Raw genomic sequence first — 57273 nt, forward strand, 5'->3', positions numbered from 1 at the left:
CCGTCCAGGCGCGGCTGTGCTGAGGCGGTCGGCTCCGGCAGTGGATTCGCCGGCATGCTCCGCGGTGGAGAAGGCGCTCGCCGCTGGGTAACGTGACCCCCGTAAAAACGTTTCATTACGGTCAACGGGGAAGGTCATCCTTGGACTACGAACGTCAGCCCTACAGAAGATGCGGCCGCAGCGGACTGCTCCTGCCTGCCGTGTCGCTCGGCCTGTGGCACAACTTCGGTGAGGGCAAGCCGGTCGAGAGCCAGCGTGCGATCCTGCACAAGGCGCTGGACCTGGGCATCACCCATTTCGACATCGCCGACCGCTACGGGCCGCCGTTCGGCGCGGCAGAGGCCGCGTTCGGGCGGATCTTCCCGAAGGCGCTTCGGGACGAGGTCGTCGTCACCACCAAGGGCTTCAACCCCATGTGGGACGGCCCCTATGGCTACGGCGGGTCCCGCAAGCATCTGCTGGCCACGCTCGATCGTTCGCTGGCCCGGCTCGGCCTCGACTACGTCGACATCTTCTACCTGCATCGGGAGGATGAGGAGACGCCGCTGGAGGAGACGGCGGCCACGCTGGACCACATGGTCCGCACCGGCCGGACCCTGTACGTCGGGGTCTCCAACTTCTCACCCGAGCGCACCGCGGAAATCGCCCGGCTGCTGCGCGATCTGGGCACCCCGCTGCTGGTGCACCAGCCGTCCTACTCGCTGCTCAACCGGCGCATCGAGGAGTCCCTGCTCGATGTGCTGGAGCAGGAAGGCGCCGGCTGCGTGGTGTACTCGCCGCTGGCCCAGGGCCTGCTGACCGATCGTTATCTGGACGGCATCCCGGCCGACTCCCGGGCCGCCGAAGGGCGTTTCCTCACGGCCGACCGGGTGACGCCGGAGGTGCTGACGTTCGTGCGGGCGTTGTCCGAGGTCGCCGCCGCCCGCGGCCAGAGCGTCGCGCAGCTCGCGCTGGCCTGGGCGCTGCGCGACCCCCGCATCACCTCCGTGCTGGTCGGCGCCTCCAGCCCCGAGCAGCTGGAGGCCAACGTGGCCTGCGTGGACCGGCTCGACTTCACCGACGGTGAACTGGCCGCCATCGAACAGGCCGCCAAGGAGGCGGGAGTCAGCACCTGATCGTCGCCACGTCGTCACGGGCCGCCGGGTCATCGGGCCATTCCAGGATCCACCGGCGGCCCGTACGCCGTGTTGGCGCGCCGGGCGTCCTAGCGCGGAAGGGACTCCGTCAATGTCCGGGCCGCCTGGGTGACCAGCTTGCCGTACTCCCGCCTGAGGTCGTCCGGCATGCGGCTGGCCGGGGTGGAGACGCTGAGGCTGGCGATCGGGCCGTCCGGGCCCAGGACGGCGGAGGCGACGGCGGCGATGTCGGAGCGCCACTCGCCCCGGTTGTCCGCGAAGCCGCGGGCCCGCACCTCCGCCAGTTCGGCCCGCAGCAGCTCCGGGTCGGTGATCGTGGTGTCGGTGTACCCGGGCAGGTTGTCGATCGGCCGGTCCAGGTGCGCGAGCACGGCCTTGCCGTTGGCCGAGGCGTGCAGCGGCAGCCTGATGCCGAGCGGCAGCACGATGCGCAGCGGCTTGTCGGTCTCCAGCCGCTCGATCAGGACGACGGCGTCCCCCTCGGGGACCATGAGGTGGATGGTCTCGCCGGTGCGCTGGCGCAGCTCCTCCATGACCGGCAGCGCCACGTCCCGCAGCCCCAGCTCGGCTCGCCGCCCCACCTGCAGCGCCTTGCTGGTCACCTGCCAGCGCGTGACGGCGCCCCCGGCCGGCCTGATCCACCCGGCCTCGTGCAGCGTACGCAGCGAGCGCTGCACGGTGCTCTTGGGCAGGCCCAGCCCGCGAGCCAGCTCGCCGACGCCGGCCGGCTGGCGTACGGCGACCTCTTCGAGCACCCGGAGCGCGTTGATCACGTTCTGCATCCATTGACTCCTCTGCGGGCTGAAATCTAATGTTAATGAACCGCAACACGGCACGGTGTGCCGGGACACGGCACAGAGGAGCATGACGACGTGGGCCGCCACTTCCTGCAGATCCCAGGACCGACCAACGTCCCCGACCGGGTGCTGCGTGCCATCGCCCGGCCCACCATCGACCACCGCGGCCCCGCCTTCGCCCGGCTGGCGCACGAGCTGCTCGACCGGCTCAAGCCCGTCTTCGGCACCCGCCACGACGTCGTCGTCTACCCGTCGTCGGGGACGGGGGCGTGGGAGGCGGCGCTGGTCAACACGCTGTCGCCGGGCGAGCGAGTGCTGGCGTTCGAGACCGGGCACTTCTCGACGTTGTGGTGCGAGATGGCCGCCCGGCTGGGGCTCGTCGTCGACCTGGTGCCGGGCGACTGGCGGCACGGCGCCGACCCCACCGCGATCATCGATCTCCTCACCGCCGAGCACGCCGCGGTCATGGTGGTGCACAACGAGACCTCGACCGGGGTACGCAGCCGCATCCCGGAGATCCGCGACGCCATGGACGCGACCGGGCATCCGGCGTTGCTGCTGGTGGACACGATCTCGTCGCTGGCGTCGATGGAGTACCGGCACGACGAGTGGGGCGTGGACGTGACCGTCGGCTGCTCGCAGAAGGGCCTCATGCTGCCGCCCGGCATCGGGTTCAACGCCGTCGGACCGAAGGCCCTGGCGCGCCGGGGACGGTTGCCGCGCTCGTACTGGGACTGGGATGCGATCATCGCGGCCAACCGGCAGGGCTTCTTCCCCTACACGCCGCCCACCAACCTGCTGTACGGGTTGCGCGAGGCGCTCATCATGCTGGAGGAGGAGGGCCTGCCGCGGGTGTTCGCCCGGCACGACCGGCACGCCGAGGCGACGCGGAGGGCCGTGCGGGCGTGGGGGCTGGAGGTGCTCTGCGCCGACGAGCGCGAGCATTCCAGCAGCCTGACGGCCGTGCTCATGCCCGACGGGCACGATGCCGACGCGGTCAGGAACCTCATCCTGGAGCGGTACGACATGTCGCTCGGGACCGGGCTCGGCCGGCTGGCCGGTCGCGTGTTCCGGATCGGCCACCTCGGGCACTTCAACGACCTGATGCTGGCGGGGACGCTCGGCGGGGTGGAGATGGGGCTCCTCGGCGCCGGGGTACCGATCAAGGAGGGCGGGATGCGGGCGGCGCTGGCGTACCTGGAGGAGACCGGATGAGCCTGGCGGGGAAGCTGTCGCCGCTGATCGGCGGCGACGTCAGGGACGATCCGTACACCAGGCACCTGTACTCCTCTGACGCCAGCATGTACGCCATCGTGCCGCTCGCCGTCGCCTTCCCCAGGGACGCCGGCGACGTGCAGGCGCTGGTGGCGGCGTGCGGCGAGCTGGAGGTGCCGGTGCTGCCGCGCGGGGCGGGCACCAGCCTGGCCGGGCAGACGGTGGGCGCGGCGATGATCGTCGACTTCTCCCGGCACATGAACCGGATCCTGGAGATCGACGGCAGGGTCGCGCGGGTGCAGCCGGGGGTCGTGCAGGACCAGCTCAACCGGGCGGCCCGCAAGCACGGGCTGATGTTCGGGCCCGACACCTCGACCAGCAACCGGGCCACGATCGGCGGGATGATCGGCAACAACTCGGCCGGCAGCCACTCGGTCCGGTACGGCTCCACGATCGACCACGTCGAGTCGCTGAGCGTGGTGCTCGCGGACGCCACCATGCCCGATCTGGCCACCGACGCCCGGCTGAAGGCGGCCGTGGCGAAGGTCCTGGGCGGGGTGGATCTGACCGGGTTCCCGCGTTTCTGGCGGCACTCGGGCGGCTACCGCCTGGACCGCGCCGCAAGCGAGGCCGCCGGTGTGGACCTCACCAAGCTGATCGTCGGGTCGGAGGGCACGCTGGCCATGGTGACCGAGGCCACGGTGGCCCTGGTGGACCGGCCGCAGGCCAAGGCCATCGCCGTCGGCCATTTCACCTCCACACCCGCCGCGATCGCCGCCACCGCCGACGCCCTGGCCTTCGACGCCGCCTCGGTCGAGCTCATCGACAAGGCCATCCTCGACCTGTCCCGGCAGCGGGTGGACTACGCGGGGCTCGGCGGCATCCTCGAGGGTGACCCCGAGGCGCTGCTGTTCGTCGAGTTCTTCGGCGACACCCCGGCCGAGGTGGCCGACCGCGTGGACAAGCTGGCCGCCACCTGGAAGGCGGACGGCCACGGCTACCACACGCTCAAAGCCACGGCGGAGCGCGACCAGGCGGCGGTGCTGAAGGTCCGCAAGGCGGGGCTCGGCCTGCTGATGGCCTCCAGCGTGGGCAGCCGCAGGCCGCTGGCGTTCGTCGAGGACACGGCCGTCCCGCCGGAGCGGCTGCTGCCGTACGTCGAGGAGTTCGCCCGCATCCTCGACGGCCACGGGCTGCAGGCCGGGTTCTACGGCCACTGCTCGGTCGGCTGCCTGCACATCCGCCCGTTCGTGGACCTGCGCGCGCCCGGCGAGATCGGCAGGATGCGCGCCGTCGCCGAGGAGATCGCCGAGCTGGCCGCCCGGCACGGCGGCGTCAACTCCAGCGAGCATGGCGACGGGCTGGCCCGCTCGGAGTTCAACCGGCGGTTGTTCGGCGAGGAGATCTACGAGACCATGCGGCAGGTCAAGCGCATCTTCGACCCGCGCGGGCTGCTGAACCCCGGCAAGATCGTGGACGCGCCGCCGATGACCGACCACCTGCGCGACCCGGCCGCGCCGGAGCCGCGCCCGCTACCAACCACGCTGGCCTTCGCCGGGAGCATGCACGCCGCCGCCGACCGGTGCATGAACGTCGGCGTGTGCCGCAAGGACGACTCGGGCGTCATGTGCCCCTCGTACATGGCCACCCGCGAGGAGGAGCACTCCACCAGGGGCCGCGCCAATGCCCTCGTCAAGGCCCTGTCGTCGGCCGATCCCCGGCAGGCGATGGGGGACGACCGGCTGCACGGGATCCTCGACCTGTGCCTGGAGTGCAAGGCCTGCCAGTCGGAGTGCCCGCTGGGCGTGGACATGGCGGCGTTGAAGAGCGAGTTCCTGCACCAGTACCAGCAGCAGCACGGCGTACCTCTGCGAGCCCGGCTGTTCGGCGCGATCAGGACGCTCAACCGCCTGGGCTCGGCCACCGCCCCACTGTCGAACTGGCTGGCCGGCCCCCTGCGCGGCCCTCTGGGCCTGAGCCGGCGGCGGCCGCTCCCCCGCTTCCGCCGCGACAGCCTGCTCCGCTGGCACGGGCGCCGGCCGGCCCCACCGTCTGCCTCCGCTTCTGCCTCAGGGGGGACCAAGGAGGTGATCCTGCTCGCGGACTCCTTCACCACCTACACCGAGCCCGACATCGGGCGGGCCGCCGTCGAGCTGCTGGAGCTCGCCGGCTACCGGGTACGGCTGGCCGCCGAGGGCTGCTGCGGCCGTTCCAGCATCTCCAAGGGCCTACTCGACCGGGCCAGGTCGATGGCCGAGGCGATGGTCGGGCGGCTGTCCGGCTCGGACGCGCCCATCGTGGGGCTGGAGCCGTCCTGCCTGCTGACGCTGAAGGACGAGTACCGCGCGTTGCTGCCCGGCGATCCCCGGGTGTCGGCGGTGGCGGCCCGCGCCAGGCTCGTCCCCGAGCTGCTCGTCGAGGCGATCGACGACGGCTCGCTGGCGCTCGGCGACGCGCTGCGCGGGCGGAAGATCCTCCTGCACGGCCACTGCCACGAGAAGGCCGTCGTCGGCACCGACGCCACGCGAGCGCTGCTGTCCAGGATCCCCGGAGCGGAGGTGGAAGAGATCGACGCCGGCTGCTGTGGCATGGCCGGCTCGTTCGGCTTCGAGAGCGAGCACTACGACCTGTCCATGAGGATCGGCGGCCTCCGGCTCTTCCCGGCGATCGCCTCGTCCTCGCCCGACACGCTGCTCGCGGCCACGGGGGTCTCGTGCCGCCAGCAGATCGCCCACGGCGCGGGCCGCACTGCGCGCCACCCGGTCGAGCTCCTCCATCAGGTGATCGACCAGCCATAACGTACGGGGGAGAACGGAGTACGCAGTTGTCCGCAGAACTCCTGTCCATTCTCGCCCTGATCGTCATGTTCGTCGTGGCCACCCTCTTCCCGGTGAACCTGGGCGCGCTGGCCCTCGTCGGTGCGTTCCTCGTCGGGACGCTGGCCGCGGGAATGAGCACTGACGACATCCTGGGGGCGTTCCCCGGCAGCCTGTTCGTGATCCTCGTCGGGGTGACGCTGCTGTTCGCGATCGCCACCAACAACGGAACGGTCGATTGGCTCGTACGCGCCGCCGTGCACCTGGTGCGCGGGCGGATCGCGGCCATCCCGCTGGTGGTGTTCGCCATCTCGGCGCTGCTCACGGCCGTGGGCGCACCGGCGCCCGCGGTGGCGGCGATCCTGGCGCCCATCGCGTTCGGGTTCGCGGCCGACTACAAGATCCATCCGCTGCTCATCGGGCTCATGGTGGCGCACGGGACGCAGGCCGGGGCTTTCTCGCCGATCAGCGTGCTGGGCGGGATCGTCAACGGCGTGACCAGCGACGCGAACCTGCCCAGTAACAATGTGGTGCTGTTCCTGTCGAGCTTCGCTTTCAACGCCGCCGCCGCGCTGGTCGTCTTCTTCATCTTCGGCGGCCCTCACCTGGTACGGCGAGGCGCCGTGGCAGTGCCGGGCACACCCGCCTCCGACACCGCGCCCGCTTCCGGCACCGCGCCTGCCTCCGACACCGCGGCCGAGTCCGGCGACGCACCCGGTGCCGGCGGCGCCGCCCCGGCTTCCGCAGCGGCTCCGGCCACCGGGGCGGCGCACGCCACCGGGCGCGCCCGCGTTCCCGGAGGCGGCACCGCTTCCGAGACCGCCGAGCCCGGCGCGGCGGCCACCTCGGTCACCACCGCAGCCGAACCTGACACCGCGCCCGACCTGGGCACCCGCACCGCAGCCGAACCCGGCACCCGCAGGGCGGCCGAGCCCGGCGTGGGCGGCGGCCTGCGGCTCACGCCGCACCAGGCGCTGACGCTGGCCGGCATCGTCGGGCTCTGCCTGGCCGTGCTGGTGTTCAAGCTCGACGTCGGCCTCACCGCCGTCACCGTCGCCGTCATCCTCTCCCTGGCCTCCCCCAAGGCGAACAAGGGCGCCGTGGAGAAGGTGGCCTGGCCGACCGTGCTGCTGATCTGCGGCGTCGTCACGTACGTCGGGGTGCTGCAGGAGATCGGCACCGTCGACTACGTCGGCACGTCCGTGGCCGCGATCGGCATCCCCCTGCTGGTGGCGCTGCTGATCTGCTACGTCGGCGGCGTCGTGTCGGCCTTCGCCTCGACCGTGGGCATCCTGGGGGCACTGGTGCCCCTGGCCGTGCCACTGCTCGGAACGGGCGCGCTGGGACCGGTCGCGATGATCGCGGCGCTGTCGGTGTCGTCGGCCATCGTGGACGTCAGCCCGTTCTCCACGACGGGCGCGCTGCTGGTGGCCAACGTCAGAGGCATGCAGCGGGACCTGTTCTACCGCCGGCTGCTCGCCTACGGCGCGGTCATCGTCGTGGTGGGCCCGCTCGCGGCCTGGGCAGTCCTGGTCGCCCCCGGCTGGCTCGGCTGACGTCATCTCCTCTGGTCACATCACGTAAAATCGTTTCACAACATGGGGGACCCCATGCGATACGATCAAGCTGGTCCCGGTGCACGTCGCTCGTGCTCCGCGCACCAGACGAGGAACGATGTCGAGCATCAAAGAGGTCGCCCGGATGGCCGGGGTCTCCGTCGGCACCGTGAGCAATGTGCTCAACCGGCCCGACATGGTGGCACCTGAGACGCGACAGCGTGTGCAGGCCGCAATCGCGCAGCTCGGCTACGTACGCAACGCCTCCGCCCGCCAGTTGCGGGCGGGGCGCAGCCGGACGATCGCCGTGGTGGCGCTCGACCTGGCCAACCCGTTCTTCATCGACGTGCTCAGCGGCGTGGAGTCCGCCGCGCAGCGCGACGGCCTCACCGTGATGGTCTTCAACAGCAGCAAGGACGCCGAGCGCGAGGCGAGGCTGCTGGAGATGCTGGAGGAGCAGCGTCCCCTGGGCGTGCTCATCACCCCCGTCAACGACCGCGGCCAGCAGAAACGGCTGGACCGGCTGCTCTCCCGCGGCATCCCGGTGGTGTTGTTCGACAACTCCTCGCGGATCGGCCACGGGTGCGCGGTGGCGGTCGACGACGTGCTCGGCGGCCGGCTGGCCGGGCTGCACCTGCGCGAGCGGGGGCACCGCCACATCGCCTTCGCCGGAGGGCCGTTCACCGTCCGGCAGGTGGAGGACCGCCGCGACGGGCTGGCGAGCGTGCTCACCCCCGCCGAGAAGCTGACCGTGATCCCCTTGCCCGACCTCAACGTCGCCACCGGACGCACGGCGGCCCAGGAGATCGCCGCCCTGCCCAGGGCCGCCCGGCCCACCGCGGTCTTCTGCGGCAACGACCTGGTCGCGCTGGGCGTGCTTCAGGAGCTGACGCTGCGTGGCCTGCGGGTTCCCGACGACGTGGCGATCCTCGGCTACGACGACATCGGTTTCGCGGCCGCGGCCGCGGTGCCGCTGTCGTCGATCCGGCAGCCGCGCGAGCAGCTGGGCAACACCGCCGCGCTGATGGTGCTGGAAGAGGCCGACCGGCCGTCCGGACACCAGCACCGTCACGTCATCTTCCAGCCTGAGCTGGTGGAACGCTCCTCCACCGCCCAGCTGCGGCCCTCGCGCCAAGCGGCGAACGCCACCCACTGACCGCACGCCGATCAGGCCGGGCTGTCATCCGCGCGGTCGAGGCGCTGGTACAGGCCGTAGACGAAGCGGGCGCGGTAGCGGCTGCCCTCGTGGGTGAAGCCGACCGTCCAGTGGTGCGGGGCCGAGCCCTCGATCTGGGAGGCTCCGGGGAACGCGGCGCCGATGTCGGCGACGACGCAGCTCCAGGGGGCCAGGTCCGCCAACGACACCGCCTTGACTCCGCCCGGGCGCACGAGCCACTGGTTCCACACCTCTCCCCCGGGGCCGAGCAACACCTCGAACCGCAGATCGGGCCAGGAGGGCAACCTCCAGCGGGCCACGTCACACGTCAGGCTGCCTACCTGGTGGACGCCCTCGTACGCGGGCGGGCCGAGCGCCATCCGGAACATGGCCCGTCCTTTCGGCGCCCTGCCGGAGTGGGCCATCGCCGTCCACTGGGTGTGCGCGGCACGCAACTCGGCCCGGGTGGCGCCCATGTCCTTGAGCGCGTCCTCGACCTTCGCGGCCTCCAGGTCGCGCATCCGATGCATCAGGGCCAGCTCGAACTGGCGAACCCCGAATCTCACGGCCCCATCACCTCGGCGGCCATGATGTCACGGGTCCCGGCGCTCGCGCAGCCGCCGGGCGACGCCGTACCAGACGGGGACCTCGCGTTCGTCGTCGAAGCCGCGGGCCACCACGATGCCGGTGGAGGAGCGCAGCAGGATCGACAGCACGATGGTCACGCGACGATCCACGATGTCGCCGGCGGATTGACGCTTTCCTGACGGACCTTGATACGTTGGTGACAGGTGTGCCGGGAAGTCTGGTCGGCGATTCTTTGTCCCGTTTGACCGGAAGGACGCTTTCGTGCACACCAGAGACCTGCTCGCCACCATCCCGATGATCGCGCTGTGAGCGTGCTGTCCTGGGTGACCGTGGCGGTGTTCCTGGCCGCGTACACGCTCATCGCCACCGAGAAGATCCATCGGGTCGCGGCCGCGCTGGGCGGTGCGGCGATCATGCTGCTGATCCACGCCACCGGCGCGGAGGCCGCGTTCTTCTCCGAACACGCCGGTATCGACTGGAACGTCATCTTCCTGCTGCTGGGCATGATGGTCATCGTCGGGGTGCTGAAAGAGACCGGTGTCTTCGAGTACCTGGCCATCTGGGCCGCCAAGCGGGCCCGCGGCCGGCCGTTCCGGCTGATGGTGCTGCTGGTGCTCATCACCGCCGGCGCGTCGGCGCTGCTGGACAACGTGACGACCGTGCTGCTGATCGCGCCGGTGACGTTCCTGGTGTGCGAGCGGCTCGCGTTGCCCGCCGCCCCGTTCCTGATCGCCGAGGCGATGGCCTCCAACATCGGCGGCGCGGCCACGCTGGTCGGCGACCCGCCGAACATCATCATCGCCAGCCGCGCCGGGCTGACCTTCAACGACTTCCTCATCCACATGGCGCCGCTGGTGATCGTCCTGATGGCGGTGTTCATCGGGTTGTGCTGGTGGATGTTCGGCCGCAGGTTCCGCTACGACCCGGACCGTGCTCAGGAGATCATGACGCTGGACGAGCGGGAGGCGATCTCCGACCCGCGGCTACTGTGGCAGTCGCTGGCCGTGCTGGCGCTGGTCATGGCGGCGTTCGTGCTGCACCCGGTGCTGCACTACGAGCCGTCGGTGGTGGCGCTGCTGGGCGCGGGGATGCTGGTGGCGGTGACGAAGGTACGCACCGAGCAGGCTCTGGCCGAGGTGGAGTGGCCCACGCTGGTCTTCTTCGCCGGGCTGTTCGTCATGGTCGGTGCCCTGGTCGAGACCGGCGTCATCGGCGCGCTGTCCGAGGCCGCGGTCGCGGCGACCGCCGGGCGGCTGGAGCTGGCCACGATGGGGCTGCTCGGCGTCTCGGCCGTGCTGTCGGCCATCGTGGACAACATCCCATACGTCGCCACGATGAGCCCCATCGTGGCGGGGCTCGCCGAGGCGAACGGCGGCCACGACGTGTTGTGGTGGGCGCTGGCCTTCGGCGCCGACCTGGGCGGCAACGCCACCGCAGTCGGCGCCGCGGCCAACGTCGTGGTGCTCGGCATCGCCGCCCGCAACGGCACCCCGATCAGCTTCTGGCAGTTCACCAAGTACGGCCTGATCGTCACCGCCGTCACCGTCACCCTGGCGGCGCCGTACCTGTGGTTCCGCTACCTCATGTGACCGATGAGCGATTCGACAGGCGGGTTCAGGCGGGCGAAGCCCTCCTGGCTCCGGTACGGGTAGTAGGGGTAGGCGGCCGTTGTCGTGCCGGCGGCGTCGAGCCTGGCGACCTGGTCGCGGGTGAGGCTCCATCCGGTGGCGCCCAGGTTCTCGCGCAGTTGCTCCTCGTCGCGCGCGCCGATGATGACGGAGGCGACGGTCGGCCGCTGGAGCAGCCAGTTCAGCGCGATCTGCGGAACGGTCCTGCCGGTCTCACCGGCGATCTCGTCGAGGACGTCGACCACCGCGTACAGGAGCTCGTCGTCGACCGGCGGGCCGTAGGCGGCGGTCCGGTGCAGCCTGCTGCCCTCGGGAAGCGGGCGGCCGCGCCGGATCCTGCCGGTGAGGCGGCCCCAGCCGAGCGGGCTCCACACGAGGGCGCCGACGCCCTGGTCGAGGCCGAGCGGCATCAGCTCCCACTCGTAGTCGCGGCCCACCAGGGAGTAATAGACCTGGTGGGCCACGTACCGCGGGTAGCCGTACCGCTCGGCGGTCGCGAGCGACTTCATCAGCTGCCAGCCGGAGAAGTTGGACACGCCGACGTAGCGGAGCTTTCCGGCCCGGACGAGGTCGCCGAGCGTGGACAGCACCTCCTCGATCGGCGTGGCGGCGTCGAAGGCGTGCAGCTGGAACACGTCGATGTGGTCGGCGCCCAGGCGGCGCAGCGCGCCGTCCACCGCCTCGATCAGCCGGGGCCGTGAAGTGCCCGCGTCGTCCGGGCCGTCACCTGTGGGAAGCCCGGCTTTGGTGGAGATGAGCACGCGGTCCCGCCGGCCCTTGATCGCCTGACCGAGCACCTCCTCGGAGGCGCCGTCGGAGTAGACGTCGGCGGTGTCGAACATGGTGACGCCCGCGTCGAGTGCGATGTCCACGAGCCGCCTGGCCTGCGCCACGTCGGTGTTGCCCCAGGCGCCGAACAGCTCGCCCTTGCCGCCGAACGTCCCAGCGCCGAAGCTCAGCGCCGGCACTTTGAGCCCGGACGCACCCAGCTGCCGATATTCCATGATTCCATCCATCTTCTTAACAGCTCAATCTTCCCGTTAAGAGGATAGCCCACTAACGGCACTCCTGCACCATTAAGCAATTGGCCAGACGGCCCGGCGGAAGGTGCAGTATTCGTGCAGCTGGTTCCACAGGAGGCGAGCGTTGTGTGGGTCAGGAGCCGGGGTGGGCCAGGAAGCGGCCGAAGCGGCCCTGGTGGTAGAGAAGCGGGCGGCCCGGGCCGTACACGTCGGCCTCGGCCACCAGGCCCACGACCAGCACGTGATCGCCGACCTCCGCCGTCTCGTACGGCAGGCAGATCAGGTGCGCGGAGACGTCCTGCAGCAGCGGCGCGCCCAGGGGCCCCGCCCGCCACCGGGTCGGCTCGGCGAACCGGTCGATGCCCTTGCGGGCGAACCGCGCCGCCACCTCGGCCTGGTCGCTGGCCAGGATGTTGACCGCGAAGTGGTCGGCGGCCCGCAGCCAGGGCCACGTGGTCGAGGAGCGATCCACGTAGAAGGAGACGAGGGGCGGTTCGAGGCTGACGGAGGAGAACGACGTGGCGGTCAGGCCGGCGGGGGCGCCGTCGCACTGCGCGGTGATCACGACGACTCCGCTGGCGTGGACGGCGAGCGCCTGCCTGAACTGGTCGGCCCTCACGGCGCTGTCGGGCAGTGTCTCGGTCATGCGGACACCTCCTGCCGGTCCGCGCGGTCGTCGAGGCGGGCGGAGGTCGCTGATGGCACGTTCACGAGAGAGTTCCTCACGGGAGAAGGCATGCTCACGCGGCGCCCCGGCGGTGGTCCGGGGGGCGCGGAGACAGGGGTCGTCGGGGGGCGTCGGATGCGGGCGGCGAAGGGCACGCCGCGCGTGCGGCTACAGGTCCGCGATCAACGACACTGCGCGCTGGCGACGCGGCCGAAATCCACGTGGGGGCGCCTGGTCAGGAGGAATCCCTGTCTCATACCCACGACGCTAAGCCGCCCTCCTCGATAAGTCAATATTACCTACTTGTTTTAAGGGAAATGTCGGCATCTAACGACCGCGTCCAGCGCGAACGTACGGCCTACTCGGCGCGCTTCGCCGAGCCCGAGACGCCATGCTTCGCGAGGGCGGGCTGCTCCCCCTCGACGACACCATGCTCCGTGAGGGCGGGCTGCTCCCCCTCGGAGACGCGATGCTCTGCGAGGGCGGGCTGCTCGCCCTTCGGCTGGACCCGCTCGGAGTCGGCCGTGGCGGGCCCAGTGGCGGCCTCAGTGGCGGGCTCCGTGGTAGCGGCCGGTGTGCCGGGCTGCGCCGCCCGGTCGAAGAAGCGCAGCAGCTCGACCGGCAGCGGCATGATCAGGGTGGAGTTCTTCTCGGCCGCCACCTCCACCACCGTCTGCAGCAACCGCAACTGCAGCGCGCCAGGCGTCTGCGACATGATGCCCGAGGCGTCGGCGAGCTTGTGCGCGGCCAGCAGTTCGCCGTCCGCGACGATCACCCGGGAGCGGCGCTCCCGTTCGGCCTCGGCCTGCCGGGCGATGGAGCGCTTCATGGTCTCGGGCAGCTGAACGTCCTTGATCTCCACCCGGTCGATGTGAATGCCCCAGCCGAGCGCGGGGCTGTCGATCATCAGCGCAAGGCCTTTGTTGAGCTCCTCGCGGTTGGTCAGCAGATCGTCCAGCTCGCTCTTACCGATGATGGATCGCAGCGAGGTCTGCGCCACCTGCTCGACGGCGAACAGATAGTTCTGCACCTCGACGGCGGCCCGCATGGGGTCCTGGACCCTGAAATAGGCGACCGCGTCGACCCGTACGGAGACGTTGTCCCTGGTGATGCCCTCCTGCGTCGGGACGGGCATCGTGACGATCTGGACGTTGACCTTCCGCATGTTGTCCACGACGGGGATGAGGAATCTGAGGCCCGGCTGCCGGATGTGCGGCTGCGCCCTGCCGAAGCGGAAGACGATGCCGCGCTCGACCTGGTTGACCACCCTCACCCCGGTGACCGCGAGCAGGAAGAGCAAGAAGGCGATGACTCCGAGCACGATGTTGATGTCCATGGCCGTGTCCCTTCCCTATCGAGCCTAGCCCCGAATTCAGCTGGTACGAGTGGCCAGGACCGTGGCGATGGCGTGCTCTGTCGTGACGTACGTGGGCAGCCGGGCGTCCACCCCGGTGATGTGCAGCAGGCGGGCGGGCGCGCCCCGGGCGGCGGCCAGGTGCGCGTCGACGCCGTCGTCGGCGCAGGTACGGGCACAGGCCAGCAGGACGTGCAGGCCGGAGCTGTCCAGGAACGACAATTCGGCCAAATCGAAGATCACATGGTCGCCGGGGCGGCGGATGTGGTCGACGTAGTCCGCGAGCTGGGCGCTGTTGGTCCGGTCGACCTCGCCGGCGATGGCGATCACGCTCATGCCGGGAAGATGCTGATGAGTCGTCGTTAACGGGGCCATTCAGCGGGCCGGTTGCCTTTCCCGGCCTGAGCGCCTCAGGCTCCGGACGCTCGTGGTGGGGTGGCGGTGCAGGTGCAGGCTCAGCAGCGAGCCGAGGCCGGTCTGCTCGAGGCCGACCCTGTCGCACAGGTGCTGGATCACCCACAGGCCGAACCCGTGCGCGCCGGTCGGGTCGATCCGGGCGGTGGCCAGGTGGTCGGCCGACAGCCGGCCGGCGAGGTCGAGGATCTCCACAGTGATCCCTTCCTGGGTGCCACGCGCGGTGACCAGCCCGGCCGCTCCCCCATGGTCGAGCACATTGGTGACCGCCTCGTTGACGGCCAGCACCAGGTGGTCGAGCCGCTCGCCGGTCAGCCCCGCGTGCCGGCCGCCGACACGTACCAGGTCGCGGATGAAGGCTAGATCGGCGCTGACAGGACAGCGCAGCTCGAACTGCACGCTCATGGTCGTCTCGCCCACCGGATCGTCGGGGATGGAAGGTGCGGGCCCCGTTCCTCTTTCCCAGGGACAGATCGCCAAACGGGTGTCCTGGAGAGGTCCAACTGGTTCGCACGACCACGTGCCCATACTGCCCTCATGCACTTCGAGACCATGATCGACCAGTCCGGGCCTGTGGCGCCCCTGATCGGCCTGCTCACCAGGGGGCGCGCCGCCGGGTACGTACGCACGGAGGCGGAGAGCGTCAAACGGCGCTGCGAATCGTGATCTTCGAGCCTCGAATTTCGTGACGCAACTAACAGGACACTGTCTCTTTAACAAGAGCCCAGCGTCCTGTTAATGTCGTCATCGTGGGTGACAGCGGGAACGTGGCCGACCCGGCGTTCGAACGCGCCAGACGACCGGAGCACAAGCAGCAGCGGCGCGCGGCGATCCTCGCGGTGGCGCGCAAGCTCGCCATCGAGTCAGGGGTGCGTGAAGTCAGCCTGCGCAGGGTCGCCGCAGAAGTAGGGCTGGCCAAGTCCAACGTGGTGCGCTACTTCAGCACCAGGGAGGAGATCTTTCTCGAGCTGACCGTGGAGAGCTGGCGGGACTGGGCGGACGACGTCCTCGGACGCCTCCGGGCAGGCGACGACGTGATCGACGCGCTGACCGAACCACTCGCGGCACGCCCGCTCTTCTGCGACCTCCTCAGCCAGCTGGGAACGGCCCTGGAACACAACCTCTCCGTCCCAGCGGCCCTGACCTTCAAAGTCACGGTCCTGGACATCACCAGCGAGCTCGGCGCCGCCATCGCGCAGGCCCGACCCGACCTGACTCCGGACGAAGCCGAGGAACTGGTGGCGCGCGCGACCGGCTGCGCGGGCACCTACTACCCCGCCTCCAACCCGCCCCCCACCTTGGTCGAGCTCTACCGGCAACGCCCCGACCTCGCCGCCACGTGCCCCAAGCTGCTGCCCACCCTGAAACGCACCCTGGCAGCACTTGCCGCCGGTCTGCCGACCTTGCGTACCTGACGCACATCTACAACTGATGGGAGCAATCATGTCTGTTATTTCCGAATCCGTAGAGCCTGTCCCCGACGACCACCTCGAGACGGAACCGGTGAGCCCCTTGATCCCCTTGGGCTCGGACGCCGCGCCCGTGTGCACGGACGGAGTGTGCGCCCTGTGAGCTCGCTGCGCATCGACATCTGGTCCGACGTCGTCTGCCCGTGGTGCTACATCGGCAAGCGACGCCTGGAGTCGGCACTCGCCCGCTTCGAGCACGCCGACGAGGTGGAACTGCACTGGCACAGCTTCCAGCTCGACCCCTCCCACCCCAAGGGGCACCGCGAACCGTCCTCCGACAGCCTGGCCAAGAAGATCGGCGCTCCGCACGCCCAGATACGGCAGATGCAGCAGCAGGTCACCGACCTCGCCGCAGCGGAAGGCCTGACGTACGCCCTCGACAAGTCCATCTCGGTCAACACGATCGACGCCCACCGGGTCGCGCATCTCGCGGCGGACCACGGTCTCGGCGGGCAGATGCACGAGCGGCTGCTCAGCGCCCACCTGGCCGAGGGAGAGATCGTCGACGACCCCGACACCCTGGTCCGCCTGGCGGCCGAGCTCGGCATCCCTGAGGACGAGACCCGGAAGGTCCTGGGGAGCGACGCCTACGCGGACGCCGTGCAGGCGGACATCCGCGAGGCCCGCGGCCTCGGCATCACCGGTGTGCCGTTCTTCGTGCTCAACCGCGCCTACGGCGTGTCCGGCGCGCAGCCGGCCGACGCCTTCCTCTCCGCCCTGCGCACCGCCCACGGGGAGGCCGTCACGACGCGCTGAATCGCCCGGGTTCGACAGTGGGCCGCGACCGGCATGGTCGCGGCCCACTGTCGTGCTCTAGATCACACACGGAGACGTCTTGCAATGGAGGCGGATTAATTTTAGGTTAGGCTTACCTAAGTAAATGTCTCGTTCTGGGGGCATGCCCCTTCTCGCTGTTCCCTCACAGGAAGAAGCCATGTCCATCCAGCTGCCGCTGTCCGCTGCGCCGCGCTCCGCCTACCCGGTGGAGGTGCTCCCCCGCACCGTCCGGGACCGTCTCCTCGAACTGGCACAGTCCGGCGCGCCGGTCTCCGCCTACGTCTACGACGGCGCGGTGGCCGCCGAGCGGGCCCGCGAATTACGCGCGGCGCTGCCTGCATGGGCCGCCGTTTACTACGCGGTCAAGGCCAACTCCTTTCCCGGCGTCGTCGCGGCGCTGGCCCCGTACGTGGACGGGTTCGAGGTCGCGTCCAGATCCGAGCTGGACCTCGCCCTGGGCCTCACCGGTACGGCACGCGTCGTGGCCGCCGGACCCGCCAAGTCCGTCCCTGTCCTCACCGCCCTGGTCAGAGCCGGGGTGGAGGCGATCAACGCCGAGAGCCTGCTCGAGCTCCACCGGATCAGCCGGATCGCGGTCGCCGAAGGCACCACGGCCAGGGTGGCGCTGCGCGTGAACCCCGCCGAGATCCCCGTCACGGGCTCGCTGCACATGGGCGGCGTCCCGTCCCAGTTCGGCGTGGCCGAACCCGACGTGCCCGAGGTACTGCGGGCCGCCGCCCGGCTGCCCGGTCTGGAGCTGGTCGGCTTCCACGTCCACGCCGCCTCCGGCAACCTGGACGCCGAATCCCACGCCGCCTACCTGCGCTGGTGCCTGGACTGGAGCGTGCGCACCGCCGCGGCCAACCGCATCGAGCTGCGCCAGGTCGACATCGGCGGCGGCATCGGTGTCGCGTTCGAGGACGAGAAGCCCTTCGACGTCGCCCGCTTCGGCGAGCTGGCCGGGCAGGCCGAGCCGCCGCCCGGCGTGCGAGTGCTGCTGGAGCCCGGCCGTTTCCTGGTCGCCGACTGCGGCTGGTATGCCGCCGAAGTGACCGACGTCAAGACCTCCTTTGGCAAACGGTTCGTCGTCCTGCGCGGCGGCATCAACCACTTCCAGCTCCCCACGTCCTGGGACATCGTGCACAACATCGCGGTGCTCCCGATCGAGGGCTGGCCAGAGGGCTGCCCCCGGCCAGCCGCCGAAGACGCCGAGGTGACGGTCGTCGGCGAGCTCTGCACGCCGGAGGACACCCTCCTGCGCGACGTCCGGGTCGACCGCGTGCGCGCCGGAGACCTGGTCGTCTTCCCCAACGCGGGTTCCTACGGCTGGGAATTCGCCATGCACGACTTCCTCGGTCACCCCGTGGCCGAACGACACCTGCTCTGAGCTCAACCGGCCCACGGGGCCGTGCCACCCGCCTCCTCTGCGATCCGGAGCCTTGATGACGCTGCATCCGACCGACCTCGACCCCGCCCCCGTCCTGGGTGACCGCATGGACGCCGTGCTGCGGCGGCAGCGCGACCGGGAGTCCTCGGCGCGGACCTATGCCCGTTCGTTCCCGGTCGTCCCGGTACGCGCGCACGGCATGACGATCGAGGGCGCCGACGGCCGCCGCTACCTCGACTGCCTGTCCGGCGCGGGCACCCTCGCGCTCGGCCACAACCACCCAGTGGTGGTCGAGGCCATCAGGCGCACCTTGGACAGCGGGGCCCCGCTGCACGTGCTCGACCTGGCCACGCCGGAAAAGGACGAGTTCACCGAGGCGCTGTTCGCCACTCTTCCTCCCGCCTTCGCCGATCACGCGCGCGTGCACTTCTGCGGGCCCGCGGGAACGGACGCGGTGGAGGCGGCGCTGAAGCTCATGCAGACCGCCACGGGCCGGCGCGGGCTGCTCGCCTTCACCGGCGCCTACCACGGCATGACCGCGGGCGCCCTGGCGGCCACCGGCAGCGTCGCGGTCAAGGAGCCGGTGGCCGGGATCGCCGCTGACGTGACCCGGCTGCCGTACCCGTACTCCTACCGCTGCCCGTTCGGTGTCGGCGGGGAGTGGGGCGCGGAGCTGTCGGCGGCGTACACCGAACGGCTGCTCGACGACCCTTCCGGCGGCGTGGTGCCGCCGGCCGCGATGATCCTGGAGGCGGTGCAGGGCGAGGGTGGCGCGGTGGCCGCCCCCGACTCCTGGCTGCGTCAGATGCGCCGGATCACCGCCGAGCGCGGCATCCCGCTGATCGTGGACGAGGTGCAGACCGGCGTGGGGCGCACCGGCGCGTTCTGGGCGGTGGAGCACAGCGGGGTGATTCCCGACGCGATGGTGCTGTCCAAGGCCATCGGCGGGAGCCTGCCGCTGGCCGTGGTGGTGTACCACGAGGACTACGACGGCTGGCGGCCCGGCGCGCACACCGGAACGTTCCGCGGCAACACCCTGGCCATGGCGGCCGGGACCGCGACCCTGCGGTACGTGGCCCGCGAGAGGCTGGCCGAGCGGGCCGCCGCGGTCGGCGCCCTGATGGCGGCCCGGCTGGACGGGCTGCGCGGCGAGCTGCCCGCGATCGGCGACGTCCGCGGGCGCGGCCTGATGATCGGTGTCGAGCTCGTCGACCCCGAGGGCGAACCCGACTCCTGCGGTGCCCGCCCGCCGGCGCCGCGGAAGGCGGCCGAGGTCCGTGCCGCGTGCCTGGACCGCGGCCTCATCGTGGAGCTGGGCGGCCGCCACGACTCCACCGTCCGCCTGCTGCCGCCGCTGATCATCACGGACGAGCAGGCGGAGACCGTTCTGGACCGGCTGGCCGACGCGATCGCCGAGGTGACGGCTGCCCGCCTCACGGGGCCGCGGGCATGACCGCCGCCCTCGCGCCCGCGCTGTCCGGCGGCGTCTCCGGCGCCGCCGCCCTGGAGCCGATGGTGCGTACGGTGCTGGAGGCCCTGGCCGAGGGCGCGGCACGGCGTGGCGGACCGATCCCCGCAGGCACACCCCAGGAGCTCTTCGCACGAGTCGCCCGCGCCCTCACCGAGCCGGACGGTGACGACGACGCCTTGCGCCGGTTGACCGCGCTGGTGGCCGCGGGCAGTGCCGACCCGGCCGATCCGGCCTGCGCCGCGCACCTGCACTGCCCGCCGCTCGCCGTGGCGGTGGCCGCCGACCTGGCGATCTCCGCGCTCAACCCGTCGCAGGACTCCTGGGACCAGGCCCCCGCGACCACCGCTCTGGAGACCCTGGTGCTGGGCGACCTGGCCGAGCTGGTGGGATACCCGTCCACGGCCGCGGGCGTTCTCACCTCCGGCGGCACCGAGTCCAACCTCATGGGCCTGATGCTGGCCAGGGACCGGGTGCTGGGGCGCGCGACCGGGCGCAGGATCGAACGGAGCGGTCTGCCCGCGGGCCCGCCGCAGGCGAGGATCTTCTCCTCCGCCGCCGCCCACTTCTCGGTACGGCGCGCCGCCGCCCTGCTGGGCCTGGGCGAGGACGCGGTCGTGACCATCCCCGTCGATCACGAGCTGCGCATGAGACCCGAGGCACTGGAGAAAGCGCTCCGGGAGTGCGTCCGGCGGGGCGAGCTGCCCATGGCCGTGGTCGCCACGGCCGGCACCACCGACACCGGGGCGATCGACCCGCTGAACGCCTGCGCGACCCTGGCCGCCGAGCACGGCGCCTGGACGCACGTGGACGCCGCCTACGGGGGCGGCGCGCTGCTCTCCGACCGCCTGGCCCCGCTGCTGACGGGCCTGGAACGGGCCGACTCGGTGTCGCTGGACTGGCACAAGCTGGGCTGGCAACCCGCCGCGGCGGGGGTCTTCCTGGTGCGGCAGGCCGAGACGTACGCGTCGCTGGCCCGGCGCGCCGCCTACCTCAACCCGGCCGACGACGAGGACGCCGGCTACTCCAGCCTGCTGGGGCTCTCCCTGCGCACCACCCGCCGCCCCGACGCCTTCAAGATCGCCGTCACGCTCGCCGCCCTGGGCCGGGACGGCCTGGGCCGCCTCGTGGACACCTGCCACGACCTGGCCCGCGCCGGGGCCGCGGCGGTGTGTGCCCATCCCCGGCTGGAGCTGCACGCCGACCCCGTGCTGACGGCGTTCCTCTTCCGGTATCTCCCCGCCGATCCCGCCCTGGCGGACCGGGTGAACGCCGGGCTGCGGCGCCGCCTGCTCCGTGAGGGACGCGCCGTCGTCGGCCGTACCGAGCTGCCCGGAGAGGGGCCGGGCCGCGTCCGGCTCAAGCTCACCCTGCTCAACCCGCACGCGACGGCCACCGAGGTGGAGCGGCTCGTCCACCTGGTCGCCGCCGCGGGCGAGGCCGAGGAGGCGGCGCTATGACCGGGCTCAAGGCGGACCTGTCCGGCGCGTCCGCGCCCCTCAGCCCGGATCCCCTCGACCATCCCGACCCCTTCAGGGCCGGCGAGGCCGCGGCGATGGAGACGCTGCTGCGTGCCTACGTGCGCGAGACGGCGATCCCGGTCCCGGCGGCCGGTGAGGAGCTGACGCTCGGCTTCCCCGCCAGCGGCCTGCGGCTGAGCGTCCCGGTGCGCCACCGATCGGCGACGGGTTGGCACCGCTTCGGCGAGCCGCACGTCATCGCCGGGCCGCTACCCGCCGGCGCCGAACTCCTCCCCACCGAACCTGTCCCCGCCGATGCCGCGCTCGTGGCCGCGGCCGCCATCCGTAAGGCGGTCGTGCGGCGGCGGTTGCCGCAGCACCTCGGGTCCGACGCCGTCGCCCGGGTGCTGGACTCGGCCCGCCGTACCGGGACGTTTCTCGCGCGGCGGCGGGCCGAGCGCGACGGGCCGGGGGTGACGCCGTTCCTCGAGGCCGAGCAGGCACTGTTGCTGGGGCATCCGTTCCATCCCACGCCCAAAAGCAGGCAGGAGGCGTCCGACGGGGAGCTGGACGCGTACTCGCCGGAGCTGCGCGGCGCGTTCCGGCTGCACTGGTTCGCCGCCGATCCCGCCATCGTCGTCGGTGACAGCACGGACGGGCGGAGCCCGGCCGAGCTGCTACGAGACCTCGCCGGCGACCTGAAGCTCCCCTCGGGCATGGTCCCCGTCCCCGCCCATCCGTGGCAGGCGCGCGAGGTGCTGCGCCGTCCCGAGGTGGCGTCGCTGGTCGACGCGGGACTGCTGCGCCCGCTCGGGGCGGCGGGGCCCGCGTGGCATCCGACCTCTTCGGTGCGCACCGTGCACCGGCCGGACACCGACGTGATGCTCAAGCTCTCCCTCGGCATGCGGATCACCAACTCGCGCAGGAACAATCTGCGCGGCGAGCTGCGGCTCGGCGTCCGGGCCGCCCGCCTGCTCGCCGCCGGCCCTGGCGACTGGCTGCGCGCGGAACACCCGGAGTTCGGGATCCTGCGCGACTTCGCCTGGATCTCCGCGGGCGCCGACGGGCCGGAGACCGGGCTGGAGACCGCCATCCGCGACAACCCCTTCCACGGGGGACCGGGCGAAGGGCAGTGCGTGGCGGGGCTGCTGGCCGAGCGCACGGGTCCGGGTGACGGCACGCCGCCCCGGCACCGCGCGCTGCTGTCCGCCGCCACGGCACGCCTCGCCAGGGCGCACGGCGTCTCCCTCGCGGAGGCATCGGCCCGCTGGCTGGCCCGCTATCTCGACGTGCTGGTCGTGCCGCTGATCAGGCTGCACGCGCGGTACGGCATCGCGCTGGAGCCGCACCACCAGAACACCCTCGTGGCGCTGGACGGCGACGGCCTGCCCCGCGCGGGCTGGTACCGGGACAGCCAGGGCTACTACGTGGCCGCCTCCATGGCGGGCGAGTTGGAACGGCTGCTGCCCGGCCTGGCCGACGGCGTGGAGATGGTCTTCGACGACGAGTTCGTGGACGAGCGGGTCGCGTACTACCTGGGGATCAACAACCTGTTCGGCCTGGTGGGCGCGTTCGGGGCGCTGGGGCTCGCCGGCGAAGGCGGCCTTCTGCGCGTGCTGCGTGCCGCGCTGGAGCGGCTGCGCGCCGCGGAGCCCGGTGCGAAGGGCCTGCTCGACCTGCTGCTGGACGCGCCGTCGCTGCGCTGCAAGGGCAACTTCCTGACGTGCGTGGACGGCCGCGACGAGCTCGTCGGCGACGTGCACAGCCAGTCCGTCTACATCGACCTTCCCAACCCTCTCACGGAGGTACAGCGGTGACCACGTACGACCTGGTGGGAGTGGGCATCGGCCCGTTCAACCTGTCCCTGGCCGCGCTCTGCGACGGCGTGCCGGGGGTGCGCTCGCTCTTCCTGGACGGCAAGCGCGCCTTCTCCTGGCACCCGGGCCTGCTGATGGAGGGGACCGTGCTGCAGGTGCCGTTCCTCGCCGACCTGGTGACCATGGCGGATCCGACCAGTCCCTGGTCGTACCTGAACTACCTGCGGCGCCACGACCGGATGTTCCCGTTCTTCTTCTCCGAGCGGTTCCACATTCCGCGCCGCGAGTACGACCACTACTGCCGCTGGGTCGCCGAGCGGCTGCCCTCCTGCCGGTTCGACGCCGAGGTGACCGGGCTGGAGTGGGACGAGGCGGCCGCGGCCTTCGCGGTGACGTACCGGTCCTCGGCCGGAGCCGTCTCCCGGGTGCTGGCGAGGAAGGTCGTGCTGGGCGTCGGCACGGAGCCGGTCGTCCCCGGAGCGCTGCGCCCGCTCACGACGGAGGCGCACGCCGGTCGCGTCCTGCACAGCGCCGGCTATCTCGCCCACCGGGATCGGCTCGCCGCGGCACCCGACGTCACGGTGATCGGCGCCGGCCAGTCAGGGGCGGAGGTGGTGCTCGACCTGCTGCGCTCCGGCGGGCCGTTCGTCCGCTGGCTGGCCCGTACTCCGGCGTTCGCGCCCATGGAGTACTCGAAGATCGGCCTCGAGCACTTCACCCCCGACTACATCCGGTACTTCCGCGGGCTTCAGGAAGCCGAGCGGGAACGGCTCGTCCGCGAGCAGTGGCAGCTGTACAAGGGGGTCAGCACGGAGACGTTGGCCGACATCCACGACGAACTGTACGAGCGGACCATCGGCGGCGCCGAGCCACCGGCCGCGCTCCACCCGGGAGTGGAGGTCGTGGCGGTCGACGCCGACGCCGACGGCTACACGCTGACCTGCCGGCACGGCCCGCAGGAAGCGGGCTTCGAGCTCCGCACCTCAGCCGTGGTGTCGGCCACCGGCTACGCGGCGGCCCGTCCCGCGTTCCTGGAGCCGCTGTCCGACCTGATCGACTGGGACGGCAAGGGCCGTTACCAGGTCGGCGGCGACTACCGAATCGCGCTCGACCCGCGGGTGTCCGGCGAGCTCTACGTCCAGAACGCGGAGCTCCACACCCATGGTGTCGGGACGCCCGACCTCACGCTCGGCGCGTGGCGGGCGGCGACCATACTCAACGCGGTCGCCGGGCGCACAGTGCTGCCTGTCCCCGACCGGGTGGCCTGGACGACCTTCGGCGCGCCGCTCGCTCCCGAGCCCACCGGCCTGGCCGCGCCGCGTTCGGCGGGCTCGCTGCGGTGAGCCGCGCCAAGGTCGTGCTCATCTCGGTGATCGGGCTGCACCTGGTCGCAGAGACGTCGCTCACCCCTTTCCTGCCGCACCTGTTCGAGCGGCTGTACGGCATCGACGAGCCCGGCGCCACCGGCCTCTACCTGTGGATCTGCCGCATCGTCGGGCTGGCCGCGCTCCCGCTGTGGGGGCTGGCGGCCCGGCGGTGGCCGCTGCACCGGCTGGTCCTGGCCGGGTTGTGCGGCTCCGCCGTGCTCGATCTGCTGCTCGGGCTCGCGCCCAGTTATGCCGCGTACACCGTGCTGTCGGCGGCCGTGGTGACCACCAACAGCGCGCTGCTGCTGGCCTACCCGGCGTTCATCGCCGAGCACGACGCCGACCCGGCGGGCGGGGAGCGGGCCAGGCTGGCCGCCATCTGCTCGATCGTGGTGGTCTTCCACCTGTCGACCGTGGTGGCGACGATGGTCGGGGCCGGGGTGCTCGCGCTGCCCGAGCCGCGGATCGGCATCTCCGCCTTCGCCGTGTTGGACGTGCTCCTCGCCGTGCTCACCTACCGCGTGCTCGGCAGACGAGTTCCCACCGGCACGGGTACGGCGACCGGCGAGGCAGTCGCGGTGGGCGGCGGCGCCGGTGCGACGGGCGGCCTGGATGGCGCCGCCGGCGCGGCGGACGGCCCGGACGGCGCCGCCGGTGCCGCCGGTTCGGCCGCCTGGAGGCGGTTCGGCGGGCTGGCGATGCTGGCGCAGGCGGCGCTGATCGGCGTGGCGTTCGACTTCTCGGTCAACGTGGCGCGGCCCTTCTTCACCGAGTTCGCCGACGACCTGGGCAGCGGCTCCACAGGGTCCGCGGTGCTGTTCTTCCTGCCGAGCGTGGCCGCGCTCGCCGTGCTGCCCGTCGTGCGCCGCTGCCACGACCTGCTCGGCGACCGGCTGCTGCCGCTGGCCCTGGCCGTGGCCGCCGCCGGGCTGGCCTGGCAGGCGCTGTCGTCCTCGCTGCCGGCGCTGGCCGGGGGGCGGCTGTTGTTCGGGGTCGGCCTCGGCGTCGGGCAGGTCGCCGTGGAGCTGTGGGTGTTCCGGGCTACGGGAACGGCGGGGCCGGCGTTCACCGCCGTGGAGACCGCCCGGTCCGCGGGCCTGCTCGCCGCGCCGGTGGCCGCCGCGGCCGCCGTCTCGCACGACCTCGCGCTCCCTATCGCCGTCGCCGCGGCCGTGCACCTGCTCGCCACCGGCCTGTCCCTGCGCCGTGCCCGCGTCCCCCGTCAGCGACCCGCCCTCACCTACTCCCAGGAGATCCCCCGATGAACCGCCTCACCCGCGACACCTGGCAGCAGGCCGGCCGCCGTCTGCTCACCAAGGCCGTCGAGGAGTTCGCCTACGAGGAGCTGCTCCGCCCGGAGCCCGACCCCGCGGCCGGCGCCGACGCCTACCGGCTGGAGCTGGGCGACGGCGTCCGCTGGACGTTCCGCGCGGCCCGCGGCACGTTCGGGACCTGGCGGCTGGTGGACGGCACCCTGCGGCGGCACCCTGGTGACGGACCGCCAGAGCCGGAGCGGCTGCTGCTCGACGCCAGGACGGCCCTCGGCTGGGACGGCCCCACCACCGCCGAGGTGCTGCGCGAGCTCACCGCTACGCGGCGGGCGGAGGCGGAGCTCCTCTCCCATGCCCGGACCGCCGCCGAGCTCGCGGATCTGGACCATCTGGAGCTGGAGGCCTACCAGGACGGCCATCCCTGCATGCTGCTCAACAAGGGCAGACTGGGCTTCGCCGCTTCCGACGCCGCGGCCTATGCCCCCGAGTCGGCCGGCGCCGTACGGCTGCTGTGGGTGGCCGTGCACACCTCGCTGGCCGAATACTCCGGCGTGCCCGGGCTGGACGCGGAGACACTGCTGGCTGAGGAGCTGGACGAGGAGACCCGCAAGCGGTTCGCGGACCTGGTGCAGGACGTGGTGCCGGACTCGGGCACGTCGGACGTGGTGCCGGACTCGGGCACATCGGACGTGGTGCCGGACTCGGGCACATCGGAGGTGGTGCCGGACTCGGGCACATCGGACGTGGTGCCGGACTCGGGCACATCGGACGTGGTGCCGGACTCGGGCACATCGGACGCTGCCGCGTACGTCTGGCTGCCCGTTCACCCCTTCCACTGGGACGAGGCCGTCGAGACCCTCTTCGCCCCCTACCTGGCCGACGGCCGGATCGTCCTGCTCGGCGAGGGCCCCGACCGCTACCGGCCGCTGCAGTCCATCCGCACCCTGGCCAACCTGGACAGTCCCGAACGCAGGAACGTCAAGGTGCCGCTCGCCATCCGCAACACGCTGGTGTGGCGAGGGCTGTCCACCGAGCCGACCCGGGCCGCGCCCGACGTGACGGCCTGGCTGCACGCGCTCCGCGACGCGGACCCGTACCTGCGGGACGAGGTGCGCTTCCACCCGCTCGGCGAGGTGGCCGCCGTCGCCGTGCGCCACCCGCTGTACGACACGGTCCGCGACGCCCCCTACCGCTACCACGAGCTGCTCGGCGCGGTATGGCGCGAGCCCGTGGCGGCGCTGCTGCGCGACGGCGAGCGGGCCAGGACCATGGCGGCCCTGTTGAAGGTGGGCTCGGACGGGCGGGCGCTGGCCGCCGAGCTCGTCACGCGCTCAGGGCTCGATGCCCGGGCCTGGCTGGCCAGGTTCTTCGCCGCCCTGCTGCCGGGCCTGCTGCACTACCTCTACCGGTACGGCGTGGCGTACTGCCCCCACGGCGAGAACACCGTGATCATCTACGATGCCGCCGATCTCCCGGTCGGCGTCGCGGTCAAGGACTTCGCCGAGGACGTCAACCTGTTGCCTGGGCGCCGCCCCGAGTACGCGGGTCTGTCCCCGCGCGCCGACGCGGTGCTGCTGCGCTGGCCCGCGGGCGAGCTGGCGCACTCGCTGCTCAGCGCGGTCTTCGCCGGCCATTTCCGGTTCTTCGCCCCGCTGGCCGAGGAGCACCTCGGCGTGCCGGAGGCGGAGTTCTGGGGACTGGTCCGCGCCGAGATCGAGCGGTACCACGCCCGCTTCCCGGAGCTCGCGGACAGGTTCGAGGAGTTCGGCCTGTTCGCGCCCGAGTTCGACCGCGTGGCGCTCAACCGGGAGCAGCTGCTCGGCGGCGGCTTCCACGACCGCGCCGAGCGCGACGAGGGCTTCGACGTCGTCCACGGCACCGTACCCAACCCGCTTTCAAAGGTGAGCTGAGATGACTTACGAATGGCTGCGTGCCGAGGCTGAGGCTGGGCGGATCGAGGAGGTGATCGTCAGCGTTCCCGACCTGCAGGGGAGGTTGCAGGGAAGCCGCCTGGCCGTGCCGTACTTCCTGGACGAGGCGGCCCGGCAGGGCTTCGGCGCCTGTGTGTACCTGCTCGCCACCGACGTCGACATGGACACCGGACCCGGCTACGCCATCGACGCGTGGAACACCGGTTTCGGTGACTTCGTCCTGCGCCCCGATCCCGCCACGCTCCGGCCCCTCCCGTGGGATCCCGGAACCGCGCTCGTCCTCGCCGACGCCACGTGGCCAGGCGGTGAACCGGTCGAGGTGGCCCCGCGGCGGGTGCTGCGTACGCAGCTCGACCGGCTGGCCGAGCGCGGGCTGGCCGCGTACGCCGGCACCGAGCTGGAGTTCCTGGTCTTCCGCGACAGCTATGAGGACGCCTGGGAACGCCGCTACCACGGCCTGCGCACGGGCACCCGCTACAACGTCGACTACTCCCTCCAAGGGCTCGCCGGCATCGAGCCGGTCGTGCGCCGCGTCCGCCGCGAGATGGTCCGCGCCGGGCTCACCATGGAGACCGCCAGGGCCGAGTGCCACGCGGGCCAGTACGAGATCGTCTTCCGGTACGACGAGGCCATGGCGACGTGCGACAAGCACGTGTTCTTCAAGAACGGCGCCAAGCAGATCGCCGCCCAGGAAGGCGTCGCGCTCACCTTCATGCCCAAGTTCGACGAGGGTGAGGGCAACTCCTGCCACATCCACCTGTCGCTGCGCGCGAGCTCCGCGAGCTCCGGCACGGACCGCTCGATCGCGTTCGCCGGTGACGACGGTGGCATGTCGGAGCTGATGCGCCACTTCGTGGCCGGGCAACTCGCCTGCCTGCCCGACTTCGCGCTGCTCATGGCCCCGAACGTCAACTCGTACAAGCGGCTGCAGCCGGGCGCGTTCGCCCCCACCGGCATCACCTGGGGCAGGGACAACCGCACCTGCCCGATCCGCGTGGTCGGCACGGGCGCGTCGCTGCGCCTCGAGCACCGCGTGCCCGGCGGGGACGCCAACCCCTACCTCGCCGTGGCCGCCGTGCTGGCCGCGGGACTGTACGGCATCGAGAACCGGCTGCCGCTACCGGCCCCGCACGCCGCCAACGCGCTGGCCGACCCCGCGGTGCCGCGCCTGCCCACGACCCTGGCTGAGGCCCTGAACCGGTGGGAGACCAGCGAGATCGCGGCCAAGGCCTTCGGCGACGCCGTGCTGGGCCACTACGCCCAGGCGGCGCGGGCGGAGCTGGCGGCCTTCGAGACGGCGGTCACAGACTGGGAGCGCGTACGCGGTTTCGAACGGCTGTAGGCATTCCAGCGAACCCGACCGCTAAGTTTGTCGCGTGCTCACCGCTCTGACAGATTCCTCGCAGACGTCCGCGCACACGCGCATGGCCTGGCTCGACGCTCTGCGGGGAGTCGCGGCGGTCGCGGTGCTCGCCGAGCACATGCTGCAGGCCGTCATGCCCACGCTGCGGCCTTACTGGTGCAACCTGGGTATCTATGGCGTGCTGGTGTTCTTCTTGGTGAGCGGCTACATCATTCCGACCTCTCTGGAGCGGCGAGGCGACCTCCGAGCGTTCTGGATCTCCCGGGCCTTACGCCTGTATCCCCTGTACGTCGCGGTCATCGGCCTGACCCTGGCACTGTCCGCGTGGATACCGGTGCGCGAGGCCGTGCCCCGGGACCTGTCGGCGGTCGCCGCGCACGCCACCATGCTGACCGACGTGGTGGGCGTCGCCACGGTGGTCGATCCCATGTGGACGCTGTCGTACGAGATGGTCTTCTACCTGGTGGCCACCGCGTTGCAGGCAGTGGGCCTGCAGCGACGTGCCGGCGTGGCGGCCCTGTTGTTCGCACTGGGCGCGGTCTCCACCGGACTGCTGCTTTCCGGTCCGCCGCTGACCGGCGGATGGCTCGTCTGGGCGTCGAGTGCGATCCTTGCCGCCGGTCTGGCCTGTGTGTTCACCAGGCGTGCCACGGTGTTCGCGGCGTGCGGCCTGGGTCTCGGGGCGATCGCGCTGCTGTTCCTCAGCAGCCGGGCGCCCTGGCTGGGCGCGGCCATCCTGGCGGTCATGTTCATCGGGACCGCGCTCCATCAGTGGGAACGAGGAACGGGGAAGCTCTGGCCGGTCGTGCTCGCCGGCACTCTCGTGGCTGTGAGCCCGGTGTGGGCGCTGCAGGCCGGATGGTGGTGGGTTCAGCCCGACGTGTGGATCACCACGCTCGCGCTGGCGGCCGCGACCTTCGCCGTGGGCATGGCGCTGAGAACCAGAAGCGTGCCACGGGCGCTGGTGTGGCTGGGAGTGATCAGCTACTCGCTCTACCTGGTGCACGTTCCATTGCTGAAGGTGCTCACCGCGTTGGCGGGGGACCTGCGTGCCGTACCCCTGCCCGTTCAGGCCCTCGTCGTGGCGCTCGTCACGGCGGGCGTGCTGGGGACCAGCCAGGTCACGTACCGGCTGATCGAGGCGCCTGCGCAACGGCTCGGCCGCACGCTGGCCAGGCGCTTAGGCCCCGCGCAGCGGAAAACCCGGCTCGCGAGGAGCCGGGTTTTCTCTGTCGGCCGCAGGCCTAGAGGCGTACCTTGACCGTCCCGGTGAATGTGCCCCCGCCGGTCAGATGGCCGGTGATCGTGACTGACACGGTGCCGGCGTACCCGGTGAGGGCCTCGCGGATCGCCTGACCGTCGACGGCCAGTTCGCCCGTCTCCACGGGCCGCGCCGCCAGTTCCACCAGCTTGCCGTCCGCGACGGCGCGAATCGTGCCGGGCAGCACCTGCCCCTGCACGTGTATGGCGAGCCGGTCGCCCTGCAGGGTGAGCTGCGCGGGGACGGGCGCTCCTATGCTGAGGTAGGGAGCGGGCGGAGCGGCCATCCCGGTGCCGAGGAAGTAGCCGGTGTGCGGCGGCTGGTTGTAGCCGACGTTCTGCCAGGCGATGCCGAGCCGGTAGACCGGGTCGTGCATGAGCGCGGGCAAACGGTGCTCGGTCGGGTACGGCGTCCCGTACATCCGCAGTGCCGTGGAGTCCTCGGTCCGCACGAGCACCTCCTCCCGCCAGTCGCCAAGCAGGTCGGCCTGGAGCGAGGGGTTGCCCTTGGTGGTGTTGTTGGAGTACGTGCCGGTCGCGGTGAGCAGGTTGACCGTGGCCAGGGCCGCCGGATCCCACTTGCCGATGGTGGGCACGCCCGCGAGCAGGTCGGCCGAGTAGGTGTGGTCGAGGATCTCGCGCGAGAGGTCGCCGTCCCACCAGATCGTGTTGCTGATCGCCGGCGTCTTGGCCGAGAGGGTCTGGCCGGTGGCGGTGTGCAGCCCCGCGCCGTTGGAGGCCCACACCTCCTCGCCCGGATGGGCGGGGTCGATGTCGCCGGTCAGGCCGCGGCCGGTGTCCTGCCCGGTCCGCACCCCCCACAGGATCTCACCGGTGTCGGCGTCGTGCATCTCCAGGCCGTACGGCATGTTGGTGTGCTCGTGCACGCCGACGATCTCCAAGCCGGGGTGACCGGGATCCAGGTCGCCCAGGTGCATGGCGTCGCCGTGCTCCAGGCGGGTCGTGTACAGGCCGGTGCCGTCGTCGTCCAGGGTCATCGCGCCGTAGGCGATCTCGTCGCGCCCGTCGCCGTCCACGTCGGCGACCGACAGGTTGTGGTTGCCCTGCCCGCCGTAGCCGGCGTTGTCGGTGCTGTTGAAGATCCACCGCTTGGTCAGCTTGCCGTCCCGCCAGTCGTACGCGGCCAGCATGGACTTGGCGTAGTAGCCGCGGGTCATGACGATGCTGGGCAGCTCGCCGTCCAGGTAGGCCACCGCGGCCAGGAAGCGGTCGGAGCGGTTGGCACTCGTGTCGCCCCAGTCGGCGATGTTGCCGCGGGCCGGCTGGAAGTCCTCGGTGTGCAGCGCCTTGCCGGTCAGCCCGTCGAAGACCGTGAGGTACTCGGGCCCGGACACGATACGCCCGCTGGAGGTGCGGTAGTCGGCGTTCGCGTCGCCGATGACCGTGCCCGCGCCGTCCACGGTGCCGTCCCCGGTACGCACCACGAACTCGGCGCGGCCGTCCCCGTCGAAGTCGGCCACGACGAAGGGGCTGTAGTGCGCGCCCGCCCTTACGTTGCGGCCCAGGTTGATCCGCCACAGGCGAGTGCCGTCCAGCTCGTACGCGTCGAAGATCGTCTCACCGGTGTAGCCGCCCTGGGAGTTGTCCTTGGAGTTGGACGGATCCCACTTTAAAACGATTTCCAGCGCACCGTCGCCGTCCAGGTCGGCGACCGAGGCGTCGTTGGCCCGGTAGTCGTACGTGCCGCCGCTCGGCGTGACCCCGCCGACCGGCTTGTCCAGGGGGATGTCCAGGTAGGGCTGAGCCCACGACCGGACGGGGGCGGACTTCGGCCCTTCACGCCCGTCGATGACCGCCGCGACGCTGTAGGCACCCTTACCCGCGTCCACGTGGTTGGTCTTGTCCGTCTCGGCGATCAGCTCGCCGTCGCGATAGAGGCGGAAGCTCACCTGAGCCGGGTCGGTGCCCAGCAGCCGCCAGCTCACCAGCGTGCCCTCGCTCGTGGGCACCGCCATCAGCCCGCGGTCCAGGCGCTCCATGCGGCGCAGCGGGTAGCGGGTGATCGGCGAGGTCAGCGTGGCCGAGGAGGCCGACAGTCCGCCCGCCCCGGCGGCGACCACCCGGTAGTCGTGCCGGTCGGCGGGCGGGTGCTCGTCCTCGAAGCCGGGCTCCCGTGTCACGCCCACGCGGGCTCCGTCCCGATAGACGTGGTAGAGCAGCGCCCCCTCGCTCTCCTTCCAGCGAAGGATCACCTTCTCGGTGGTCGCCGCGACCATGGCGAGCCCCTGGGGCGCGGGGGGCGCGGTCGCCGAAGCGTCTTTGACCTCGACCTCCAGCGGCGCGCCCAGCGTCCCGCCCGGCACCGCCACCGCGTACGTGTAGGTCAGGCCCAGTTCGGCGGTGGTGTCGGTGTAGGTGGTCGCGGTGCCCTCGCTGGAGCCCAGCCGCTGCCACGGTCCGGCGGCGGTCTCGGCGCGGTAGACCTCGTAGCCCGCCGCTCCCCCGGCCGCGTTCCAGGCCAGCGTGACCGCGGGCGTCGCGCTCGCGGTGATGCCCGCCACCCGCAGCCCGGTGGGCGCGGTGGCCGGGCCGATCCGGACCGCGTTGACCCGGCCGTCCCGGCCGAAGGCCAGGTCGAGCCGGCCGTCGGTGACCGCGGCCGTGCCCGTGTAGGTGCTGTACGCGCCGGTGGCCGCGGTGATGACCCCGCGACCGGCTCCCTCGAGGGAGAGCGAGGTGATGTTCGGCGCGATGGCGTCACCGGAGACGACCGCGACCTCGTACTCGCCGTCGGGCACGTCCACGGCGAAGCCGTACGCGCCCGAGACCGTGAAGTCGCGGGTCAGGGGGTCGGCGGTACCTCGGTCCCGATGGCCGACGGCGCGGTCGAGGCCGAAGCCGGTCTCGGCGCTGTAGAGGGTGGTGTGCGCGACGCGGGTGTAGCCGTCGGCGACGGGGCTGGTGGTCGAGCCGAAGTCGAACTTCAGGCCGTTCGCCGGGTCGAGGGGCGCCGCTACGGCCGGCATGGCCGACAACGGCTGCGCCATGACGGTTAACGCCGCCACGGCGATCAAGATGAGCCTCACGGGCGTGCTCCTAGCCAAGTGATCGTATCGAAACGTTTTACCTGGTTCGGAAAGCGCTTGCCAAGACTTTTCTTCGTTGGACTCATCAAGTGACCACCGCCGGACGCGACCCGTGTCGCCGACGATCACGTGCTGGTGGCCACGATCACCCCGGGTGTCCCGGCCCGGTCGACGTCGTGGCCTGGTGCTTGCGGGAGCGATAGTTGGCGACCTTGACACGGTTGCCGCATTCCTCCATGCCGCACCATTGGCGGTTGCCACCCCGGGAGCGGTCGATGAAGATGCGCGTGCACTCCTTCAGGGCGCACTCCCGGATGCGCAGCTCGCCGAGCTCGCTGAGCAGCTCGGCCGCTGAGCGGGCCACGATCGAGGCGACCGCCCCCGCGTCTCCGGAACGAACGAGGCCCGCCGTCGTCAGCCTCATCCGCGGCGGCGCCCCGGCTGCCTCCTCGTTGACGACGCGCAAGTCGTCGTCGGGCCAAGGACGGTCGTCCATGGCCTCGGTCACCAGCCGGTAGACGGCCTCCCGCAGCGAACGCAGCCTCCGCAGGTCCGCGCCGTCGACGGCCGGCTCCTCACTCGTCACCCCGGCCTCGACGGCCCATCGGCCGAGATCGGCGGGGGTGGCCAGGAGTTCCTCCGGCTCGGTGCGCCGCCACTTGAGCGTGCCCATGAAGTCGAGGGCGAGGTTGCCGCTGACGAAGATGAAACCCACGACACCATCTTGACAGGTTACATATCGCTGCCGCAATGTTGCGTACACCTACTAAGCCGGTTACCGCACCCCCGATCGCGCAGGAGCCACATGTGATCACCGATGACGACTACCTCTACTACGTCGACCGCGCCCTGGACGGGATGACCGGCATCGTCGCCGGCCTCGGCGACGAGCTGGCCAACACCAGACCGCCGCTCCCCGGCGCCAACTCGCCGTACGCGCTGCTCACTCACTGCCTGGGAGTGGTGTCGTACTGGTCCGGGCGGCTCGTGGCCGGACGCGAGGTCGTCCGCGATCGCGACGCCGAGTTCGCCGGCGCCGGACCCGTTGGCCCGCTGCTGGACAGGGTGGCAACGATACGAGCCCGGCTCGCCGAGGACGTGCACGCCGCCGATCCCCCCGCGCCACTCCGCGGCACGCCGCCAACGGCCTTCCTCGGCCCCGACCGGGAGCTGACCCAAGGGGCGGCGCTGTTGCACGTCTACGAGGAGCTCGCGCAGCACCACGGCCAGATGGAGATCCTGCGCGACGCCATCCTCGCCGGGCAGCACACGGCGGTGACGCCGTGAACCGCCCGCCCGCCGACCTGTTCGAGACCATCGACGTCGAACGGCTGCGCTCCGGGCACGGCGTCAAGTGGGGCTCCCTGCCCCCGGACACCATCGGTGCCTGGGTCGCCGACATGGACTTCGGCGTCCCGCCCGCCGTACGCGAGAGCATCGCGCACCTCACGCGGCGCGCGGACTTCGGCTACCCGTACTGGCCGGGCGACGACCCGGTGATCGAGGCGTTCGAGGAGCGCATGGTCACCCGCCACGGGTGGCGCCCGGAGCCAGGGCGGGCGCGGGTGTTCACCGATCTGCTGCAGATTCTGCAGGTCATGGTCGAGTACGCCACGGAGCCGGGTGACGGCGTCGCGATCCACGTCCCCGCGTATCCGCCGTTCCTGGCGAGCATCGCCCGGGCCGGACGACGCATCGTGCCGCTGCCCATGACGCGGGGCGAGACGGGGTGGCGCTTCCAGACCGAAGGGCTCGCCGGGCACCTGCGGGAGCAGGGTTGTCGCATGCTCGTGGTCGTCAACCCGCAGAATCCGACCGGCCGCGTCTTCACGCCCGCCGAACTGCTCGCCCTGGCCGCGGCGGCCGAGGAACTCGATCTGGTGGTGCTGGCCGACGAGATCCACGCCGATCTGGTGTTCGCCCCGCACCGGCACGTGCCGTTCGCCTCCGTCGGCACGGCCGCCGCGCGAACGGTCACGGCCACCTCGGCGACGAAGGCGTTCAACATCGCCGGGCTCCGCTGCGCCGTCGCGCACATCGGCCCCGACCGGCTGCGCGACGCGCTGGACAAGGCCCCGCTCGACTTCTTCGGAACGCCGAGCACTCTCAGCCGGGTCGCCACCGTGGCCGCCTGGCGCCAATCCGACGCCTGGCTGGCCGCCCTGATGCATACCCTGGAGCACAACCGGCGCCTGGTCGCGCAGTGGGCGGCGGCGCTGCCCTGGAATCCGCGCTACCACTGCCCGCAGGGCACGTACCTGAGCTGGCTCGACTTCACCGCGAGCCCGATCGGGGCCGCCGCCGCCCCCGCCGCACACCTCGAACGCCTGGCGAGGGTCAAGCTCAGCGAAGGGGCCGAGTTCTCCCAGCACACCACGGTCGACACCGCCGCGTTCGCCCGGCTCAACTTCGCGACCAGCACGTCCAACCTCACGGAGATCCTCGACCGCATCCTGGCCGTCCAGTCCTGATCGCCTCGGTTCACGAGCAGGTCAGCCGCCTCGACCTGCCGTTCTTCAGCGATTGGGGCATCGCTCCGCATCCTGACTAGCCGGTTGGCCGTTGGCCGGCCAGCAGCAGTGACTTGCCCACCGTCGTGCGCGCGGCGAGAGCGCGGTGGGCGTCCGCGGCTCCCTCCAGCGGGTAGGTGGCTCCGATCGCCGGCCGCAGCCGGCCGGCCGCGGCCCGCTCCAGCGCCAGACCCAGCAGCTCGCGTACGGTCTCCTGGTCCGGCGGACCGTCCAGCAGCGGGGCCAGCACCCGCGCGCCGCGGCGCGCGGCTGACTCCGGATCCGGGGCGGCGAAGCCGTCTGCGGTGCCATACGTGACGAACCGGCCGCCATCGGACACCGTGTCAAAGGCGGCCGTGCCGAGCGGGCCGCCCACGCCGTCGTAGACCAGCGCGGCACCGCCACCGGTCACCTCACGTACCCGGTCGATCCAGCGGGGCCGCGTGTAGTCAACGGTGACCTCGGCGCCCAGCTCGCGGGCCAGATCCAGCTTCGCCTGGCTGGACGCGGCGGCCATCACTCGAGCGCCGGCCTCGACGGCGAGCTGCACCAGCAGCGCCCCGGCGCCGCCGGCCGCCGCCAAGACCAGCACCCACTCGCCCTTCTCCGGCACGCCCAGCCGGTCCAGGCTGAGCGCGGTCACGCCGTCGTGCACCAGCGCCGCCGCCGTCTCGGCGGACAGCCCGCCGGGCACCGGCATGATCTCCTCGACACCCGCGACGACCTGCTCGGCGTACCCGACGCCGGTCCGCACCACCACGCGCCGGCCCACCCAGGCCGAATCCACCCCCTCACCGGTCTTCAGCACCTCGCCCGCGCCGCCACCGCCCGGCACGTACGGCAGCGGCCGCGGAAAGAAGTCCTGCCCCCACCCGCCGCGCAGCAGGGTGTCGAAGAAGATGACATCCGCCACCGCCATGCCGACGACGACCTGGCCCGGCCCGGGCACCGGGTCGGGCAGCTCCACGAGGGACAGCACCTCCGGACCGCCGAACGAGGCCACCTGGATCGCTCGCATGAAAAGAACCCTTCCTCGGCAACAGCTTCCGGGCCAGTGTTCAACCTCAAGTTCAGTTGAGGTCAAGAGGCGACTGTCAGCCGGAGGGCTCGCCTCGATGGCGAATGCCACGTTGCTCGTGCCGGGAGCGCTCAGGGCAAACGACACGAGAGTCCCGAACGGGCATGCGCGCGTCCGCGCAATATTCATGGGCCCTGCGGCACGGTCACCGCAATCCCGTCAATGCCGATACTGCTGAGCAAGCGTTGAATTCCTCTTCAACACAGCTGATCTCGTCGCCATTGACTTCGGGACGGTTGCCGCGCCACTTCAATCGCCGAGAGGGGAGTTAGATCGGAAGATTAGGTCGGATGCGCGCAACGTGGACCGCCGTCTTTCACGCCGCCCCAGCTCATCGCTATCGATGGTGCACGACTGCCGAGATGGACAGAACCGAATCCAAGCTCATGAAGCTCGAGAACTGCGACACTACGCGTACCGGGCCTTGCGGTCCAGGGCCGGTTCGCAGAGCTCATGTTCGAGGATCCGGCTCCAGGCGATGCATAATGTACTGAAGGGCGCTACAGTACCCGCAACCATAACGTAATTGGAGCAACATCATGGCGAAGCGCATCGTGGAATCCTTTATCGATGACATCGACGGCAGTGACGCCGAGGGAACCACAACGTTCGCCCTCGACGGGACGACGTACGAGATCGACCTGTCGGGTGAGAACAGGGACAAGTTGGAGAAAGCCCTCTCCGTCTTCATCACCAAGGCACGCCCGGTCCGCGCCGAGAGGGGCGCTCGCGGGCGACGCGCGGTCGCCGGCGCAGGCCGGGGCATCAGCCGTGAGAAGTCCACTGAGATCAGGCGGTGGGCCAGGGAGCATGGCCTGCCGGTGAGCGAGCGAGGCCGCATCGCGGCCACCGTCGTGAAGCAGTACGAGGAAGCCCACTGAACGAGTGACCGCGCAAGCGGGGCGCCACGCTCCCGGTGGCGTCGAGCAGGCCGGACGCTCGCGCGCCCTGCTTCTGGCTTGCTCACGTAGAAGATCCTGAACGAGTCGACCACCGCCGGCCTCCTCCGTTTCCTGATGCGGGTATCGGGATCAGGAGGGTCGACGGTCGCTCCGGACACCCCCGCCGACACCCGGCCGGCGCCTGCACCGCCCTTCCCCTGTCCTGACGACGCCGTCGTAAGACGGTCGGGCTGGTCATCTGCAGGAAGTGCCGGCACTAACGCGGTCTGATCCGCGAAGGAGCAGCCGGTATCCGCGCCGGCACGCCGGCATGACCGGACCCCCCTCGGGCACTAGCAGACACAGAACGTGCACGAGGGGAGAGACATGTCGTTGATGGGGCTGCGGGCGCCGGCCCCTATCTCTGGCGCGGCCGGTCTGGTCACTGGGGTGGCAAGCTGGCTGCTGGGCGGGCACAGCGATGTGCGGGATGTGTGGGAGTGTCCCGGTCGCCTGCATATCGAGACGCACGGGGTGCACGGCCCGGGCGGCGCCCGCGTGGCACGCCGGGTTGAACGTACCCTGCAGGGGCATCCAGGCGTGCTGTGGGCGCGGGTGAACGCCCCAGCATGCCGGGTGGTGGTCGCCTTGGCCGACCCGCCGCCGCCGCACCGCGAGCTGGTGGCTCTGGTGGAGCAGGCCGAGTCCGCTCCGATCAACGTCGACGAGGAGATCGCCGAGGAGGAGCTGCACCACCCCGCCGAGGGCCCGGGGCGTACCCGCGCACTGCCGAACCTGGCCGTCGACACGGCCGCGCTGGCCCTGTCCGGCCTCACCCGGCTGGCGCCGTGGGCGCCGCTGCCGACCGAGCTGGCCGGCCTCCTCTCGGCCGCTTCGCTGCACCCGCGGCTGCGGGAGGTGGCCGCCGACCACCTGCACGGGCAGGAGCGGGCGGAGTCGCTGGTCTCCATGGCCGCCGGACTGGCGCACGCCCTCGCGGCGGGCGGGTCCGGTGTGGTGCTGGACGTCGCCCAGCGGATCGGCCAGTGGCAGGAGGCCAGGGCCTGTCAGCAGGCGTGGCAGGAGGCCGAGCCGCGGTTCATCCGCGGTCCGGAGGACGCCGGAGCCGATCCCGTGGTGGTCGAGCGCCCGCGCCGGCTGCCGGATGGCCCGGTGGAGCGTTACCAGCGGCGGGTGCTGGCCTTCGGGGCGGCCGCGGTGCCCGCGGCCACGCCGGTGGTGGGTTGGCGGCGGGCGGCGGCCGTGGGGCTGGCCACGCTGCCCAAGGCGACCGAGGCGGGGCGAGCCGCATTCGCCTCCCACTTGGGGACGGTACTGGCACGTAGCGGCGCGCTGGTGATGGACCGGGCGGCGCTGCGTCTGCTGGGCCGCCTCGACACGCTCATGCTGGACGAGGTCGCCCTGCGCTCGAATCGGTGGGAGCTGACCGACCTGATCCCGCTGGCCGGGGTGGACGCCGGGGAGGTGGCCGAGCGTCGCTCCATGCTGTACGAGGGCACGACGCTGGCGGCCGGCCGGGCCGTGGCGATCGTCGTGGCGACCGGCGCGGACACCGAGGTGGGGCGGAGCATGGCGGCCGCCCGGCAGAGCGCGCCCACGACCGGCGTCGAGGTCCATCTGCGCCGATTCACCCGCCGGAGCCTGCCGGTGGCATTGGGGTCGGGGGCCGCGGTCGTCGGGGCGGGGCTGCTGCACGGCACGTCGGTCCGCGAGAGTTTGGGCGCGGCGGTGAACCTGGCGATCGCGTCGGTGCCGGAAGGGCTGCCGTTCCTGGTCAACGCCGCCCAGTTGGCCGCCGCCCGCCGGCTGGCCGACCTCGGCGCGCTGGTGCGTAACCCGCGGACCATCGAAGCCCTGGGGCGGGTGGATGTGTTGTGCTTCGACAAGACCGGCACCTTGACCGAAGGCCGGCTGGCGGTACGCGAGGTTCACGACGGCGCCCACGGCTGCCCGCCACAATCGTTGAACGATCAGTGCCGGGCCGTCGTCGCGGCGGCGCTGCGGGCCAGCCCGGACGCACGGCACCCCCAGGACCTGGCGCACCGGACCGATCGCGCCGTGGTGGAGTGCGCGCGCCGGGCCAGGATCCGGCCGGGAACCGGGCACCGCGGCTGGCACAAGGTCCTCGTGCTGCCGTTCGAGCCGTCGCGCGGCTTCCACGCCACCATCGGCCGGTCGGGCAAGAACATCCTGCTCAGCGTCAAGGGCGCACCCGAGGTCGTGCTGTCCCGCTGCCGGCGGCGCCGGCTCAACGGCCACGAGCGGGACATGACGGACCGTGAGCGCGCTGCCATGACGGCGCTGGCCGAGCGGCTCGCCGGCGCCGGACACCGGGTGCTCGCCGTGGCCGAGCGCCGCACGGCGATCACGCCGGACGAGGTCGACGACAACGCGGTCCGCGACCTGGTGTTCCTTGGCTTCCTCGCGCTCGCCGACCCGGTGCGTACCAGTGCGGCCCCGGCGGCCGAGCGCCTGCGCGAAGCAGGCGTGCAGACCGTCATGATCACCGGGGATCACCCTGCGACGGCCGACGCGATCGCGGCGACCATGCACCCCGACGGCAAACCCAACCAGATCATCACCGGGGCGGAGATCGATCGGCTCGACGACGACGCGCTGGACCGGCGGCTGCCAGAGGTCGACGTGATCGCCCGGTGCAGCCCGGCGCAGAAGGTCCGCATCATCCAGGCGTACCAGCGGATGGGCAAGGTCGTCGCGATGACCGGCGACGGAGCCAACGACGCCGCAGCCATCAGACTGGCCGATGTCGGCATCGCGCTCGGCCGCCGCGGCACCCCGGCAGCGCAGGCCGCCGCCGACCTCGTGGTCTCCGACGACCGGCTGGAAACCATCATCGAGGCGCTGGTCGAGGGTCGCGCCATGTGGTCGTCGGTACGGCACGCGATGGGCATCCTGCTGGGCGGCAACCTCGGCGAAATCGCCTTCACCGTGCTCGGCACCGCCCTGACCGGCCGATCTCCGCTCAACGCCCGCCAGCTGCTGCTGGTCAACCTGCTCACGGACCTCGCGCCGGCGCTGGCGATCGCACTGCGCCCGCCCAGCAGGTACGACGTCGCGCACCTGCTACGCGAGGGCCCGGACATCTCCCTCGGCGAGCCGCTCACCCAGGAGATGACGACCCGTGCCCTGGCCACCACCGCCGGAGCAGGCAGCGCGTGGCTCGCCGCCCGCCTCACCGGCGGCTCCCGCCGCGCCTCCACGGTGGCACTCGCGGCCCTGGTCGGCACCCAGCTCGGCCAGACCTTGCTGACCGGCGGCCTCGACCGCAACGTCTTGACGGCCGGCCTCAGCTCGGCCGCCCTGCTCGCCGCCGTCATCCAGACACCGATCGTGAGCGGCTTCTTCGGCTGCACCCCGCTCGGACCCGTCGGCTGGAGCATCGCATTCGGCAGCGCCACCGCCGGCAGCATCCTCGGCGCCGCCCTCAGCCGGTGGACACCGGCAATCCTCATCCCTGAGCCCTCAACCGAGTGAAAGCTTCACCTGCACTGCATGCGGATGAGCGGACGGCGCCAACTGCATCTACTCCTCATCCGACATCACCTACCGGTAGCAGGCGAGGGCGCGCCTCCGTTCCCTCCGCGTGATGGACATGACCTGGGCACGTGCGGGACTGCCCGCACGTGCCCAAGCCGAATGGAGAGCACGTCAGTCGTCCCGTTGGCCCTCGATCAAGGCCTCGCCGATTTTCGTCCAGGTATAGAAGACGGACCGGCCGATACGTTGCCGCCGGACGAGACGGGCATCCAGAAGCACCTTGAGGTGGCGTCCCACTGACCCCAGCCCCTGGCCGGTCAGCGCGACGAGCTGAGTCGTGCTCTTGGGGCTGTCGAGCAGAAGGAGCACCCCTGCCCGGGCCTGTCCCAGCAACCTGCCCAGGGCATCAGGCACCGGCAACCCGTCCTCTTCGGCGAGGGGGCCCAGGCACGGGTACATCACGGCATATCGGTGGGGCAGGTGCCAGCTGACCCACCCGCAGCTCGGGGTCACCGGCACGAACAGCAACTGAGCACCGGACAGGTCCCGAGGCGGGTAATCGTGCGCGTTGATCTGCAACCGGCCCTCTCCCAGCCAGCGTATCCCCGGTCGCATGTCATCCAGCGCCGCGGCCCAGCCGCCCTGGCTCAACCGCCCGGACCGCGCGGCGATGTCCGTCTCGATGACCCTGCGGCGCCGCGGCCAGTAAGGGGATATCGTCTCCCGCCATACCCACGCCAGGAGGTCGGCGGCACGCTGGGCCAGATCGGTCCGGTCCAATGCGGCGGGAAGCGGCCCGCCCAGCGACACCGTCAGGTCCGCGTGGACGATCTCGGTAGGAGTCGCGCGTATGCGCTCCAGTTCGTCGTCGAATGTCTCCTCCCCTTCGCCGGCAGGAGCGGGGACCAGGAAGTCGGCGATCCAGTGGTGCCCGAGCGCGGCACGGATGAGCAGCGCGCTGACCGGATCGGCGGACAGCCGGCGTCGGTAGGCGGGCAGGTGGGCATCGAGCCACGCTCGCTCGCCCGGATGCGCGGCCGCGCCCGTCGCCAAGGTCAGCAAGCCCGCGGTGGTCTCGGCGAGAGCGGAGATCGCGAACCGGCTCCTGGCAAGGGTGTCCGCGTCGACTTCCCACCAGCCCATGTTTCGCCCCCGTGCGAAACCTTAACAGTCCAGCCGCTGAGGCTGATCAGATTCCCCCTATGCGTACTTACGGGGACCTCTTCCGGGCGCCGGAGTTCACGCCGCTGTTCGCCGCCTCCGCCGTACAGACGATGGCTTCGACGGTGAGCGGGCTGGCTCTGGGCACGCTCGTCTATACGGCGACCGGTTCGCCGCTCCTTTCGGCCCTGAGCATGTTCGGCGCCTCCTTCGCCCAGGTCATCGGCGCTACGACGCTGATGTCCGCGGCCGATCGGCTGCCGCCACGTGCCGCGTTGACCGCCCTGGCCGTGGCCTTCGGGATCGGAACGGCCGTCATGGCGATACCCGGCCTGCCGGTGTGGGCGCTCTTCGCCGTGCTGTTCTGCCTCGGGCTGATCGCTTCGCTGGGCGGCGGGGTGCGATACGGGTTGCTGAACGAGATCCTTCCGCAGCAGGGTTACCTGCTCGGCCGATCGGTGCTCAACGTGTCCGTGGGTATCACGCAGATCTTGGGCTTCGCCCTCGGCGGTCTGCTGGTGAAGGCCCTGTCCCCGCAAGGCACGCTGCTCGCCGCGGCGATCCTCGACCTTGCCGCCGCGCTGATCGCGTACCTGGGGCTGGCCCGCCGGCCGGCACGCGCCTCCGGACGGGCGTCCGTCGCCGCCACCTGGCGCAACAACGTCCGGCTGTGGTCGTCGGCGCCTCGCCGGTACGTCTATCTCGCCCTGTGGGTGCCGAATGGGTTGATCGTCGGCTGTGAGGCGCTTTTCGTACCGTACGCGCCAGAGCATGCGGGGCTGCTGTTCGCCTTGGCCGCGTTCGGCATGCTGGCGGGGGACGTGCTCGTCGGCCGGTTCGTCCCGGCCCGGTGGCGGGAAAGGCTCGCCGCCCCGCTGCGGCTGCTGCTGGCCGTTCCGTACCTGATCTTCATCGTGCATCCGGCTCTGCCGCTGGCGGCGGTGGCCATCACGCTGGCCTCCGCCGGCTACGCGGCCAGTCTCCTGCTTCAGGAGCGGCTGGTCGCTCTCACACCCGCCGACGTGCGGGGGCAAGCCCTGGGACTGCACTCCTCCGGCATGATGACCATGCAAGCCGTCGGAGCGGCTCTGGCCGGCGCGATCGCTCAATACACCTCACCCGCTCTGGCCATGTCCGTGATGGCGGCAGCCTCGGTTCTGGTAACCGTGTGCCTTGCACCTGGGCTACGTCCCGACCGCAGGAGTGACGAGCAGATCGCCACGCCAGCCAGACGCTGACCGGCCGTCCTATGACCGGGCGGGACGCTGTCTCAGCAAGGGGATCCAGCCGCCTGCCAGGACCATGGCGCGCTGGCGGGGGGAGAGACGGTGTCTGAGCACCATGCCGTTCACGGTCAGTTCCGTGCCGGTTTCGACCGCCTCGCGCAGGCCTTCGAAATGGAGTTCGTGGCCGATCTTGTCGTAGTCGGATTCCTCGGTGAACTCCAGCGGCAACACGCCGAAGTTGGCCAGGTTCTGCCAATGGATGCGGGCGAAGGACTTGGCGATGACGACGCGGAGTCCCAGGTAGCGGGGCACGATGGCGGCGTGCTCCCGTGAGGAGCCTTGGCCGTAGTTGCGGCCGGCGACGATGGCGTGCGGGCCCGCGTCGCGGGCCCGTTGCGGGTAGTCCTGGTCGATCTGGGTGAAGGCGAAGTCGGCCAGCGCCGCGATGTTGCTGCGGTAGGGCAGCGCCCGGGCGCCGGCCGGCATGATCTCGTCGGTTGAGATGTCGTCCCCGGCCTTGAGCATGACCGGCAGGGTGAGGGAGTCGGGCAGCGGGTCGAGTTCGGGCAGCGAGCCGATGCTGGGAGCCTTGCTGAGCTCCACCTCGCGTGCCTGGCCGGCCGGCAGCGGCGGCTCGAGGAGGGCCGTGCCGGCGCTGACCGTCCGTGGCAGGTGTACCCGCGGAGGATCGAGACCGAGGTCGCGTGGGTCGGTAATGGAGCCGGTGAGCGCCGCGGCGGCGGCGGTCTCGGGTGAGCAGAGCCAGACCAGGTCGTCGTGGGTGCCCGAGCGGCCGGGGAAGTTGCGGGGGAAGGTACGCAGGCTGTTGCGGCCTACGGCGGGAGCCTGGCCCATGCCGATGCAGCCCAGGCAGCCGGTCTGGTGAATGCGGGCACCGGCCTCGAGGAGCGCGGTGATGGCGCCCATTTTGATGAGGTCGGTGAGGATCTGCCGGGAGGTGGGATTCACGTCCAGGGATACCTGGGGGTGCACGTGCCTGCCGCGCAGGATGTCGGCCACCACCGCGAAGTCGCGCAGGCCGGGGTTGGCCGAGGATCCCACGACGACCTGGTGGACCGGCTCGCCGGCGGCGTGCCGTACCGGGATGACGTTTCCCGGCGAGCCGGGACGGGCGATCAGCGGCTCGAGCGTGGACAGGTCGATCTCGTCGTGCACGTCATAAGCGGCGCCGGGGTCGGCCAGGAGTTCGGTGAAGTCGCCGGCCCGGCCTTGCGACCGCAGGAACTCCAGGACCCGTTCGTCAGAGGGGAAGACCGTGGTGGTGGCGCCCAGTTCGGCGCCCATGTTGGCGATCACGTGCCGGTCCATCGCGGTCAGCGTGCCGAGCGCGGGCCCGTGGTATTCGATGATCCGGTGCACGCCGCCTCGTACGCCGTGGCGGCGCAACATCTCCAGGATCACGTCCTTGGCGCTCACCCAAGGCGGCAGCGCGCCGGTGAGCCGCACACCCCAGATCTCGGGCATCGTGACGAACAGCGGCTCCCCGGCCATGGCCATGGCCACCTCCAGGCCGCCGACGCCGACGGCCAGCATGCCGAGCGAGCCGGCCGCGCAGGTGTGCGAGTCGGACCCGGCCAGCGTCTGGCCCGGGACGCCGAAATGCTGCATGTGGGTGGGGTGGGACACCCCGTTGCCCGGGCGCGAGTGCCAGATGCCGAACCGGCGGCAGGCCGAGCGGAGGAACACGTGATCGGCCATGTTGCGCTCGTCGGTCTGCAGCAGGTTGTGATCGACGTACTGGACGGCCACCTCGATGCGTATCCGGTCGAGGGCCAGGGCCTCCAGTTCGAGCATCACCATCGTGCCGGTGGCGTCCTGGATCAGAGCCTGGTCGACCCGCAGCCCGATCTCCTCACCCGGCCGCATCTCACCACTCGCCAGATGCGCGGCGATCAACTTCTCCGTCACATTCAAGCTCACGAGGGACTCCCCTACCCCGGTGGATTGGGACGAGTCGGCCAGGAGCCCGTCGTCGAACCCAGAAAGGCGAGTCGCGTCCGGTCTGCGGTGGAGGTCAGCGACGCGCGGGCGCCGCCTCGATCACGCCGCTCATGACGGTGGGGTACGACCGGCTTCCACCCTCTCGCCGGGAGGCCGGATCCGCCGGTCGACCAATCCGCGTTGCGCGTCCGCGGTCAGTGGTACCGCGGAGCCGCGTACCAGCCCGAGCTGCACCATCTGGCGCGGCAGCAGGACATCCAGCAGCCATTCCGCGATGATGCGGGTCCTGCCCCCGGGAATGGCGAGCACGTGGTAGCCGCGTGTCACGGCCTTGGCGAGCACTCCGGACAGCGGCATCCCGAAGGGGTCCGCGGCCGCCTTGGCGCCGCCGAGGTCCACGACGAACCCGAGATCATGGTGCCGGTACGGCCTGCGCTCACCATGGCCGTAGGACGCGGCGACGTTGTGCGCGACGAGCTTGCCCTGCCGCTGGGCGTGCTGGGCTGTCATGGCGGTGAGCTGTCCCGGCCGGGTCAGGTCGGGGACGGCTGCGGCGTCACCGCAGGCGAACAGTTCCGGGTGGCCTGGCACGCCGAGGTATTCGTCGACATTGAGCCGGCCCTTGGTGCTGGGAAGGCCGAGGCCGTCGATGAGCGGGTCTGGGCGGACACCGACACACCAGATCAGCGACCGGGTGGGGACGAACTCGCCGTCGGACAGTTGCACCCCGTCCGGCGTGGCCACCTCCACTGTCGTTTCGGTACGAACGTCGACGCCCCTTTGGGCGAAGACCCGGCTCGCGCAATCCGACAGGCGGGGATCCAGTTCGGGCAGGACGCGCGGCGCCGTGTCGATCAGCAGCCAGCGGATCGGCTGGTCACGCAGGCCGGGCCGGAGCCGAGCGGCCTGGCGGGTGTACAGCTGGCCGTGGCCGGCCACCTCGGTGCCGGTGTATCCGGCGCCCACGACCACGAACGTGCACCGTGCCGCCCGCTCGCCGGCATCGCGGGTCGCGTCGGCCAGTTCGATCTGGCGCAGCAGGTGATCGCGCAGGTAAAGCGCCTCGGCCACGCTGCGGAAGCCGTGCGCGTGCTCAGAGACCCCGGGGATGGGCAGGAGTTTGTTGACGCTGCCGACCGTGATCACCAGCCGGTCGTAGGTCATGGTGTGCTGGACGTTCTCCGGATCGAGGTATTCCAGGGTCCGGCGGCCGAGGTCGATCTCGCGCGCCTCACCCAGCACATGCCGGACACCGCGAAGGCGCTGCGCCAGCGGCACGGTGACCCGCCGCGCATCGAGAACGCCCGAGGCCACCTCGGGAAGAAGCGGCAGGTAGAGAAAGTAATCGGCCTGGCTGACCAGCGTGATGTCGACGGCGCCTCTGGCCAGGCGGGCCAGAGTGCGAGCGGCGTGGAAACCGGCGAACCCGGCTCCTACGATGACCACGTGCTGGCGGCGTGCGGTTCCGGACACGGCGATCTCCTCTCCCTATGGCTCCTCTCCCTGCCCCATTTGGCGAGATCCACCACTCGCCGACGCGGTCTGCGAGGATCGTCCGGGCACGTGGCCCCGGAATGCGCCGAGCTCAAGGACCCGGAACGACGAAGTCGTTCTCTCAATTGTGGTGAATTCATGCCAAAAAAGGTCATCCATAGGCGCGGGATTCTTGCCCGCCGGAGGTGAACTCAGAGGGAGAACCGGCAGCTTGACCACCGTTCAGGGTGTGGTGAGCCAGGGCCAGAACGATGGCGGGCCCAGGCTGCCGGTTGTCTTCCTCCCTCCTGCTCCAAGCCTGGCCCAGAAATCCCTGAGCAGGAAGGACGCGCCGTTCCTAGGAACAACCTTCCCTGGAAAAGTCCCGACACTACCCACGATCTGCCGATATGGAGGCGATGATATTCAGCCAATGGGAGCGCCGAACCTCTCTCTGTGCTGCCGAGCGCCTCATAGTCGGCCACAATCGTCAGGTATGAATTCCATGCCAATAAACCCTCGGGGGGCTCTGGCCGACTTTCTCACCGCCCGGAGAGCACTTGTCAGCGCGGCCGATTGCAATCTGCCGGCAAGCAACTGCATGCGTCGCGTGCCCGGTCTCCGTCGCGAAGAAGTGGCCCACCTGGCAGGAATCAGCGCGGACTACTACAGACGCCTGGAACAAGGCCGCGTCCGCACCGCGTCACCGGCGGTCCTGCACGCCATCGGCCGGGCACTACGACTCAACGACGACCAGCAACTCCACCTCCTCCAACTGGCACAGCACGACGTCATCGAGCGCGGCACCGACGACGACAGCTGCGTCACCCCCCAGGTTCAGCGCCTCCTGCGCAACCTCATCGACACGCCCGCCCTGGTCTTCAACCGCTACCTGGACATCCTGGCCTGGAACAGGCTGGGCTCGGCACTCTTGGGTGATCTTTCGGCCATCGAGCCTCAGCACCGCAACTACGCACGCATGACCTTCCTTCATCCGCACACCCGTGCCATGGCCGTCGACTGGGAAAGCCGGGCCCAGGAAGTGGTCTCCAGCCTGCGCATGGCCGCCGGCGCGGATCCCGATCAACCCAGACTCCGAGAACTGGTCGCCGAGTTGTCCGCACGAGATCCGAACTTCCGCACGTGGTGGGAGCAGCACCTGATCACTATGCGCCCCTTCGGCCGGTGCCGGCTCCGCCATCCCGTCGTCGGGCAGTTCGAGGTGGACTGGCATGCACTCAACAGCCCCGACAACACCGAACAGGCAATCGTGCTGATGAGCGCTCCCCCAGGTGGCACTGACCACGCGGCGATCCGAGCGCTCGACGCCTGGGCGAAACAGCAGCGTCTCAGCGCCGGCGGCGGCGCCGTCCGCACGACTGCCCGGCCCCTTCGCCACGCACCCCGGCGTGTGGCCGACGACCTGCGACCTGATCGTTAGCGGTTCACGGGTTTGGGTAGCCGCGATCCGTAGTCGATGAAGGGGGACATCGTGCGCACTCGTGATCTCGATTCAGGCGTGGCTACAGCGGAAGGGCGCCCGTGGACCAGGACCGTGGGCATGCTCGGCGCCGGCGCCACGGCCGGCGCCACCATCGAGTATCTGCTGGACCCTGACCGTGGGCGCAGCCGCCGGGCCAGGGTCCGCGACCAGGCCTCGCACGCCGTGCACGAACTCACGCACGGTCTGGGCCGGGTGAGCCGCGATCTACGCAACCGCTCACGCGGGATCGCCGCGCAGACCCGCTTCCGGCTGACCGGCCGTTCCGCGGACGACCGGATCCTGCATGAACGCGTGCGAGCGGAGCTCGGCCGCTATCTGACCCATCCGCATGCCGTTCATGTGACCGTAGAGGACCGCGTGGCGCGGCTGGAGGGCGACGTGCTCAGCCGCGAGGAGCGACCGGCGGAGCGCGCGGTCCGTCGTATCCCCGGTGTGAAGGCCGTCGACGCGAGGTGGAACGTGCACCGGGACCCGTCGAACGTGCCCCAGCTCCAGGGCCCGGGCCGAGCCCGGCCGCCCGTTCCCGAGTTGCTCCATCAGCACTGGGCACCATCGGCCAGGTTCGTCACCGGTACGGCCGGCGCGGCCCTGTGGATCCTCGCCCGCCGGTTCCACCCGGCGATCGCCTGGACCCTGCGCGGCGCCGGCACCGCGCTCGCCGCCCGCGCCGCCACCAACCTCCCGCTACGCCGGCTCACTGGTATCAACGCCGGCCGGCGCGCCATCGACGTCAACCGCGCCGTCTCGATCGCGGCGAGCCCGGAGGCCATCTGGCCGCTGGTCAGTGACTACTCCATCTTCGCCGAGTTCATGCCCGATGTCCGCGAGGTCCGGCGCTCCGCCGACGGCCTCCGCTCGCACTGGGAGATCACCGGCCCCGCGGGCCGGCTCATCAGGCTCGACGCCATCGAGACCAGCCGCGAGGAGGGTAAGCACGTCGCGTGGAAGTCCGCCGACGGCCGGCTGATCGCCCACGCCGGGATGGTGCGGCTGACGCCTGAAGAGAACGGCAGGACGCGGGTGCAGGTGCAGCTGTCCTACAACCCGGTGGTGGGCGCGGCCGGTCATGCGATCGCGCGACTGCTGGGCGCGGATCCGGCGACCAAGCTCAAGGTGGACCTGATGCGGCTCAAGTCGTACATCGACGACCACGTCACGGTGGACACTGGAGCGCGCCCTGGCCTGCGTGGCTAACGAGGTTCCTCGCCTTCGCGCGGCCGTACCACGGCTACCGGGCAGGTCAGGTGGTGCAGCACCGCGTGGCTGACCGAGCCGAGCACCGCCGAGGCGAAGCCACCCAGCCCACGCGAACCCACGACCACCAGGTCAGCTGTGCCGCCCGCCTTGATCAGGACGCTGACCGGATGGCCGACCACCGTCTCATCGGTGATCGCCACGTCCGGGTTCCTGTCGCGCCAGCGGGCCACCCGCTCCCCCGCCGCCTGCATCTCCTGCTCGCAGGCATCCTCCAGCAGGCTGCTGTACGCCGCAGCGTACGGCGACAGGATCGAGGCCTGCCAGGCGTAGACGACGTGCAGCGGGACCTCGCGGGCACGGGCCTGGTCCACGGCGTACCGCATCGCGGTCTCGGAATGCTCGGAGCCGTCGTATCCGACGGCCACCAGCCCGTGCCGCACCGCCGACGTCGCGCGTACGACCACCACCGGACCGGCGGCGTGCCCGGCGACGCCCATGCTGACCGAGCCGACCACCATGCCGGCGAATCCGCCGAGTCCCCGGCTGCCGAGCACCACGCTGTCGGCCGAGGCGGACTCGCCGATCAGCGTGTCGACCACGTTGCCGGACAGCATCTGCGTGGTCACCTCCACGCCGCGGGTCAGGTCGCGGGCCCTGTCGGCGGCCGCGGCCAGAGCTCGGGCGCAGTACTTCGTCGTGTCCACGTCGAGTGGCCGCTGCTGGCACACGTGCACGATCCGCAGGCTCAACTCCCTGCGCTGGGCATCGGCGGCGGCCCACTCCACAGCCGCCGTCGCCGGTGCGGACCCATCCACGCCGATCACGATGTGTCTGGCCATCTCGCACCTCCTTCGTTGTCACCCTCCAGCCTCGCACGACCCGGCGTACACCACCGATCGCCATCAGAGCCGGTGGGCCGGCCCGCCGGATCTCACGTATTAGGGTGAGCGGCGCTGATGGCGGCCAGGGCGGAGTCGCGTTCCAGATCGAGGGCCAGGTCGCCCAGCGACAACACCCCCACCGGCCGCTCGTTGTCGAGCACCGGCAGCCGGCGCACCGCATGCAGGCGCATCAGCTCCACGGCGTACCACTCGCCATCGTCGACGGAGACGGTCACCAGCGTCCGGCTGCAGATGTCACCGGCCGAAACGAGCTCGGGTGACAGGCCTTGCGCGACCGCTCGTACCACGATGTCCCGATCGGTCAAAACCCCGACCAGCCGTCCGTCCTCCATGACGAAAACGTCTCCGATGTCGTACTCGCGCATCTCCCGCGCCGCGGCCACCAGCGTGGAATCGACGCTCACCATCACGACATCCTTCGTCATCACGTCCCGAACGCGCCGTGTCATAGCAGGTCCTCAGCAGCAGAAACACTCGTGGATGAGAGGCCGGCACGGCGGCCTCAGCCGGTCGGCGATGTGGCGGCCGCACCAGACCTCCTGCCTCGACAGTGCCCCGCACACCGCACTAAAGTCACATCCGCCGGCGATTTTGCCGCCTCAAGCAGGTTTCCCAACCCTCTAGAAGGCAAGGGCCGTCACCCTCACTGCGCGGTACGGCTCCCGGCATGTCCCGCCGCCACCAACCCCGCGCCGAGGCCGAGCCAAAGGCTGAAGACGGAACCGGTGGCGCCGGTCAACGAAAGCTCCAAGCCGAGCTCGGCGAGCACCACCACGGCCGCCGCCAGGAACAGCGCGCCTGCGGCGAGCAACAGCGGCGGGCGGCCCAGGCGTGCGGCCAGGCATGCCACCAGGCCGAGCACTACCGCGACGGACGCGGTCACCGCGGTCATCTCGACGAACCGCCAGTCGCCGCCGGCGAACACGAACACGGCGCTGACCACCGAGGCGACGCCGAGCGCGAGCGCGTACCGATTCGGTGCCCAGCCGACCCGGCGCTCCGGATCCCGTAGTCCGTCCGCCCCGTAGAAGCGTCCCGCCGCCGTCGCGAAGAGCGCGAGGTGCACCATGATCATCAGGAAGTATGACCAGTGCCACTCGTTCGGCGTGTTCAGCACCGACAGCGTGATCGCCAAGGTCTGCCCGATGCCGATCAACGCCCACAACCTCGTGGCGAGCCCCACCAGCAGGAAGGCCCCCAGCCCCGCTTCGACCAGCAGCACCAACCAGCCGAAGATCGTGAAGTTGGGCAGCACCAGGTGCTCGACCAGCCAGGAGTACGGCGGGAGCACCGGGTACTGCACGGCGTACCCCGTGAACAGGAACAGACCGCGTGGCGGCGAGGTCTGACCGAACCCGTCGGCAGGGGTTTTCCAGCCCGCGTTCTGTATCCACAACAGCGCGGTGGCCACGCGCACCACAGCCAGGGTGGCGGGAGCACTGCGCGAAAGGGTGGCGACGTCGGACATCGGCATACTCCTCGAAGAGGCGCTGTCACCTACCCAACACCGAACCCCTGCCGATCACGATCTGCAGGGGCCGGGTCCACGGGTTGGTGGCGGGTGGCGGTTGTCAGATAGTGCCCGACCGGACACTGTGCGGCTCACGCTCAACGGATGTTCAGCGCCACGTCCTCCCCGGCGGGGCGGTTCTCGACGAGGCGGAGCAAGGCGCGGGCGGGCACGCCGAGCGGACGAGTGGTGCGGGTGATGAGCAGGTCGGTGTCGACCACGCCAGAGGAAACGGTGGGGCCGAAAGGGCTCCAGAACGCCCCGTCCGTGGTGATGGTGAGCTCGGCGGGCAGATCCTGCTGCCGGGCGGTCACGCCGAGATCGTGGTCGACGGCGCGGCCTCGCCGGACGATCGGCCGGATGATGTGGTCCTCGTCGGGTACGCCGAGGTCGCGGTGGAGGGTGCACAGGCGGTCGAGGTCGGCGTCCTCGATCGACTCGACGGTGGTGGCGATGCGTACCTTGACGCCGCGCTCCACCAGTCGTGGGATCGCGTCGACGACCTTGTCGAAGTTCTCCGGGCCACGCATCTCGTCGTTGGCTTCGGGGTCGGGGCGGTCCAGCGAGATCTGCATCGCCACCGGGCGCCCCAGGATCGGCTCGAGCCGATCGAGCCGCTTGGGCGTGAAGAGCGTGCCGTTGGTGAGCACCAGCACGGGCAGGTGCTCGGCCATGTCCGCCAGAGTCTTGGGCAACCCCATCACCAGGAACGGCTCGCCGCCAGTGACGCCGAGGTCGGTGAACCCCAGCTGTGCGGCCTCCTCGGCGATTTCGACCATGCGCTCGTGGCCGAGCTCGCGGCGCGCGACCTGCGGCGCGGATTCGGTCAGGCAGTAGGTGCAGGCGAGGTTGCAGTGGTAGTCGGCATACATCCAGACGCGGCCGGGAAGCCGTCCCTCGGCCACCGCCTCAGCGACGGTGCTCATCGGATCCCCTCACGTTCACAGCAGGTCCTCCAGCCTCAGCCGGGACAGCGTGTCGGGCGCGGTGGGCAGTTCGAGCGCCGTGGCCAGGCGGTTGAGCATCAGGGTGGCCCCCGCGACCACGGTCAACTCCACCATCTCGTGATCGGCGAAATGCTCGCGGAGCCGGGCCCGCGCCTGGTCGGGCACCGGCCCGTTCCCTGCCGCGACGGCGTCCGACCAGGCGATCACCGCGCGTTCGGCGGCATCGGCGAACACCTCCTGATACTCGCAGGACAAGCGCAGTGCGAGGATCTCCTCGCGTGACAGGCCCGCATCCAGCGCGACGGCGGTGTGGGTCTGCACGCAGTAGCGGCATCCGGCGAGCGCCGAGACGCGCACGATCACCAGTTCCTTGGTCCGCCACGAGAGCGCGGACGGGCCGAGGGCGGCCCCGATGAACGGCAGCGCGACCTCCAGCAGGTCGGGCACATGAGCCAGCGCGCTCACGATCGGCCCCGGATCGCCGTTCCCGTAGAAGGGGCGGGCCAGCAGCGGCGCCTGATCGGCCGCCAGCAATCGCACGGCACTCATGCGGCTCACGGTATGCCCAATGATCTCCACCGTCAGCGACGCCCCGGATGACGTCACAGCTTCGTAAGACACCTGCCAGTACGTCCGTGGTTCCGTACCGGTATGCGCCACTTCCTGCTCGCGCTGCTCCTGGCCACCTCGCTCACCACGGGGTGTGGAGGCGCTGGCGAGACCGCCGTGAACGGGCCAAAGAATGAGCAGGGGATCCCTGACAAGCTTCGCGTCGGATTGATCCCCAACATCTCTCCCGAACAACAGCGAGCGAAGTACGAGCCGTTCGCGACGTTCCTGGAACGCCGGCTCGGCGTGGCGGTGGACCTGTTCGTCGCCTCCGACTACGCGGGAGTCGTCGCGGCGCTCGCCGGAGGGCGGATCGACCTGGCCTACCTCGGCGGGCTCAGCTACGTCCAAGCCCAGCAGCAGGTCCAGCTCACTCCGCTGGTCACCGAGGTCGACCACGCCACCGACTCGCCGCAGTACGTCTCCGCGGTCGTGGTCCGGGCCGATTCGCCGTACCAGGATCTGAAAAAGGACATCGTCGCTGCTGGACGGTCGTTCGCCTTCGGCGACGTCAGCTCCACTTCGGGCAGCCTCTACCCGCGGATCATGCTGACCGAGGCGGGTGCGACGTGTTCGCCGCGGCGCGTGGACGAGTGCCCGCCGCTGCGGCAGGTCACGTTCACGGGCGGGCACGACGCCACCGCGCAGGCGGTGTTGAGCGGGCAGGCCGACGCGGGCGGGATCGAGCTGCGCATCTTGCGGCGTCTGGAGAAGGAGGGCAAGATCCCGGCGGGCAAGCTGCGCGTGATCGCCGAGCGCCGGGTCCAGGGCTATCCGTGGGTGATGCGCGCAGCGCTCGGGGAGCGCGCGCGTGCCGCCCTGACCGAGGCGTTCACTTCGATCGAGGATCCGGCGCTGCTCGACCTGATGCGGGCCAAAAGCTACGTGACGGTCACCGCCGCCGACTATGACGAGGTCCGCCGCGCCGCGGCCGACCTCGGGCTGCTCACCGTCAAGCAGTGAGGCTACGGAACGGAGGCGGACATCGAAGTCCAGACGCGACAGCTGAGCGTGGATTTTCCCGGCCGGCGGCTGCGCGCGGTCGACCGGGTGACCCTGCGGATCGCGGAAGGTGAGCAGGTGGCGCTGCTCGGGCCCTCGGGCGCGGGCAAGTCGACGTTCCTGCGCGCTCTGCTCGGCGCGGTTACCATCACCGGCACGGTCCGGGTGGGCGAGTGGGACCCGTACGGTACCGCCGCCGAGCGACGGGCGATCCGGCGAGCCAGCGGGTTCGTCCGGCAGGGCGGAGACCTGGTGCCCGGGCTGTCGGCGCGGCTGAACGCCGCCATGGGCACCAGCCCGTCCTGGACACTGCGCGACTGGGCGAGGGTGCTCGGCGGCCGGGCGCCGGCGGCGCAGGAGGAACGGCTCGCGGCTCTCGCCGACCGGCACGGGATCACGGACTCGCTGCCCGCGCGCGTCCGGGAGCTGTCCGGCGGGCAGCGCCAGCGGGTCGCCGTCATCCGCGCTCTGCTCCCCGGGCCACGGCTCTTGCTGGCCGACGAGCCGACCAGCGGGCTGGATCCGGTCACCGCGGCGGCCGTGGTCGACACCCTCTGCTCGCCGGCCGGATCGATGACGGTCGTCGTCGCCACCCACGACCTGGCCGTGGCCCGGCGCTTCCCGCGCATTCTGGCCATGCGTGACGGCAGGCTGGTTCACGACGGGCAATCCCTCGACGAGACGACGGCAGCCGGCGTCTATGGCGATGGGGAAAGTCCCCGATGAACCGGCGTTCGCGGTGGCCGCGCTGGGGGCATGCCGTGGTGCTCGCCCTCGTGCTCGGCTGGGCCGTGCACGGCACCGGGCTGAGCGTCAGCGCGCTCGCCGACGGGGCAGGTGGAGCCCTCCTGCTCCTCGAGGGCTTCCTGTCTCCCGACCTGTCCGGCGCGTTCCTGTCGGATGTGGCGGGCGCACTCGTGGAGACCGTGCAGATCTCACTGACCGGCCTGTTCTTCGCCGCCCTGCTGGGATTGCCGCTCGCCGTGCTGATCGCGGGCAACGTCGAGGCGGCCCCGGCCGTGCGGGCGGCGGCCAGGACGACCGCGGCGACGTTGCGCGGAGTCCCCGACCTGCTGTGGGCGCTGCTGTTCGTGGCGATGCTCGGGCCCGGAGCGGCGGCGGGATCGATGGCCCTCGCCGTGCACGGGGCCGGCCTGCTCGCAAAGCTCTGCGCAGAGCAGCTCGAGGCCGTGGACCCCGCCCCAGTCGAGGCGCTTCGCCTCACCGGCTCCGGCCGTATGGCCACCACCGCGCTCGCCGTGGCGCCGCAGGCCGCACCCGGCCTGGCCTCGCTGCTGCTCTACCAGTGGGAGTGCAACCTGCGTACCTCGACCGTGCTCGGTTTCGTCGGCGCCGGGGGAATCGGTCAGGAACTGGCCGTCTCGCTCAAGCTGTTCCGCTACGACGAGCTGTCGACGCTGGTCATCGCCGTTCTCGCGGTGATCCTGCTTGTCGATTTGGCCTCCCGTACGCTCAGGCGCAGGCTAGGAGCGGCCACATGAGAAAGGTGGAAGGGATCGTGCGCGCAACCGAATTGCTCCGTGCCTGGGCCGAAGACCTGGCGGCATGGCGCATTCCCGAGTCGATCCTGTCCGGCGTCACCGAGTCGCCATGGGTCCTGCCCGACGAGGTCTTCGCCCGCCGCGCCGACCGCTACCTGGCCGCACCCTGCGGGCCGTCCTACGAGCGTGCGATGGAGGCCCTCGGGCCTGGCGGCTCGGTGCTCGACATCGGCGCCGGGGCCGGCGCGGCCAGTCTGCCTCTGGCCTCCCGTACCACCGGTCTCACCGCTGTGGACTCTCATCAGCCGCTTCTCGACGACCTGGTGCGCCGCGCCGTCCCACTGGGCCTGACTCCCGTGGTCGTATGCGGCACCTGGCCCGAAGCCGCCCCCAAGGTGCCGGAGGCCGACGTGGTGCTCTGCCACCATGTGATCTACAACGTGGCGGATCTGGCGCCGTTCATCGCGGCGCTGACCGGGCACGCTCGCCGCCGGGTGGTCGCGGAGATCACCGTGCGGCACCCGCTGGCCGATCTGAACCCGTACTGGAAGCAGTTCCACGGCCTGGACCGGCCCGAGGGCCCGACGGCCGAGCAGGTGATCGAGATCCTCCAAGCGCTCGGCCTGCAGGTGAAGGCCGAGCATTGGGCCCGCCCGGAGATGGCCGAATACGACAGCTTCGCAACCCTCGTGGATGTCACCCGCCGCCGCCTCTGCCTGCCACCGGAGCGCCGCGACGACGTCGCCGCGGCGCTGTCGAACGCGGGTGTCACCGAGGAGTGCCCACCCGACCTCGGCTCATCCGGCCGCGAACTGGTCACCCTCTGGTGGCCGGGCTCGAGCACGACCAGCAGCTGAGCGATACGCGTGATCCTCGCGTGAGTTCTTGCGGAGTTGCACGTCAAGGACTTGAAGAAGTCTTCAATTAACGACATCATGGCTTCACCGATTTTCCATGAGGCAGGAGATGCAGGTGGGAGACTTCGCGGGAACCATGCGGAGCCGGGTGCGGGAGGCGCGCGAGGCCCTGCGGGTGGCTCGCGAGTCCGGTGATCAGCATGGGATGCAGGTCCATGCCGAGGATCTGGAGGGGCTCCTGCGCCTGGCCGCCGAGCATGAAATATTTATCGAGGTCGATGGCGGGGCGGAGTGAGGATGCCGATCCCGCTCTATCAGGCGAAGGCGGATTTGTTCCGCACGCTGGGACATCCCATTCGGATTCGGATCTTGGAGCTGTTGCAGCAGGGTCCGCTGGCCGTGCGTGAGCTGGCCGCGGCCGTGGAGGTCGAGTCGTCCACCATGTCCCAGCACTTGGGGGTGTTGCG

At 71.0% G+C, this 57273-nt stretch carries 51 protein-coding genes (2 of these 51 only partly in view); 32 read left to right on the forward strand and 19 right to left on the reverse strand.

The window, feature by feature from the left end; translation table 11 throughout:
- Together ACTWPT_RS18275 and ACTWPT_RS18280 are read left to right on the forward strand one after the other, a co-directional pair.
- Positions 1 to 23, forward strand: the 3' portion of a protein-coding gene (locus ACTWPT_RS18275) for a nucleoside 2-deoxyribosyltransferase domain-containing protein (protein WP_443178597.1). It extends 454 nt beyond the left edge of the window; 23 of the gene's 477 nt are visible here — the last part of the coding sequence; its start codon lies off the left edge, out of view; it ends in the stop codon at positions 21 to 23.
- A gap of 117 nt (positions 24 to 140) precedes the next feature.
- A complete protein-coding gene (locus ACTWPT_RS18280) occupies positions 141 to 1115 on the forward strand; it encodes an aldo/keto reductase (RefSeq protein WP_443178598.1) in 975 nt (324 codons plus the stop codon).
- 89 nt (positions 1116 to 1204) lie between these two features.
- Here the strand turns inward: ACTWPT_RS18280 and ACTWPT_RS18285 are convergent, their stop codons facing one another.
- Positions 1205 to 1918 carry an IclR family transcriptional regulator gene (locus tag ACTWPT_RS18285; RefSeq protein ID WP_443178599.1) on the reverse strand — a complete coding sequence of 238 codons (714 nt, stop codon included), beginning with the start codon at positions 1916 to 1918 and terminating at the stop codon, positions 1205 to 1207.
- Between the two features lie 90 nt (positions 1919 to 2008).
- On the opposite strand from ACTWPT_RS18285, the gene ACTWPT_RS18290 reads away from it, so the two are divergent.
- The 4 genes from ACTWPT_RS18290 (at position 2009) to ACTWPT_RS18305 (ending at position 8676) form a co-directional block, all read left to right on the forward strand.
- On the forward strand, positions 2009 to 3148 hold the full coding sequence (locus tag ACTWPT_RS18290; protein ID WP_443178600.1) for a pyridoxal-phosphate-dependent aminotransferase family protein: 1140 nt from the start codon (positions 2009 to 2011) through the stop codon (positions 3146 to 3148).
- Entirely contained in the window at positions 3145 to 5946 is a 2802-nt protein-coding gene (locus tag ACTWPT_RS18295; RefSeq protein ID WP_443178601.1) for an FAD-binding and (Fe-S)-binding domain-containing protein, read from the forward strand. The genes ACTWPT_RS18290 and ACTWPT_RS18295 overlap by 4 nt, the downstream gene beginning before the upstream one ends.
- A 26-nt stretch (positions 5947 to 5972) precedes the next feature.
- Positions 5973 to 7520: an SLC13 family permease gene (locus ACTWPT_RS18300; protein ID WP_443178602.1), complete on the forward strand. Its 1548-nt coding sequence runs from the start codon at positions 5973 to 5975 to the stop codon at positions 7518 to 7520.
- Between the two features lie 118 nt (positions 7521 to 7638).
- Positions 7639 to 8676 (forward strand): LacI family DNA-binding transcriptional regulator, encoded by a 1038-nt coding sequence (locus ACTWPT_RS18305; protein ID WP_443178603.1) that lies wholly within the window; start codon positions 7639 to 7641, stop codon positions 8674 to 8676.
- A gap of 11 nt (positions 8677 to 8687) precedes the next feature.
- Here the strand turns inward: ACTWPT_RS18305 and ACTWPT_RS18310 are convergent, their stop codons facing one another.
- Positions 8688 to 9242 (reverse strand): hypothetical protein, encoded by a 555-nt coding sequence (locus ACTWPT_RS18310; protein WP_443178604.1) that lies wholly within the window; start codon positions 9240 to 9242, stop codon positions 8688 to 8690.
- A gap of 27 nt (positions 9243 to 9269) precedes the next feature.
- Positions 9270 to 9401, reverse strand: coding sequence for a hypothetical protein (locus tag ACTWPT_RS18315; RefSeq protein WP_443178605.1), 132 nt, complete (start codon positions 9399 to 9401; stop codon positions 9270 to 9272).
- Between the two features lie 168 nt (positions 9402 to 9569).
- Here ACTWPT_RS18315 and ACTWPT_RS18320 point away from each other — a divergent pair, with 168 nt between their 5' ends.
- The gene (locus ACTWPT_RS18320) at positions 9570 to 10853 is read left to right on the forward strand and encodes an ArsB/NhaD family transporter (RefSeq protein ID WP_443178606.1); all 1284 of its coding nucleotides are present in this window, start codon (positions 9570 to 9572) and stop codon (positions 10851 to 10853) included.
- Here the strand turns inward: ACTWPT_RS18320 and ACTWPT_RS18325 are convergent.
- From ACTWPT_RS18325 to ACTWPT_RS18345, 5 genes are all read right to left on the reverse strand, one after another.
- Positions 10841 to 11896 carry an aldo/keto reductase gene (locus ACTWPT_RS18325; RefSeq protein ID WP_443178607.1) on the reverse strand — a complete coding sequence of 352 codons (1056 nt, stop codon included), beginning with the start codon at positions 11894 to 11896 and terminating at the stop codon, positions 10841 to 10843. The genes ACTWPT_RS18320 and ACTWPT_RS18325 overlap by 13 nt on opposite strands.
- Before the next feature lie 151 nt (positions 11897 to 12047).
- Positions 12048 to 12560, reverse strand: a complete 513-nt coding sequence (locus ACTWPT_RS18330) for a flavin reductase family protein (protein ID WP_443178608.1) — start codon at positions 12558 to 12560, stop codon at positions 12048 to 12050.
- 379 nt (positions 12561 to 12939) lie between these two features.
- Entirely contained in the window at positions 12940 to 13917 is a 978-nt protein-coding gene (locus ACTWPT_RS18335) for a slipin family protein (protein ID WP_443178609.1), read from the reverse strand.
- 36 nt (positions 13918 to 13953) lie between these two features.
- Positions 13954 to 14310: an STAS domain-containing protein gene (locus ACTWPT_RS18340; protein WP_443178610.1), complete on the reverse strand. Its 357-nt coding sequence runs from the start codon at positions 14308 to 14310 to the stop codon at positions 13954 to 13956.
- Positions 14311 to 14754 carry an ATP-binding protein gene (locus ACTWPT_RS18345; RefSeq protein ID WP_443178611.1) on the reverse strand — a complete coding sequence of 148 codons (444 nt, stop codon included), beginning with the start codon at positions 14752 to 14754 and terminating at the stop codon, positions 14311 to 14313.
- Positions 14755 to 14886: 132 nt separating this feature from the next.
- Between ACTWPT_RS18345 and ACTWPT_RS18350 the strand changes: the two genes are divergently transcribed.
- The 12 genes from ACTWPT_RS18350 to ACTWPT_RS18405 all read left to right on the forward strand — a co-directional run bounded on the left by ACTWPT_RS18350 (position 14887) and on the right by ACTWPT_RS18405 (position 29920).
- Complete coding sequence (locus ACTWPT_RS18350; protein WP_443178612.1) at positions 14887 to 15015, forward strand: hypothetical protein; 129 nt, start codon at positions 14887 to 14889, stop codon at positions 15013 to 15015.
- Positions 15016 to 15098: 83 nt separating this feature from the next.
- The gene (locus tag ACTWPT_RS18355; protein ID WP_443178613.1) at positions 15099 to 15764 is read left to right on the forward strand and encodes a TetR family transcriptional regulator; all 666 of its coding nucleotides are present in this window, start codon (positions 15099 to 15101) and stop codon (positions 15762 to 15764) included.
- Positions 15765 to 15917: 153 nt separating this feature from the next.
- Positions 15918 to 16574, forward strand: coding sequence for a DsbA family oxidoreductase (locus ACTWPT_RS18360; protein ID WP_443178614.1), 657 nt, complete (start codon positions 15918 to 15920; stop codon positions 16572 to 16574).
- Between the two features lie 178 nt (positions 16575 to 16752).
- Complete coding sequence (locus tag ACTWPT_RS18365) at positions 16753 to 17982, forward strand: hypothetical protein (RefSeq protein WP_443178615.1); 1230 nt, start codon at positions 16753 to 16755, stop codon at positions 17980 to 17982.
- 55 nt (positions 17983 to 18037) lie between these two features.
- Entirely contained in the window at positions 18038 to 19435 is a 1398-nt protein-coding gene (locus ACTWPT_RS18370; protein ID WP_443178616.1) for a diaminobutyrate--2-oxoglutarate transaminase, read from the forward strand.
- Entirely contained in the window at positions 19432 to 20910 is a 1479-nt protein-coding gene (locus ACTWPT_RS18375) for a pyridoxal phosphate-dependent decarboxylase family protein (RefSeq protein WP_443178617.1), read from the forward strand. The genes ACTWPT_RS18370 and ACTWPT_RS18375 overlap by 4 nt, the downstream gene beginning before the upstream one ends.
- Positions 20907 to 22727, forward strand: coding sequence for an IucA/IucC family protein (locus tag ACTWPT_RS18380; RefSeq protein WP_443178618.1), 1821 nt, complete (start codon positions 20907 to 20909; stop codon positions 22725 to 22727). The genes ACTWPT_RS18375 and ACTWPT_RS18380 overlap by 4 nt, the downstream gene beginning before the upstream one ends.
- Positions 22724 to 24070, forward strand: a complete 1347-nt coding sequence (locus ACTWPT_RS18385) for a lysine N(6)-hydroxylase/L-ornithine N(5)-oxygenase family protein (RefSeq protein WP_443178619.1) — start codon at positions 22724 to 22726, stop codon at positions 24068 to 24070. The genes ACTWPT_RS18380 and ACTWPT_RS18385 overlap by 4 nt, the downstream gene beginning before the upstream one ends.
- Entirely contained in the window at positions 24067 to 25359 is a 1293-nt protein-coding gene (locus ACTWPT_RS18390; RefSeq protein ID WP_443178620.1) for a hypothetical protein, read from the forward strand. The genes ACTWPT_RS18385 and ACTWPT_RS18390 overlap by 4 nt, the downstream gene beginning before the upstream one ends.
- Entirely contained in the window at positions 25356 to 27275 is a 1920-nt protein-coding gene (locus ACTWPT_RS18395) for an IucA/IucC family protein (protein WP_443178621.1), read from the forward strand. The genes ACTWPT_RS18390 and ACTWPT_RS18395 overlap by 4 nt, the downstream gene beginning before the upstream one ends.
- A 1-nt stretch (position 27276) precedes the next feature.
- Positions 27277 to 28638, forward strand: a complete 1362-nt coding sequence (locus ACTWPT_RS18400) for a glutamine synthetase family protein (RefSeq protein WP_443178622.1) — start codon at positions 27277 to 27279, stop codon at positions 28636 to 28638.
- A 34-nt stretch (positions 28639 to 28672) separates the two neighbouring features.
- Entirely contained in the window at positions 28673 to 29920 is a 1248-nt protein-coding gene (locus ACTWPT_RS18405; protein ID WP_443178623.1) for an acyltransferase family protein, read from the forward strand.
- Here the strand turns inward: ACTWPT_RS18405 and ACTWPT_RS18410 are convergent.
- Both ACTWPT_RS18410 and ACTWPT_RS18415 read right to left on the reverse strand, forming a co-directional pair.
- Positions 29904 to 32966 (reverse strand): rhamnogalacturonan lyase family protein, encoded by a 3063-nt coding sequence (locus ACTWPT_RS18410; RefSeq protein WP_443178624.1) that lies wholly within the window; start codon positions 32964 to 32966, stop codon positions 29904 to 29906. The two genes, ACTWPT_RS18405 and ACTWPT_RS18410, sit on opposite strands and share 17 nt — an antisense overlap.
- Before the next feature lie 145 nt (positions 32967 to 33111).
- On the reverse strand, positions 33112 to 33681 hold the full coding sequence (locus tag ACTWPT_RS18415; RefSeq protein WP_443178625.1) for a CGNR zinc finger domain-containing protein: 570 nt from the start codon (positions 33679 to 33681) through the stop codon (positions 33112 to 33114).
- 92 nt (positions 33682 to 33773) lie between these two features.
- Between ACTWPT_RS18415 and ACTWPT_RS18420 the strand changes: the two genes are divergently transcribed.
- Entirely contained in the window at positions 33774 to 34253 is a 480-nt protein-coding gene (locus tag ACTWPT_RS18420) for a mycothiol transferase (RefSeq protein ID WP_443178626.1), read from the forward strand.
- Positions 34250 to 35437 carry an aminotransferase class I/II-fold pyridoxal phosphate-dependent enzyme gene (locus ACTWPT_RS18425; protein ID WP_443178627.1) on the forward strand — a complete coding sequence of 396 codons (1188 nt, stop codon included), beginning with the start codon at positions 34250 to 34252 and terminating at the stop codon, positions 35435 to 35437. Before ACTWPT_RS18420 ends, ACTWPT_RS18425 begins: the two co-directional genes overlap by 4 nt.
- 76 nt (positions 35438 to 35513) lie before the next feature.
- On the opposite strand, the gene ACTWPT_RS18430 is transcribed toward ACTWPT_RS18425, so the two are convergent.
- On the reverse strand, positions 35514 to 36494 hold the full coding sequence (locus ACTWPT_RS18430; protein WP_443178628.1) for a zinc-binding dehydrogenase: 981 nt from the start codon (positions 36492 to 36494) through the stop codon (positions 35514 to 35516).
- A gap of 599 nt (positions 36495 to 37093) precedes the next feature.
- On the opposite strand from ACTWPT_RS18430, the gene ACTWPT_RS18435 reads away from it, so the two are divergent.
- Positions 37094 to 37435, forward strand: a complete 342-nt coding sequence (locus ACTWPT_RS18435; RefSeq protein ID WP_443178629.1) for a histone-like nucleoid-structuring protein Lsr2 — start codon at positions 37094 to 37096, stop codon at positions 37433 to 37435.
- Between the two features lie 387 nt (positions 37436 to 37822).
- Positions 37823 to 40951 (forward strand): HAD-IC family P-type ATPase, encoded by a 3129-nt coding sequence (locus ACTWPT_RS18440; RefSeq protein WP_443178630.1) that lies wholly within the window; start codon positions 37823 to 37825, stop codon positions 40949 to 40951.
- A 174-nt stretch (positions 40952 to 41125) separates the two neighbouring features.
- Here the strand turns inward: ACTWPT_RS18440 and ACTWPT_RS18445 are convergent, their stop codons facing one another.
- Positions 41126 to 42097, reverse strand: a complete 972-nt coding sequence (locus ACTWPT_RS18445; RefSeq protein WP_443178631.1) for a helix-turn-helix domain-containing protein — start codon at positions 42095 to 42097, stop codon at positions 41126 to 41128.
- A gap of 59 nt (positions 42098 to 42156) precedes the next feature.
- Here ACTWPT_RS18445 and ACTWPT_RS18450 point away from each other — a divergent pair, with 59 nt between their 5' ends.
- A complete protein-coding gene (locus tag ACTWPT_RS18450) occupies positions 42157 to 43353 on the forward strand; it encodes an MFS transporter (protein ID WP_443178632.1) in 1197 nt (398 codons plus the stop codon).
- Between the two features lie 9 nt (positions 43354 to 43362).
- Here the strand turns inward: ACTWPT_RS18450 and ACTWPT_RS18455 are convergent, their stop codons facing one another.
- Both ACTWPT_RS18455 and ACTWPT_RS18460 read right to left on the reverse strand, forming a co-directional pair.
- The gene (locus ACTWPT_RS18455; RefSeq protein WP_443178633.1) at positions 43363 to 45282 is read right to left on the reverse strand and encodes an aconitate hydratase; all 1920 of its coding nucleotides are present in this window, start codon (positions 45280 to 45282) and stop codon (positions 43363 to 43365) included.
- Between the two features lie 129 nt (positions 45283 to 45411).
- On the reverse strand, positions 45412 to 46776 hold the full coding sequence (locus tag ACTWPT_RS18460; protein ID WP_443178634.1) for an NAD(P)/FAD-dependent oxidoreductase: 1365 nt from the start codon (positions 46774 to 46776) through the stop codon (positions 45412 to 45414).
- A 496-nt stretch (positions 46777 to 47272) separates the two neighbouring features.
- On the opposite strand from ACTWPT_RS18460, the gene ACTWPT_RS18465 reads away from it, so the two are divergent.
- A complete protein-coding gene (locus ACTWPT_RS18465) occupies positions 47273 to 48217 on the forward strand; it encodes a helix-turn-helix domain-containing protein (RefSeq protein WP_443178635.1) in 945 nt (314 codons plus the stop codon).
- A gap of 78 nt (positions 48218 to 48295) precedes the next feature.
- Positions 48296 to 49474, forward strand: coding sequence for an SRPBCC family protein (locus ACTWPT_RS18470; protein WP_443178636.1), 1179 nt, complete (start codon positions 48296 to 48298; stop codon positions 49472 to 49474).
- Here ACTWPT_RS18470 and ACTWPT_RS18475 read toward each other — a convergent pair.
- The 5 genes from ACTWPT_RS18475 to ACTWPT_RS18495 all read right to left on the reverse strand — a co-directional run bounded on the left by ACTWPT_RS18475 (position 49471) and on the right by ACTWPT_RS18495 (position 53385).
- On the reverse strand, positions 49471 to 50316 hold the full coding sequence (locus ACTWPT_RS18475; protein WP_443178637.1) for a universal stress protein: 846 nt from the start codon (positions 50314 to 50316) through the stop codon (positions 49471 to 49473). The two genes, ACTWPT_RS18470 and ACTWPT_RS18475, sit on opposite strands and share 4 nt — an antisense overlap.
- Positions 50317 to 50408: 92 nt before the next feature.
- A complete protein-coding gene (locus ACTWPT_RS18480) occupies positions 50409 to 50828 on the reverse strand; it encodes a CBS domain-containing protein (protein ID WP_443178638.1) in 420 nt (139 codons plus the stop codon).
- Positions 50829 to 51022: 194 nt separating this feature from the next.
- Positions 51023 to 51847, reverse strand: coding sequence for an Rv1678 family membrane protein (locus tag ACTWPT_RS18485; RefSeq protein WP_443178639.1), 825 nt, complete (start codon positions 51845 to 51847; stop codon positions 51023 to 51025).
- Between the two features lie 140 nt (positions 51848 to 51987).
- Positions 51988 to 52815 carry a radical SAM protein gene (locus ACTWPT_RS18490; protein ID WP_443178640.1) on the reverse strand — a complete coding sequence of 276 codons (828 nt, stop codon included), beginning with the start codon at positions 52813 to 52815 and terminating at the stop codon, positions 51988 to 51990.
- 15 nt (positions 52816 to 52830) lie between these two features.
- Positions 52831 to 53385, reverse strand: a complete 555-nt coding sequence (locus tag ACTWPT_RS18495) for a carboxymuconolactone decarboxylase family protein (RefSeq protein WP_443178641.1) — start codon at positions 53383 to 53385, stop codon at positions 52831 to 52833.
- A gap of 102 nt (positions 53386 to 53487) precedes the next feature.
- Between ACTWPT_RS18495 and phnD the strand changes: the two genes are divergently transcribed.
- From phnD to ACTWPT_RS18525, 6 genes are all read left to right on the forward strand, one after another.
- Positions 53488 to 54408: a phosphate/phosphite/phosphonate ABC transporter substrate-binding protein gene (gene phnD, locus ACTWPT_RS18500; RefSeq protein ID WP_443178642.1), complete on the forward strand. Its 921-nt coding sequence runs from the start codon at positions 53488 to 53490 to the stop codon at positions 54406 to 54408.
- Positions 54409 to 54456: 48 nt separating this feature from the next.
- Entirely contained in the window at positions 54457 to 55173 is a 717-nt protein-coding gene (locus ACTWPT_RS18505) for an ATP-binding cassette domain-containing protein (RefSeq protein WP_443178643.1), read from the forward strand.
- Positions 55170 to 55949 carry a phosphonate ABC transporter, permease protein PhnE gene (gene phnE, locus ACTWPT_RS18510; protein WP_443178644.1) on the forward strand — a complete coding sequence of 260 codons (780 nt, stop codon included), beginning with the start codon at positions 55170 to 55172 and terminating at the stop codon, positions 55947 to 55949. The genes ACTWPT_RS18505 and phnE overlap by 4 nt, the downstream gene beginning before the upstream one ends.
- Positions 55946 to 56806: a class I SAM-dependent methyltransferase gene (locus tag ACTWPT_RS18515; protein ID WP_443178645.1), complete on the forward strand. Its 861-nt coding sequence runs from the start codon at positions 55946 to 55948 to the stop codon at positions 56804 to 56806. Before phnE ends, ACTWPT_RS18515 begins: the two co-directional genes overlap by 4 nt.
- A 97-nt stretch (positions 56807 to 56903) precedes the next feature.
- Complete coding sequence (locus ACTWPT_RS18520; protein WP_443178646.1) at positions 56904 to 57101, forward strand: hypothetical protein; 198 nt, start codon at positions 56904 to 56906, stop codon at positions 57099 to 57101.
- Between the two features lie 2 nt (positions 57102 to 57103).
- Positions 57104 to 57273, forward strand: partial view of an ArsR/SmtB family transcription factor gene (locus tag ACTWPT_RS18525; protein ID WP_443178647.1) — the beginning only. The gene runs 178 nt beyond the window's last position; 170 of the gene's 348 nt are visible here — the first part of the coding sequence; its start codon is at positions 57104 to 57106; the stop codon falls past the right edge of the window.

This window comes from Nonomuraea sp. 3N208 (genome assembly GCF_052245935.1).
Classification (GTDB): domain Bacteria; phylum Actinomycetota; class Actinomycetes; order Streptosporangiales; family Streptosporangiaceae; genus Nonomuraea.

Excerpts from the sequence above, each read along its gene's own strand:
- ACTWPT_RS18295 (WP_443178601.1), top strand. The coding sequence starts at position 3,145 with ATGAGCCTGGCGGGGAAGCTGTCGCCGCTGATCGGCGGCGACGTCAGG.
- ACTWPT_RS18440 (WP_443178630.1), top strand. The coding sequence starts at position 37,823 with ATGTCGTTGATGGGGCTGCGGGCGCCGGCCCCTATCTCTGGCGCGGCC.
- ACTWPT_RS18340 (WP_443178610.1), bottom strand. The coding sequence starts at position 14,310 with ATGGCCCCGTTAACGACGACTCATCAGCATCTTCCCGGCATGAGCGTG.
- ACTWPT_RS18475 (WP_443178637.1), bottom strand. The coding sequence starts at position 50,316 with ATGGCCAGACACATCGTGATCGGCGTGGATGGGTCCGCACCGGCGACG.
- ACTWPT_RS18285 (WP_443178599.1), bottom strand. The coding sequence starts at position 1,918 with ATGCAGAACGTGATCAACGCGCTCCGGGTGCTCGAAGAGGTCGCCGTA.
- ACTWPT_RS18370 (WP_443178616.1), top strand. The coding sequence starts at position 18,038 with ATGACGCTGCATCCGACCGACCTCGACCCCGCCCCCGTCCTGGGTGAC.
- phnE (WP_443178644.1), top strand. The coding sequence starts at position 55,170 with ATGAACCGGCGTTCGCGGTGGCCGCGCTGGGGGCATGCCGTGGTGCTC.
- ACTWPT_RS18350 (WP_443178612.1), top strand. The coding sequence starts at position 14,887 with ATGCACTTCGAGACCATGATCGACCAGTCCGGGCCTGTGGCGCCCCTG.
- ACTWPT_RS18520 (WP_443178646.1), top strand. The coding sequence starts at position 56,904 with ATGAGGCAGGAGATGCAGGTGGGAGACTTCGCGGGAACCATGCGGAGC.
- ACTWPT_RS18480 (WP_443178638.1), bottom strand. The coding sequence starts at position 50,828 with ATGACACGGCGCGTTCGGGACGTGATGACGAAGGATGTCGTGATGGTG.
- ACTWPT_RS18515 (WP_443178645.1), top strand. The coding sequence starts at position 55,946 with ATGAGAAAGGTGGAAGGGATCGTGCGCGCAACCGAATTGCTCCGTGCC.
- ACTWPT_RS18430 (WP_443178628.1), bottom strand. The coding sequence starts at position 36,494 with ATGCGAGCGATCCAGGTGGCCTCGTTCGGCGGTCCGGAGGTGCTGTCC.
- ACTWPT_RS18450 (WP_443178632.1), top strand. The coding sequence starts at position 42,157 with ATGCGTACTTACGGGGACCTCTTCCGGGCGCCGGAGTTCACGCCGCTG.
- ACTWPT_RS18375 (WP_443178617.1), top strand. The coding sequence starts at position 19,432 with ATGACCGCCGCCCTCGCGCCCGCGCTGTCCGGCGGCGTCTCCGGCGCC.
- ACTWPT_RS18490 (WP_443178640.1), bottom strand. The coding sequence starts at position 52,815 with ATGAGCACCGTCGCTGAGGCGGTGGCCGAGGGACGGCTTCCCGGCCGC.
- ACTWPT_RS18365 (WP_443178615.1), top strand. The coding sequence starts at position 16,753 with ATGTCCATCCAGCTGCCGCTGTCCGCTGCGCCGCGCTCCGCCTACCCG.
- ACTWPT_RS18445 (WP_443178631.1), bottom strand. The coding sequence starts at position 42,097 with ATGGGCTGGTGGGAAGTCGACGCGGACACCCTTGCCAGGAGCCGGTTC.
- ACTWPT_RS18485 (WP_443178639.1), bottom strand. The coding sequence starts at position 51,847 with ATGTCCGACGTCGCCACCCTTTCGCGCAGTGCTCCCGCCACCCTGGCT.
- ACTWPT_RS18465 (WP_443178635.1), top strand. The coding sequence starts at position 47,273 with ATGAATTCCATGCCAATAAACCCTCGGGGGGCTCTGGCCGACTTTCTC.
- ACTWPT_RS18380 (WP_443178618.1), top strand. The coding sequence starts at position 20,907 with ATGACCGGGCTCAAGGCGGACCTGTCCGGCGCGTCCGCGCCCCTCAGC.
- ACTWPT_RS18395 (WP_443178621.1), top strand. The coding sequence starts at position 25,356 with ATGAACCGCCTCACCCGCGACACCTGGCAGCAGGCCGGCCGCCGTCTG.
- phnD (WP_443178642.1), top strand. The coding sequence starts at position 53,488 with ATGCGCCACTTCCTGCTCGCGCTGCTCCTGGCCACCTCGCTCACCACG.
- ACTWPT_RS18305 (WP_443178603.1), top strand. The coding sequence starts at position 7,639 with ATGTCGAGCATCAAAGAGGTCGCCCGGATGGCCGGGGTCTCCGTCGGC.
- ACTWPT_RS18335 (WP_443178609.1), bottom strand. The coding sequence starts at position 13,917 with ATGGACATCAACATCGTGCTCGGAGTCATCGCCTTCTTGCTCTTCCTG.
- ACTWPT_RS18325 (WP_443178607.1), bottom strand. The coding sequence starts at position 11,896 with ATGGAATATCGGCAGCTGGGTGCGTCCGGGCTCAAAGTGCCGGCGCTG.
- ACTWPT_RS18400 (WP_443178622.1), top strand. The coding sequence starts at position 27,277 with ATGACTTACGAATGGCTGCGTGCCGAGGCTGAGGCTGGGCGGATCGAG.
- ACTWPT_RS18495 (WP_443178641.1), bottom strand. The coding sequence starts at position 53,385 with ATGAGTGCCGTGCGATTGCTGGCGGCCGATCAGGCGCCGCTGCTGGCC.
- ACTWPT_RS18345 (WP_443178611.1), bottom strand. The coding sequence starts at position 14,754 with ATGAGCGTGCAGTTCGAGCTGCGCTGTCCTGTCAGCGCCGATCTAGCC.
- ACTWPT_RS18435 (WP_443178629.1), top strand. The coding sequence starts at position 37,094 with ATGGCGAAGCGCATCGTGGAATCCTTTATCGATGACATCGACGGCAGT.
- ACTWPT_RS18330 (WP_443178608.1), bottom strand. The coding sequence starts at position 12,560 with ATGACCGAGACACTGCCCGACAGCGCCGTGAGGGCCGACCAGTTCAGG.